The following is a 56783-nucleotide window of genomic DNA, read 5'->3' as shown; positions in this document are numbered from 1 at the left end:
GGCTGGACGGAGTACTGGACGGCGTGATGGCCATCCGCGTCGAGGAGTCCGGCATCACCGGCCTGTACTACGTGCGGAACCCGGAGAAGCTGACCCGGCTGGACGCCGGGAGCGCGCCGCGCGCGCTGACCCTGCGTTGAGCGGGGCACCGGGGCCTGGGCCACGCACGGCGCGCGTCCGGCCGTCCTGACGGCCGGCCGCGCGCCGTGCCGACGGCCGGGCGGGCCCGGCTGCGCGGCGGACGCTGCTCAGCCGGCGCTCAGGGCGGTGCGCCGCACGACCAGCCAGACCGCGGCCAGCGCGAGGAGGCCCAGGGCGGTGTAGCCCGAAGCGAGCAGCAGGTGGAACTCGGGGATCCTGCTGCCGGGTTGGTACACCACGTGGTGGGTGAGGCCGTTGCGCGTGAAGCAGGCCACGGAGTCCTCGCCGCCGAGCTGGAAGACGTTGGGGCACCACCGGTTGAGCTCGGGGAACGTGACCGGCCGGTGCGCGGCGTCGAAGACGTTCACCACGTGGTCCGGCGGGCCGATCTGGATTCCCCCTTGGATCACCAGGGGGTTGGCGCCCAGCGGCGTGCCGCTCCCGGGTGCCGCGAACGGCAGGAACCGCGAGACCGGCGCCACGAGCCACGGATAGCGCCAGTCGACGGCGACCAGGGCGGCGACGAATCCGGCGACGACGGCCAGCGCCGCGGGCAGCACGCGGCGGACCGCCGCACCGAGGGCCGCGCCCACCACGAACCACGACAGGCCGGCGGCCAGCGGCAGCATGCCGGAGTCGAGGAACAACTGGCCCTGGAACATGCTGCCGTCGCCGACGTCGTGCAGCACTCGCGCCAGGTGTCCGGCCGCCGCCGACACCCCCGCGGTGAGGGCCGCCACGACCAGGCCGAGCAGCAGGAGCCTGGTCCACATCCAGCGCATCGGCGACACGTCCTGGCTCCACGCGAGCAGCAGCGTGCGCTGCTCGAACTCCCGTGCCAGCAGCGGTACTCCGAGGAAGACCCCGATCAGCAGCGGCACGTACTCCTCGCCGAGCAGCAGCTTGTCGCCGAGGTTCACCGGTCCGAAGGGGGCGCTGAGGCGGGCCTGTTGCGGTGAGCCCTCCGGGCAGATCGTGTCGTGGCACTGGTGGAACACGCCGGTCATGTCGGCGGCCAGCCAGAGCATCCAGGCGGCCAGTGCGGCGGAGACCACCAGCGAGGTGACGAGGGCCCAGCGGTGCTGCCGCCAGGTCAGCCAGGCGAGTCCGGCCAGTCCGCCGCCGTCGCGCAGGAGCGGGACGGGCGGGTCGCCGGTGCCGGGCTCGGCCCTGGTGGTGCCGGTCAGTGGGCTCATGCCGCCGCCTCCAGGCCGAGAGGCGCCGTTCCCGACGCCCTGAGATACGAGATGACCAGATCGTCCAGCGGGACCGGCCGCGCGCTCCAGCCCGGTGCGGTGACGCGTGCACCGCCCGCCGCGTCCGCCCTGCCCGCCGTGTCCGCCGGCGTCGCGCCGGGGAGCCGGACCGTGAAGGTCGACTGCCGGTCGGTGTGCCGGGCCCGCACGACGGTGCCGGCCAGCGGCGGGCGCTCGGCTCGAGGTCCGCTCAGCCGGACGTGGCGCGCCAGCAACTCCTCGGTACCGCCGGCGAGTACGGGCCTGCCGCCGGCGAGCAGCAGCAAGTGGTCGCTGATCCCGGCGAGTTCGGCCACGACATGGGTGGAGAGCACCACCGTCATCCCGCCGTCGGCGGCCTCCGCGAGCAGTTCGCCGGCCACCTCCGTGCGGGCCACCGGGTCGAGGTCGGCCAGCGGTTCGTCCAGGAGCAGCAGGGTGGGGCGGGTGCCGAGCGCCACCGCGAGGGCGACCTGCGTGCGCTGCCCGCCGGACAGCCTTGCGCACGGCCGGTCCAGCGGCACCTCGAAGCGCGCCAGCCACGCCAGCGCGCGCCGCTGGTCCCAGACGCGGTTGGTCCAGCGCCCGAAGCGGAGCATGTCGGCAGCGCTGAAGTCCCGGTACAGCGGCTTGTCCTGCCCGAGGATCGCGACCCGGCTGCCCCCGTCGCCCGCCGCGCCGTCCGCGCGTGCCCGGCGCCGGGACGTCACCGGTCGGCCGTCCACGAGCACCGAGCCCGCCGTCGCGGGCAGCAGGCCGCTGACGACGCTCATCAGCGTCGACTTGCCAGCGCCGTTCGCCCCGACCAGAGCGATGATCCGGTGCGCGGGCAGCCGGAACCCGCAGTCGCGCAGCGCCCACACCCGGCCGTAGCGCTTGGTCAACTCCCGTACCTCGACGGCGATCGGGCCGTTGCCCGGGCCCAGGTCCAGGCACACGTCCGGCTCCGGATCCTGGTTCACCCGGTGCCTCCCGCCGCCCGTGTCCCGGCCTCCGCGGCCGGGATCCGCCGCAGCCCGTCGTGTTCCATCCGGCGCCCTCCCTGAATTGTGTCGCTTAAGTAGAACACTAGCTCACTGCGTCGGCAAGGGTGTGCCCTGGTGCGGCTCCGTGTGGCGTGCGAACCGGGCCCGCGTCAGACTGGACTTGCGGGTCCAATTTCTTCGTCGCACAGTGGCGACGTGCCCCGATGAGCGGGGCGGCCCGCCCGGCCCGGGCATCGTCGAGGCGGCGGGCGCGGACGGATCACCGAGTGAGGGAGCAGGAGACATGTCGACACGTCTGGAAGGCCGGACCGCGCTGGTGACGGGGGCGACCAGCAACATCGGACGAGCCGTGGCCGAGGCCTTCGCCGCGCAGGGTGCCCACGTCGCCGTGTCCGGCCGTAGCGCGGAGCGCGGCCGCGAGGTGGTCGAGGGCATCCGTGCCCGTGGCGGCCGCGCCGACTTCGTCGCCGCCGACCTGGACGGCAGCGCCGCGGCCTCGCGGGCGCTGGCCGAGCAGGCGACGGCGGTGCTCGGCGGGCGCGTCGACATCCTCGTCAACAACGCCGGCATCTACCCCGGTGACACCACCGCGGCCACCGACGAGAAGACCTTCGACGAGGTCTACGCGGTCAACGTCAAGGCGCCGTTCTTCCTCACCGCGGCGATCGCTCCCGCGATGGCCGAGGCGGGCTCGGGGGCGATCATCAACCTGGGCTCGTGGATCGCCCGGCTGGGCATCCCGATCGGTGCGCTCTACAGCTCGACCAAGGGGGCGATGGAAACCCTGACGCGCGCCTGGGCGGCCGAGTTCGGGCCGCACGGGGTGCGGGTCAACGCGATCTCCCCGGGAGTGGTGCTGACGTCCGAGCCCGGCCGGGAGAACCGCGCCGGAGCGATGATGAACGGCACGCCGGCCGGACGCACGGGCACGCCGCGGGAGATCGCGGACGCCGCGGTCTACCTCGCCGGTGACGAGGCCACGTTCGTCCACGGTGTCGTGCTGGACGTCGACGGCGGCCGGACGACCGCCGCGGTCATCGCCGGCTGAGCGCGGGCTCCCCGCCGAGCCGGCGCAGGTCGGAGATCCCCTGGTCGAGGGCGGCCCGAAGGTGCGTCGACTGCCCGGTCGACAGCAGGATGGACACGCCGCCCTGGATCCCGGCCAGCAGGGCCGCGGCCCGGGTGTCGACGTCCACGTCGGCCGGCAGGCGCCCGGCGTCCCGCTGCGCCCTGATGCCCTCGGCCAGGGACTCCTGCCAGCGGTGCAGCAGCTCGACGACGATGGCCCGCGCGCCCGGGGTCGCGCGCCCCACCTGGAGGAACAGGGAGCCGAGCGGGCACTCGTCGCCCTGCTCCTCGTAGCGCCTCACCACCGTGTCGCGCCACAGCCGCCACGCCTCCCAGGAGTCCAGCCGCCCCAGGTACGGCTGCTGGTCCTCCAGCACCTGGTCCGCCTCGAACTGCGCCACGGCGAGCAGCAGGTCGTCCTTGCCGCCGGGGAAGTAGTGGAAGAGCTGGCTCTTGCTGCTGCTGGTGCGGGCCATGACGTCCTCGAGGGTCGCCGCCCCCACCCCGCGCTCCCGCAGCACCGCCGCCGCCCCCTCGACGATCCGGGCGCGTGTCGCCTTCCCCTTCGCCGTCAGCTCGCCCCGCATCTCGCGCCCCTTCCGGTGGACCGTGCAGTCCATTCTATTGTGCCGGGGCGATCCGGGGGCCGCCGGGCGGGGGCCGGTCCCGGGGGGCGGCGTGGCACGCGCGCCTCCGGGACCGGCCGGTGCCCCTCATCCCCACGCGCCGGCGATCTGCCGGGTCGTGGCGTTGAGGCGGTTGAACAGATTGGTGACGCCGATCATCAGGACGATCGCCGCGAGCTGCTTCTCGTCGAAGTAGCTCGCCGCCGCGTCCCACACCTCGTCGCTCACCGCGTCGGGACGGTCCGCCAGCCGCGTCGCGGCCTCGGCCAGGGCCAGGGCCGCCCGCTGCTCGTCGGTGAAGAACGGGGCCTCCCGCCAGGCGGCGACGGTGCTCAGACGGTCCTCGCTCACCCCCGCCTTACGAGCGGTCCGGGCGCCGCCGTGCACGCACGCGCTGCACCCGTTGATCTGGCTGACCCGCAGGTGGACCAGCTCCAGGGTCTCCTCCTCGACCCCGGCGGACCGGGCCGCCTGCATGAGCTCCTGGATCGGCTGCATCGCGCCGGACAGGACGACTGCGGGGTTCTGCATACGGGACTGCATCTCGGTGACTCCTCGGTGGGCCGGTGCCCCGCTGTTCGGGGCGTGACCCCATCTCAGCCCGCCGGCCGCGCAGGAACGAGCCCCGTGGGACACCGTGGGACAGCCGCAACGGTGTTGACCAGTGCGAACCCGGCAGGAGACGGTACGTTCAGCACGGGACAGGGACGCCGGGGACATGCCGTCCCGGCGGGGGACTGGGGACGGGGGCGGCCGCGAGGCGGCGCCCGGAGGGGGCGACCGGGTGACGGGGCAGCAGCGGGCGGCGGACGCCGACCCTCAGGAGGCGCTGGCAGCGAGGCTCCGCCTCGTGCAGGAGGTCTCGGGGCGCGGCGTGCGGGCCCTCGCGCGGGACACGGGCCTCAGCTCGTCCTCGCTGTCCCGCTACCTCAGCGGTCAGACCGTGCCGCCCTGGCCGGCGGTGATCAGCCTGTGCCGCGAGGTCGCCCGAGACCCCCGTCCGCTGCGCCCGCTGTGGGAGCGCGCCGCGAATCCGCTGCCGGCGCCGCCGAGGACCAGCCGCCAGGTGCAGTCGTCGCCGCTGCCCGCGGGACAGCCGCGCCCGCCGCGCAACGACCTGCCGCGCGACGTCCCCGACTTCACCGGCCGGGAGCCCGAACTCACCGCCGTGCTGGCCGCGGTGAGGGACAGCCGGGTGGTCGCGGTCGACGGCATGGCGGGCGTCGGCAAGACGTGCCTGGCCGTGCACGCCGCCCACCGGCTCGCGCCCGACCACCCCGACGCGCAGCTCTACATCGACCTGCACGGGTTCACCGAGGGACGCGAACCCCTCGGCCCGGACCCCGCGTTGCGCTCGCTGCTCAGCGCACTGGACGTCCCCTCCGAGCGCGTCCCGCAGGGGGGTGTCGAGCAACTCGCCGCCTGCTGGCGGTCGGAGCTGGCACGGCGCCGCGCCGTCGTCGTCCTGGACAACGCCGCCGACGCCGAACAGGTCCGCCCGCTGCTGCCCGGCGCCGGGCCGTCCGTCGCGCTGGTCACCAGCCGCAACCGCCTGGTGGGCCTGGACGAGGTGCCGCCGGTCTCCCTGGCGGTACTGACGCCGGAGGAGAGCGCGGAGCTGCTGGCGCGGGCCAGCGGCGACCCGCGCGGGCCCGACGGCCGTCTGGCCCGCGACCCCGATGCGGCCGCCGAGGTGGTGCGCCTGTGCGGCCGGCTGCCGCTGGCGCTCCGGCTGGCCGCCGCCCGGCTGCGCCACCGTCCCGGCTGGACGGTGGGCATCCTGGTCGAGCGCATGGCGGAGGAGGTGACCCAGGTCGACACCGCGATCGCCATGTCCGTACGGCAGTTGGACCACGACCAGCGGCGGCTGTTCCGGATGCTGGGGCTGCTGCCCGGTGCGACCTTCGACGCCTGCGCGGTCGCCGCGCTGACCGGGACGCCGCTGCGCGGCACCTGGTCGATGCTGGAGAACCTGCTGGACGCGCATCTCGTCGAGCAGCCGTCCGCCGGGCGCTACCGGCTGCACGACCTGGTGCGGCAGCACGCCCGCCGGATCGGCGCGGAACGGGACTCCGCCGCCGAACAGGACCGCGCGGTGCGCCGGTTGCTCGACTACTACGTGCACGCGGCGGCCACCGCGGACGCCGCGCTGCCGTTCCCGGCCGCGGGCCGGAGGCCCGCCTCCGGTGAACCCCCGGCCGACCTGCCGCGGTTCGCCGGCAAGAACGCGGCCATGGACTGGTACCGCACCGAGTACGCCAACCTGATGGCCGCGTTCGAGACGGCGGCAGCCATCGGCGCGGACACCCACGTGTGCGAACTGCCCCGCTTCATGCGGGCGTACTTCGCCCGGCGCTGCGGCACCACCCACCTCAACGTCCTGTTCGAGCGGTCGCTGGACGCCGCCCGCCGCCTGGGCGACCCGGGGCAACTCGCCGAGGTGCAGAGCGACCTGGGCTTCGCCCGCTACAACGCGGGGCGGCTGCCCGAGGCGGAAGCGGCCTACGCGGCGGCGGAACTCCTCGCCTCCAGGGCGGATGACACCGGCTTCGCGGCCGAACTGGCCCTGCGGCGCGGCTATCTGACCTGGGACCAGGGACGCGTCGAGGAACCCCTCGCGCACTTCCGCCGTGCCGGCGAGCTGTACGCCGCGGCCGGCTGCCCGGCGGGCCAGGCCCACGCGACCGCGTACGAGGCGTGGGCGATGCTGCAGCTCGGGCACCGCGAGGACGCGGCGCGGCTGGCCCGGCGGGCGCTCGCGGTCCCGCACCCCGATCCGGCGTGGCCGCCGTCGCTGACCGCGCGGATCACCCTCGGCGTGGCCCTCGCGCAGGAGGCCCCGGACGAAGCCGTGGCGCAGCTGCGGGCGGCCCTCGCGGCGGCGCGCGAGGACGGCCACCGCAACAACGAGGCGTGGTGCCTCAACTGCCTGGGTGTGGCCCTGCGGCAAGCGGGCCGCCACGAGGAGGCGCTCGCCAGCCATCGCGAGGCGTTCGCGCTGCTGGAGGAGCTGTTCGAGGAGCACTGGAGGGTCCGCTTCCTCGACGCCTACGCCGAGACCTGCCGGCTGTCCGGCCTGCCCGACGAGGCGCTGAGGCTGCACCGCGAGGCGCTGGAGGCGGCGCCGCGGCTGGGCAACCGCCACGCCGAGGCGCTGGCCCACGAGGGCATCGCGGCCGTACTGGACGCGACGGACCCCGCGGCGGCGGCCGAGCACCGGTCGGCCGGGCAGGCGGTACGGCGCGCGCTGGCGGGGTCCGGCCGGGCGGGCTGAGCGCCCCTTCGGACCCCGGACGACGGCCGGGGCGTCGAGGCGTCGGGCGCGGCGTCAGCGGAGGGCGTCGAGCGCGGCGTCCAGCTTGCGCCGGGCCTCGTCGGCGACCTCGGGCAGGCCCGGGGCCGGGCTGAGGCGGACCATCGTCTCCGGGTCGACGGCCTGCACGAGGGTGCCGCCGTCCGCCGGGGCCCGGACCACCACGTTGCAGGGCAGCAGCAGGCCCAGGGACCGGTCGGCGTCCAGCGCCCGGTGCGCCAGCGGCGGATTGCACGCGCCCAGGATCAGATACGGCTCCATCTCCGCGCCGATCTTCTCGCGGAGCGTGGCTCGGACGTCGATCTCGGTGAGGACGCCGAAGCCCTGTCCTGCCAGCGCCTCGCGGACGCGGGCCACCGCCTCGTCGAAGGGGGCGGCGAGGGTGACAGTCCTTGCGTAGTCGGCGGGCGCGGGGGTGCCGGTCATGGGGGCATCTCTTTCCGTGGGGGGAGTCCTACCCCTTCAGGATACCCCCAGGGGTATTTGCTCTAAGGGTGCGGCGCCCCGTACGGTGTGCTTCACATACCCCAGGGGGTATCGAGAAAGGGAGGTCACCGATGCACTCCGTCCCCGCTCAGGACGACACCGGGCACACGCCCGCACCCACCGCACCTCACGGCCCCGCGGCGCCGGTCACGGGTGCCGCACCGTCGGGAACCGCCCCGCGCCCCGGCCCGTTCGGCCGTCTCGGCGCCTGGTCGGCCACCCACGCCCGTACCGTCTTCCTGCTGTGGATCGTCCTGGTCGCCGTCCTGGGCGCCCTCGCCCCGCGCGTGGAGACCGCGCTGTCGGGCGCCGGCTGGCAGGCGGACGGTTCGCAGTCCGTGGCGGTACGGCAGATCGCCGAGCAGCACTTCGGCGGGAACGCCTCGTCCGCGCTCCAGATCGTGGTGCACGCGGACCGGCCGGTGACCGACCCGTCCGTCCAGCACGTCATCCAGCGGGCCGAGGCTCTGGTGCGCACGAACCCGCGCGTGGCCGGCGTCGTCCCGCCGCAGCCCGGCGCGACCCTCAGCGCCGACGGCCGCACCGCCGTGGTGCTGGCCGGGGCCAAGGCCGACCCCAACGAGATGGTCCGGGCCGCCGACGCCCTCAAGGGCCCGCTCGCCGCGCTGTCCGCGCCCGGGATCGACGTGCACGCCACCGGCGCGTCCGTGCTGTGGAGCGACTTCAACGCCGCCAACCACAGCGCGATGATCCACTCCGAGGTGCTGTCGTGGCCGGTGACGATGGTCATCCTCGTGCTGGCCTTCGGGTCCCTGGTCGCCGCGGGACTGCCCCTGCTGCTCACCATGGCCGGACTCGCCGCCTCCGCGGGCTCCCTGGTCCTGCTCACCCACCTCGCACCCGTGTCGATCTGGGCGATGAACTTCGCGATGATGTTCGCCCTGGCCCTCGGCATCGACTACGCGCTGTTCCTGGTGATGCGGTTCCGGGCCGCGCGCCGCGACGGCTCGCGCAGCACCGTCGAGGCCGTGGCCGAGACCATGGACACCGCGGGCAAGGCGGTCGCCCTGTCCGGTGCGACGGTCCTGGTCAGCCTGTCCGCGGTGATGCTGGTGCCGTCACCGGCGTTCCGCTCCATGGCCGGCGGCATCATGCTGGCCGTGGTCTTCGTGCTGGCCGCGACACTCACCCTGCTCCCCGCGGTGCTGGCCCGGCTGGGCCGCCGCGTCGACGCGCTCGCGCTGCCCTGGGCGAAGTCCGCCGGGTCCCGGTCACCGCGCTTCACCGCCTGGGGCGAGCGGCTGTGGCGCCGTCCGGTGGCCTACGGCGCCGGCGCGCTCGTCGTCCTGCTGGCCCTCGCCGCCCCCGTCCTGGGGCTGCGCACCGCGATGCCCTCGATCGACGTGCTGCCCTCCGGCGCCTCCGCGCGGGCCGGATACGCGGCCGTGCAGAGCGCGTTCGGGCCGGGCGCCCCCGGCACCCTGCAGATCGCCGTGCCCTCGGGCGCCGCGGACCGGGCCGCGGACGTCGCCCGGCACACCCCCGGCGTCGCCTCGGTGCTGCCGCCGCAGACCGCCGCCGACCACTCCGGCTGGTCCCTCGTCCAGGCCGTCCCGGCCGTCGACCCGTCCGACCCGGCGCTCTCCGGCACCGTGCACGCGCTGCGCGCCGACCTGCCCCGGGGCAGTCTGGTCGGCGGCGCGGCCGTGGAGAACCTCGACCTCCAGCACCTGCTGACCAGCCGGACGCCGCTGGTCGTCGGCGTGATCCTCGTGCTGGGCTTCCTGCTGCTGCTCGTGGCGCTCCAGGCGCCGCTGGTCGCCGCCCTCGGCACCGCGGCCAGCCTGCTGTCCACCGGCGCCGCGTTCGGCGTGGCCCGCCTGGTCTTCCAGGACGGCCACGGCGCCGGGCTCCTCGGCTTCACCTCGCAGGGCTTCCTCGACGGCTGGGCGCCGGTGTTCTTCTTCGCGATGATCTTCGCGATCGCCATGGACTACACCGTCTTCCTGCTCGCCTCGGCCAAGGAGCACTACGAGCGCACCGGCAGCCCCCGCGAGGCGATGGTCGGCGCCATGGCCCACTCCGGCCGGGTGGTCTTCGCGGCGGCCGCGGTCATGGTCGCGGTCTTCCTCACCTTCGCGATCTCCGGTCCCCTGCCGCCCAAGGAGATGGGCATCGTGCTCGGCACCGCCGTGCTGCTCGACGCGGCGCTCGTCCGCCTCGTCCTGCTGCCCGTGCTGCTCCGCCTCACCGGGCACGCGGCGTGGTGGAGCCCCGCGGGACTGCGCCGCGTCCTGCCCAGGGTCCGCTTCTCGCACGGCTGATCCCGGCCCCGCGCATACCCCCGGGGGTACACTGACCGGACGGCAACGTGAGGAGGCAGGATCATGGGCATGGCAGTGGACGAGGATTCCGTCCAGACGGTCCTCAACCGTCTGCGGCGCGCTCAGGGCCAGCTCGCCGGCGTCATCGCCATGATCGAGGCCGGCCGCGACTGCAAGGACGTCGTCACCCAGCTCGCCGCGGTCTCCCGCGCCCTCGACCGGGCCGGGTTCAAGATCGTCGCGAGCGGCATGCGCCAGTGCATGTCCGCGGCGGACGAGTCCCAGCCCCCGATGACCGAGGCCGAGCTGGAGAAGCTCTTCCTCGCCCTCGCCTGAGCGCCACTCAGGCGCCCTGGCCGCGGACGTACCGCTTCAGCAGCGGGAACAGGCACGCCGCCACGTACCCGATGCCGCACGCGGTGCACACGGCACCGGCCCCGAAGACGTGGGCGAGCGGCCCGGCGCCGAGCTGCGACAGGGGTATGGACAGGTACGACATGAGGTCGTCGTAGGCGGTCACCCGGGACAGGCTCTCCGGCGGGACGGACTTCCGGAGCGTGCTGTCCCAGGTGATCGCGGCCAGCGAGAAGCCGAGGCCGCCGACGAACGCGACGGGCGCCACCACCCACGCGCTGCCGGACGACCCGAGGGCCAGCAGGGGGAGTCCGGCGAGCGCGCCCCGGATCCGGCCGTCGCGCAGCGGCCGCCGCAGCACCATCCTGACCGCGACCAGGCTCAAGGCCGGGAGCCCGGCCGCGCGGGACGCATAGGGTGGGCGCCGTGATGAGTGAACGGTGGCGACTCGGTGGGGACTTGGCGGTCAGCCGTATCGGGTACGGGACGATGAAGCTGACGGGATGGCCGCGTGGTGAGCGGCCGGAGCGCGACACGGCGCTGAAGGTGCTGCGGCGGGCGGTGGAGCTCGGCGTCAACCACCTCGACACGTCGTACTACTACTCCCGTGACGGGGTCGCCGCGAACGACCTGATCCGCGAGGCCCTGCATCCGTACCCCGACGACCTGGTGATCGTCACCAAGGTGGGCGCACTGGTCGAGGGCCCCGACGTGCAGGCGCCCGACGACCGGAAGACCGGGCTGACGCCGGACAACCTGCGGCGGGCCGTCGAGGCGAACCTGCGCTCCCTGGGCGTCGACCGCCTGGACGTGGTCAACCTCCGGATGGGCGATCTGGGGCCGGCCGGCACGTCGATGGCGGCGGCACTGCGGACCCTGCTCGAGTTGCGGCAGGAGGGCCTGATCCACCATCTCGGCATCTCCAACATCAGCCCGGAGGAGTTCGCCGAGGCGCGTGAACTGGCGCCGATCGCCTGCGTCCAGAACCTCTACAACCTCGCGCGGCGCGACGACGACCCGCTGGTCGACGCCTGCGCCCGGGCCGGCATCGCGTACGTGCCGTTCTTCCCGGTCGGCGGCTTCCAGCCGCTGACCGCCGAGCGGGTGCGGGCCGTCGCGGACCGCCACGGGGCGACGGTGCCGCAGGTGGCGCTGGCCTGGCTGCTGGCCCGCTCGCCCGCCGTCCTGCCCATCCCCGGCACCGGCTCGCTCGCCCACCTGGAGGAGAACGTCGCCGCGGCGGACCTGCGGCTGACCGAGCAGGACCTCGCCGAGCTGGGCTGACCGCGGCGGCCGGGTAGGCACCGGGCGTGGGAGGCACCGGAGCCGGTCAGGACGGCCGGGCCGCCGGGAGCGCGGCGGGCTGCCCGAACCGGGCCACGAGCGTCGCGTCGAGGAACACGGTGATCCGGGCGATCAGCCCGTCCCTGGGCTCGATCACCTGGATCCCGTGCCCGGCGAACGGCTCGCCCTCGGCCGACCCGAGATACGTCGCCAGTGCCGGGTAGCCGTTCGCCGACACCGGCAGGACCCGCAACTGGCGTGAGAACACCCGCCGTACGTGGTGGTCGAGCACCGCTTCACGGCCGGTGAACCACACCGCCAGCGGCGGCATCTCGTATGCCACGTCGGCGGCCAGCAGGCGCGCCAGCTCCGCGGTGTCCGCCCGCTGCAGGGCCCGCATGTACCGGTCGATCAGCTCCCCGTCGAGGTCCGGCGTCGCCGTCACCCCCTCGGGCTCGGGCGCGTCCTCGGCGATCGTCGTCCGCGCCCGCTGCAGCAGGCTCCGCACGGACGTGGTCGTCACGTCGAGCAGTTCGCCCACCTCGGCCGGGGTGTAGCCGACGACGTCCACCAGCACCAGCGCGGCCCGCTGCCGTACCGGCAGCCGCTGGAACGCGGCGATCAGCGCCAGCCGCGTGGTGTCGCGCCGTGCCACGATCGCGGCCGGATCGGTCTCCGGGGAGGCGAGCTCCGGCGTGGGGAAGGGCTCGAGCCACAGCACCTCCTCCAGCCGGCGGAGCGCCGCGCCCGCCGAGTCCGACGTGCCGTTGCCCAGGCCGCTGGGCAGCACCCGGCGGTGGGTGCTGCCCAGCGCGGTCAGGCACGTGTTGGTGGCGATGCGGTAGAGCCACGTGCGCAGCGACGAGCGCCCGTCGAACCGCGGATAGCCTCGCCACGCGCGCAGCAGCGTCTCCTGGACCAGGTCCTCCGCGTCGTGCAGGGACCCCATCATGCGGTAGCAGTGCGCCAGCAGCTCCTCACGGTAGGGCAGGGCCAGCTCGGTGAAGCTGCGGTCGGGGGCGGCGGTGGGAACGGGCACCGGGCTTCTCCTCAGAACGCGGGCGGCTACCTGTATGGACACCGGCGGGGCCGCGAAATCATCGCGGTGAATCCGCGATCCCGGTTTTGTCAGTACCGGCATGAGTGCTTTCCACGTCATCCAGTACCGCATCCGCCCCGAGGCCGTCGCCGAGAACTCCCGCCTCGTCTCCGAGGTCTACGGGCAGCTCGCCGACCTGCGGCCCCCGTCGTTCCGCTACGCCACCCTGCTGGTGGGCGGGCACGCCTTCCTCCACCTGGCCGTCACCGAAGGCGACGGCCCGGCCCCGCTGCCCGGGCTGCCGGCGTTCCAGGAGTTCCAGCGCGAGCTGGGCACCCGCGTCTGCGCCCCGCCGGTCCGCGAGGACGCCGTGATCGTCGGCGACTACGGCCTGCTGTGACCGCGCCCGCCCGCCCGGAAGGAACCCCATGAGCACCACCGCCCCGCCCGCGCACCGCACCGCCTGGACGGCCGTTCTGGCGTCGATCGGCGCCTTCGTCACCTCGCTGGACGTCGTGGTCGTCTCGACCGCGCTGCCCGAGTTCCAGGCGCAGCTCCACGCCGGCCTGTCCGACCTCGAATGGACCCTCAACGCCTACAACCTGGCCTTCGCCTGCCTGATGCTCACCGGCTCCGCGCTCGGCGACCGGTTCGGCAAGCGCCGCCTGTACGTCATCGGCCTCGGCGTGTTCACCGCCGCGTCCGCGGCCTGCGCCCTGTCGGGCGGCGTCGGCGAGCTGATCGCCGCCCGCACGGTGCAGGGCTGCGGCGCCGCCCTCGTGCTGCCCCTGTCGCTCAGCCTGATCAGTGACGCGTTCCCGCCCGAGAAGCGCGGCGCCGCGATCGGCATCTGGGGCGGCATCACCGGCCTCGGCGTCGCCGCGGGGCCGGTCGTCGGCGGCGTGATCCTGCAGTACTGGGACTGGCAGTGGGTGTTCTGGATCAACGTCCCCGTCGGCGTCGTGACACTGCTGCTGTGCCTGGCCAGGATGCCCGAGTCCTACGGCCGCCGGCCCCAACTGGACGTCCGTGGCGTGGTGCTGGCCGCGGCCGCGCTGTTCGCCCTGACCTGGGCGCCGGTGCGCGCGCCGGAGGCGGGCTGGGGGAGCGGCGAGGTGCTCGGATCGCTGGCCGCGGGCGCGGTGCTGCTGACCGTGTTCCTGATGTGGCAGCGCCGGGCGCGACATCCGATGCTGCCGCTCGGCCACTTCCGCGACCGCACCTTCTCCGTCGCCAACGCCACCACGTTCCTTCTGGCGTTCTCCCTCATCGGCTCGCTGTTCATGATCGCCCAGATGTTCCAGACCGGACTCGGCCACGATCCGCTGCAGACCGGGCTGCGGATGCTGGTCTGGACCGGCATGCCGATGATCGTCGCCCCGATCGCCGGCGGCCTGTCGGACCGGTTCGGCAACAAGCCGTTCATGGTGTCCGGCCTGCTGCTGCAGGGCGGCGGGCTGCTGTGGCTCTCCCGGGCGGCCGAACCGGGCGTCGGATTCGGGTCGTTGGTGCTGCCGCTGGTCGTCTCGGGCATCGGCATCTCGATGGTGTTCCCGACCGTGGCCAACGCCGTCGTCGGCTCGGTCCCGGCGACCGATTCGGCACTGGCCGCCGGCGCCAACAACACCGTGCGCGAGTCCGGGGGCGTCTTCGGGGTGGCCGTGCTGGCCGCGGTGTTCGCCGCGAACGGCGGCTACGGCTCGCCCGCGTCGTTCATGGACGGATTCCGGCACGCCGAGATCGTCGCCGCAGTGGTCGCCCTCGCCGGGGCGCTGGTGGGCTGCCTGGCGCCCCGGCGCCCGGCCGCCGGACCGCTCACCGTCGCCCGGCACCGGCCCGCCGGTGCACCGGCCGGCGCGGACCGGGCGAGGACGCCGGGCGCCGTCCGGTGACGGCCTGACGGCGGGGCGGGCCGTGACCGCGTACGCCACGCGGTGACGGCCCGCCCCCGTTCTCCTTCCCGTCGCGCACCTGGCCGGGCGGCCGGTGACGCTCACCGTCGCGATCCGCGACCGGTGCGGAGAGCGCCGGTGATAACGATGGAACGGTCTGCCCTGTACCGTTGTTATGTGAGCGCCGCATCCGACCCCCGCACCGAACCCGCCACCGAGATCGGGACCGGTCCCGCCATCGAGACCGGTGGTGAGCGCGCGAGCGCGCCCGGCGGGCGGGAGCGGACGCGGCAGCGCGTCATCGACGCCACCATCGGCCTGCTGGAGCGCGAGGGGCGGGACGCCGTCACGACGCGTGCGGTCGCGGTGGCGGCGGGACTTCAACCCCCCGCCATCTACCGGCTGTTCGGCGACAAGGAGGGCCTGCTCGACGCGGTCGCCGAGTACGGCTTCGCCACCTTCCTCGCCGCCAAGCACGTCGATCCCGACCCCGCGGACCCGATCGACGACCTCAGGGCCGGCTGGGACCTGGCCGTGGAGTTCGGCCTCGAGCACCCCGCCCTCTACGCCGTGATGTACGGCGAGCCCACGCGGTCGGCCTCACCCGCCTTCCGGGCTGGGCTGGAGATCCTGCGCGGCCGGGTACGGCGACTGGCCGCGGGCGGCTGGCTCAAGGTCGACGAGGAGCTCGCCGTCATGATCATCCACGCCACGGGCCGCGGTGCGGTGCTCTCCTGGCTGTCGCTGCCCGAGGAGGGGCGCGACCCCGCCCTGCTCGCCGCGCTCCGGGAGGCCATGGTCGGGGCGGTCACCAGCAGTGAGCCCGCGGTCCAGGACGCCGGCCCGGACGGCGCCGCCCGCGCCCTGCGCGCCGCACTCCCGGAGCAGACCGTCCTCAGCGGCGCCGAGCGGCAGTTGCTGGGGGAGTGGCTGGACCGCCTGGCCGCCCAAGGCTGATTCCGCGAAGCCTGTCTCAACTCGCTTGTGCCGGACTCCAGTTCGGTTTCAGACGGGTGAAAGTTTGCCGACCGCCCATGGCGTCGCCGCAGTTCCCCGCCTTGCCCAGTGGTCTGGACCACAAAGTTTTCTTGGTGGCCCCTTTACGCGGCGGGGCCGCGCGTGCGTCACTTTTGGCGCGTCCATATCAAGTCTGTCCGGGCGTCCCAGCTGTCACCCCCGCTACGCGGGTAGATCCATGCGCTCGACCTTCATTGAGACGTTCACCCCCACAACGCCCCAGGAGGCAAGCCTTGTTCACCGGACCGCGCACCAAGAGGGTGCTCATGCTGACCGGAGTCCTCGGCGCCAGCGTGGCGCTGACCGCCACCATGACCGCGGGCACCGCGTCCGCCAAGCCGGTCGCGCCCGGCAACACCATCCCCCTCGGCCAGGGGTACGCCGGTGTCGGCTACCTGGAGGACGGCAGGTCCTTCGCGCCGGACACCCGTCAACTCGCCCTGAACGCACCGGACCTGGTGAGCCCGAACTTCGCCAGCAACCCGCCGCCCGGCATCGACGTGTCGCACTACCAGGGATCGATCAACTGGTCCTCGGTCAAGAGCGCCGGCATCCAGTTCGCCTGGATCAAGGCCACCGAGGGCACCACGTACAAGGACCCGAACTTCAACGCGTACTACCTCAACGCGTACAACGCCAAGGTCATCCGCGGGGCTTACCACTTCGCGCGCCCCGACCTGTCCTCCGGCGCGGCGCAGGCCACCTACTTCGCCTCCAACGGCGGTGCCTGGTCGAAGGACAACCTGACCCTGCCGGGCATGCTCGACCTCGAGGGCGGCTGCTACAGCAAGTCGACCTCGGCGATGCAGTCGTGGATCCTCGACTTCTACAACACCTACAAGGCCAAGACGGGCCGCGACGTCGTCATCTACACCAGCCCGAGCTGGTGGAACTCCTGCACCGGCGGCTGGAGCGGCATGTCCGCGAAGAGCCCGCTGTGGGTGGCGAACTGGACCTCCGCCGCCGACCCGACGATCCCGAACGGCTTCCCGTTCGCGACCATCTGGCAGTACACCGACTCCGGTTCGGTCGGCGGCATCTCCGGCGCCGTCGACCGCGACCGCTTCAACGGCACCTCGGCCCGCCTGCTGGCGCTGGCCAACAACACCGCGTGACGGCGGGCTGACGCCGCCGCCGCGGCCGCCGGGCAGCCTCGTGCCGCCCGGCGGCCGCTCACGTGGCGGCGGCGCCCCGGACCGCGCTGAGCAGCACCATGCCCGTGTCCCCGTAGTCCGGCAGCGAGGGGTCGCGCCCGAGCCGGCTGACCCGCAACCGCGCGGTGTGCGGGGCGAACACCGCGCGCACCGCCGCCTCGTCCACCGGACATCCCGGCCACACGGGGGAGTCCCCGATCCGGTAGCTCGGCATGTTCTCCATGAACGCGGCCACCAGCCGGCCGCCGGGACGCACCGCGCGGACGAACGTCCGGCACAGGGCGTCGAACTCCGCCGCGTCCTCGGTGACGCTCTCCGCCACGAAGTTCATCGAGGCCAGGTCGTACGTCCCCTCGGGCACGGCCCGCACGTCACCGTGCAGCACCCGGACGCCGGCCAGAGCCTGCGGCAGCGTCTCGGGCAGTGCCGGGTCCAGTGCGCGGCACAGGGCGTAGAAGGGCAGCCAGCTGGCGTCCGGTCCGCCCCTGAGCTGCCGCGTCAGATAGGCGACCGCGGCCCGGCTCACCTCCACCGCGTCGACCGAGAGGGCCGCGGCCCCCGCCAGCATCAGCGGGTAGAGGTTGGGCCCCGCCCCGAACTCCAGGCACCGTCCGGCGCCGCCGGGCGCGAACTCCCGGTAGACGGCCGAGTGGTGGCGGATGACGGCGGCGTCGACCGGGTGCAGTTCACGGTAGTTCTCCGCGAGGTACTGCTGGACCGGCCAGTGATCCCACACGGCGTCGTCGTTGCGTACCGGTTCGGGCGCGGCGCACATGGCGGGGGCGCCGTCAGGTCCGCGGCCGCAGGGCGAAGGCGCCGGCCAGAGCCCCAAGGGAGGCGTTGAGACGGCCGATGTCGTCGTCCGTGTTGGCCGCGGTGATCTGCAGCCGCACGCCGACCCGGTCGCGCGGCACCAGCGGGTAGGGCGCCAGCGTCACGTAGATGCCCTGCTCCCACAGGAACGCGGCGACGGCCTCCAGGTCGCCGGCGTCGGCCAGCGGGATCTCGATGATCGGCAGCCCGTCGGTGCTCGGCGTGCCGACGCCCAGCCGCGCCAGCTCGTCCAGGACCCGGACCGTCTTGGCGTACAGACCGGCCCGGATGGCGTCGCCGCGGCGGTCGTTGACCTCCAGCCCGGCCAGGGCCGTGGCCAGCGAGGCCGTCGGGGAGGGGCCGGAGTACAGGTAGGGGGCGGCCGCCACCTTCAGGTGGTTCTTCATCCGTGTCGGCAGCGCGAGGAAGGCCAGCAGCGAGGAGTACGCCTTGGAGAACCCGGCGACCAGCACCACGTTGTCGTAACTCTCCCCGAAGTGCCGCACGATGCCGTTGCCGCGGCTGCCGTAGGGGCTCGTCTCGTCGGCCTGGCGCTCGCCCAGCACCCCGAAGCCGTGCGCGTCGTCGACGTACAGCAGCGCGCCGCGCTCCCGGCACACGGCCGCGAGCCGCGGCAGGTCGGGCAGGTTGCCGGTCATGCTGTCCGCGCCGTCCAGGCACACCATCCGCATCTCCCCGGCGGGCACCGCGTCCAGCAGCGCGCCCAGCTCGTCCGGCCGGCCGGCGTGGAAGCGGCGCACCGTGGCGCCGTGGCCGCGGGCGATCCGGCAGCCGTCGAAGACCGTCCGGTGGGCGTGCGCCTCGACGAAGACGTGTCCGCCGTCGGCGAGCACCGGGATCACCGACGCGTGGATCAGGCTGATCGTCGGCAGCAGCAGCGTGTCCGGCGCGCCCAGCAGGGACGTCAGCCGCTCCTCGATCTCCGGGTAGAGCCGGGGGCTGCCGATGAGCCGGGACCAGCTCGGATGGGTGCCCCAGCGGCGCACCTGCGGCCCGATGGCGGCCATCACCTCGGTGTCGAGGTCCAGGCCCAGGTAGTTGCACGACGCGAAGTCGATCAGCCAGCGGCCGCCGCTGCGTATGTGGCGCCCGCGCACCTCGTCGATGACCGCGTCCGACATGGGACTCGACTCCCGCAGCCGGTCCAGGTCCCGCCACCGCGCTTCGGGCGGCGAGCCGTCTCCGGTGTCCTGTACCGCACGCATCCGGACCTCCTCCGTGCCGGGTCCGCTCCCGCCATGCCGCCGACGCGGGCGGACGGGCCGGATGGGGTCGCCGTCCTGGCGGCGCGCCGCCGCGGTGCCGTCGGCGGGGGGCGCACCCTGGTCGCGGATGGCCCGTACGAGTTGGTCGCCCTCGTCGGCGGGCATGGGGTGGGCGAACAAGTAGCCCTGCCCGAACCGGCACCCCATGTCCACGAGGCGGTCACGCTGCACCTCGTGCTCGATGCCTTCGGCGATGACCTGGAGACCGAGGGTGTCGGCGATGCGAACAATACCCTCGACCAGGGCGACTTGCCGCCCATCCGACACAATGTCCTGGATGAAGGACTTGTCCACCTTGATGATGTCGACGGGGAACTCCCGCAGGTAGTTCAGCGGTGAGAATCCGGTGCCGAAGTCGTCGATGGCCATCGTCACCCCGAGGTCCCTCAACGTGTCCATCGTGCTGAGGATCTCCTGGTCGTGGTGCATCAGCACGGTCTCGGTGAGCTCCAGCACCAGGGAGCCCAGGGCCAGTCCGGAGGAGTCGAGGACGCGCCGCACCTCGTCGACGAAACTTGGATCGCGGAACTGGGACGCCGAGACGTTGACGTTGACCCTCAGCGGGTCGGGCCGGGCCAGCAGCCGCTGCCAGCGCGCGGTGTGGGCGGCCGCGTGCTGCAGCACCCAGCTGCCCAGCGGCCTGATGTGCCCGGTCTCCTCGGCCAGGGTGATGAACTGGTCGGGCGCCAGCAGCCCGCGCCGGTCGTGCCGCCAGCGCACCAGCGCCTCGAAGCCCGCCACCTCGCCGCTGTCGATCCGCACGATCGGCTGGTAGTGCAGCCGCAGGCCGTCCGTCCCCACCACGCCCGCCAGTTCGTCCCGCAGCTCGTCGCGAGGTGCGGGCGCCCCGACGATGCCGGTGCCCTCGGTGCCCAGGCCGGGCCGGTACTGCCGCCACTGCCGCTTGCCGGCGGTCTTCGCGGCGTACAGCGCCACGTCGGAGTGGCCCAGCAGGTCCTCCGCCGAACGGCTGTCGCGGGTGCTGGCGATGCCGACGCTCGCCGAGACCTCCAGCGTGCCCGCCGAGAGGCGGTAGGGCCGGGAGAGGCTGTGCACCAGCTGGGCCGCCAGCACCTCGGCCTCCCGCGGGTCGCGCGCGCCCTCCATCAGGACCGCGAACTCGTCGCCGCCCAGCCGGGCCGCGGTGTCGCTGGCGCGCAGCGTGGCGGTCAGCCGGCGGGCCACCGAGATCAGCAGCTCGTCGCCGACCGCGTGCCCGCGGGTGTCGTTGACCAGCTTGAAGTCGTCAAGGTCGACGAAGAGGACGCAGGTGACGGTGGAGTCCCGGGCGCCGCGCAGCAGGGCGCGTTCGGTCCGCTCCAACAGCAGGACCCGGTTGGGCAGTCCGGTCAGCGAGTCGTGGAACGCCCTGCGGGTCAGCTCCCGTTCGAGCTGCCGCTGCTCGGTGACGTCGCGCAGCGTCAGCACCAGGCCCTCGACGGTGCGGTCGTGCCGCAGGTTGCTGCAGCGGACCTCCACGTCGATGCGGTCGCCGCCCGGCCGGATCATCCGCCAGTCGTCGCGGCTGTCCGAGGATCCCTCGGCGCGCATCCCGGCCAGTGCGCGCAGCGCCCTGACCCGGTCCTGCGGTGCGAGGAACCCCGCCAGCGGCGCGCCCTCCAGCTCCTGCCGGCCGAACACGGCCTCGGCCGAGGGGCTGGCGTAGCGGACGGTGTCGTCGTCGTCCAGGATCAGGATGACGTCCGAGGCGTTGTGCACGAGTGTGCGGAAGTACGCCTCGCTGTTGCGGCGGGCCACCTCCTGGCCGAGTGCCACCCGGTGCAGGGCCAACGCGGCCTGGGAGGCGAGGACCTCGCACGCCCCCCAGCGCTCGGCCAGCTCCTCGCGGGTGCCCGTCACCGCCAGGGTGCCCGCCGGGACGGCCCCGTCGGCCGTCGCGCCGTGGGGCCCGCTCGTGTCGTGCGCCGGGCCGTCCTGCACCGCCAGCGGGCACAGCAACACGGAAGGCACGTCGCCTAGTTCGGCCGCTGCCGAGGGACTCACCTCCTCCGGCGCGAGCATCTGGGACCTCCGGTCGGCCATCGCCTGCGACCATCCCGCTGCCGCGGAGTCCCGGCGGCCGATCCCCCAGTGCCAGTGCCGGGAGCGGGTGCCGACCGCGCGAAGCTCCGCACCGGCCGAACCGGACGTCAGCAGCACCGCGTCGTGTCGCTCCGCCGGATCGAACAAGGCCCGCCCGGCGTCCTCCACCGTCTGCGCGATGTCCTTCACGCTCGCCGCCGACACCAGCGACGCGGCCGCCGCCTGCAGTCCTCGCTCCGTGGCCAGCGCCTTGCGGTGCGTCGCCACCAGTCCGGACAGCCGGCCCATCACCAGCAGGAACAGCACCGCCGAGAACACCGCGATCTCCAGGGCGTCCACGACCTGGCCGCGCAACGCCTCGTAGAGCAGCACCCCGGGCGCCAGCAGGGAGGCCAGCACGAGGACGGCGAGCAGCGGGCGGCGCATGCCGGGCGGCCTGGCCGGCGCACGCTCGGTCAGCTCGACCATCGACGGGTGCAGCGCCGACAGCCCCCAGGCGGTGAAGAAGACCACCCAGCCGAGGTCCATCGGTGTGCCCACGCGCCAGGTGCCGGCGAGCTGGAGCAGGCCGTACAGCACGTCGGACACCAGGAGGCCCAGTGTGCCGAGGGTGAGCAGGCGGACGGCCGGCGATCTCAACGTGCCGGGGGTGAGCAGCCGCGCGAGCATCGCCAGGATGAGGATGTCGCCCAGCGGATAGGCGATCGAGATGGCCTTCTGCACCCATGTCATGCCGTCGGCCGTGGTGTTGGGGTCGATCAGCCACGTCCAGAACAGCAGCGCCAGACCCGTGGTGAGGATCAGGGAGTCCAGCAGGGCGCCGCGGTCGCGGCCCGAGGACCGGTACCGGACGAAGCCCAGCATGCCGGCCGCGAAGAGCGGATACGTCATCAGGTAGAAGGCGTCGGCCGGTGAGGGGAACGGGTTCTGTTCGCCGAAGAAGCGGTTGAGAACGTTGTACGTCGTGTCACCGGCGGTGAAGGTGAAATTGGCCGCCGCGAGCATGTACCAGGGCCACGCGTGCGCCGGGCGGTGGCTGCGGATACCCACGACGATGGCCGCCGACGAGCCGAATCCGATGACCGCCCAGGTGCCGATGTGCAACCGCGGAACCGTCAGGTAGACGACGGTGACCGCCGCCACCACGATGACATAGGCTGCCGCCACCCGGTGTACGCGTTCCGTCGAGGACCGCATTCCCCCAGGTTATGCCCGGCTCAGCGCGTGTGCAGGTCGGCCGCCCCGATCAGCGTGGGCGCGCTCAGGGCGGTGCCGAACCAGTCGGTGGGCCCCGGGTCGATGCCGAAATCCTTGCGCAGGTCGACACCCTTCCCCGCCACGGCGTCGCAGGTCGGCACGATCCGCGGCGCCTGCGCGGCGGAGCTGATCGACGGCGCCCTCCCGCCCGCCAGGCACGGGTCCGCGGTCAGCCCGGTCGGCTTCCCGCCCACCAGTTCCTGGTGCTGGGCGTCGCGCCACTGCCCGAGCGAGCGGTAGGTGCTCTGCCCCCAGCGGACCTGCCAGCTGCCGGACGCCGCGAAGTAGTCGTTGCCCTGCAGCACCACCTGCTGCGGCGTGTAGGCGGTGGCGGCGGAGACCACCGGGGAGCCGTCGGTGATCAGGATGTTGTTGCGCAGCGAGACGCCGACCGGGTTCTTGCGCAGCCGCACCGCCGGCCCCTGCTTGGCGCCGGTACCGGTCATCACCACGGTGTTGTTGAAGATCCGCAGGTTGCGGACGTCCGCGCCGTGGACGTCGATGCCGCCGTTCTGCGCCAGCTTGCGCCCGTCGTTGCTGCTGATGTTGAACCGGATGGTGTCGTCCCGGAACGCGCCGTTCGTGAAGTTGGTGAACGCGTGATAGCCGGGCCCGTCGTTGCCGTAGGCCAGGTTGTACTGCACGGTCGTCGAGGAGACGTTCTGGTCCAGGCCGAAGCCGCTGCCGTCCACGATGGCGGGCGTGTGGTTGTGGTACGAGCGGTTGTGCTCGATGGTCAGCCCCGTCGAGTCGTAGGCCCAGATGCCCACCGGCCCCTCCAGCGCCTTCGCGGCCGAGTTCGACCCGTTGTCGTGCGCCTCGCTCTGCTCGATCCGGCCGCCCTGCACCCCGCCCATGACGATGCCGCTGCCGGTGTTGTGGTGCGTCGACGTGGGGTCGCCGAGGTTCCGGTACGCCTGGACCCCGGAGATCACCACGTCCTGGTGCGAGTACACCGGGTTCTTCGTGTCCAGCCGGGGACCGTATGTCAGCAGGCCGTCGTCGGTGTTGTCGTGCACGACGGACGAGGCGACACGCACGTCGTGGAAGCCCACCGCGTGGTCGGCGCAGCCGACGGCCAGCCCGATCGCGAACCGGGACACGTCCACGCCCGAGACCACCACATGGTCCAGCCGCTGGGTGCCCTGCCGGTCGCTGAAGAGGAGGATGCCGCTGGGGCCCTTGAGGGTGCGGTCGTTCCCGGTGACCACCAGGTCGCGGACCTCCACCCCGCCGGTGTCGACGACCGTGACCCCGGGCCCGTTCGCCGGGGCGATCGTCGCCCGTCCGGAGCCGTACGAGCCGATGACCACCGGCTGCTTCGGCTGGCCGGCGTCGTTCCTGCCGACCGTGAGGCTGCCCGGGAAGCGGCTGCCCCCTTGGAGCAGCAGGCGGTCGCCCGCCACGAGCTGCTGGCGGTCGGCGCGGGACAGGGTGCGCCACGCGTGGTCCGCCGACCTGCCGTCGTTGCCGTCGTCGCCGGACGCGCTGACGTAGTACGTGTGGCCGGGCCGGTAGTGCGGCAGTGAACTGCAGCCGCCGGCGGCCGCCAGGGCCAGCGCCGTGAGCGCCCCCAGCGCCACCGCCGGGCGGCCGGCCCGCACCCGGCGGCGGCCAGGACGTGCGGCCGCCCCGGGCCCGCCGGGACCCGGACCCACCATGGCCGGCCCCTTCCGTTTGCCTTCCGTCTGCTTTCTTCCGCTTTTCTCGGATGTCCTCGGATTTTCTCGGATTTCCTGAGAATTCTGCCGATTCTGTCCGATCCCGTGGCGGCGTGTCCGGCGCCGTCGGGCGCCGTCGTGCTCCGTCCGGGTGCGTCGAGGTGCGGACGGCCCCGGTTTCCCGCGCCGGACCGGCTCGCACGGCCGGGTCCGGGGTCTACCGCCGAACGGGTTCCCGCAGGTCCACGGAGTCGCGGCCACCCCGGCCGGTCGCCGTCGCGCGTTCCTCCGCCGGGAGGGTGCGGAACCACTCCACCGTGTGTCCCAGCCCCTCGCGCAGCGTCACCTCGGGACTCCACCCGAGCCGCGCGCGGGCCCGCTCGACGACCGGGCAGCGGCGCGTCGGGTCGTCGACGGGCAGCGGGAGCCGCCTGATGCCCGAGGCCGTGCCGGTCACCTCGATCACCAGGTGGGCGAGCTCGTCCACGGTCCGCTCGTCGGGGTTGCCGAGGTTGACCGGGCCGGGCTCGTCGGCGTCGAGCATCGCCAGCAGGCCGCGCACCAGGTCGTCGACGTAGCAGAAGCTGCGGGTCTGGCTGCCGTCCCCGAAGACCGTCAGCGTCTCGTCCCGAAGCGCCTGCCGGATGAAGCTTGACACCACCCGGCCGTCGTGGGGCCGCATCCGCGGACCGTAGGTGTTGAAGATGCGGACGATCCCGGTGTCGGTGCCCTCGCTGCGCCGGAAGGCCATGGTGAGCGCCTCGGCGTAGCGCTTGGCCTCGTCGTACACGCTGCGCGGCCCGATCGGGTTGACGTGGCCCCAGTCGTCCTCCGGCTGCGGGTGCACCAGCGGGTCGCCGTACACCTCGCTGGTGGACGCGAGCACGAAGCGCGCGCCGTGCCGGTCCGCCAGCCGCAGCGCGTTCTCGGTGCCGCGGCTGCCGGCGGCCAGGGTGTGCAGCGGCCGGCTGTGGTAGTCCGGCGGCGACGCCGGGCTGGCCAGGTGTGCCACCGCGTCCACCGGACCCGGCACCGGCAGGCACTCGCTGATGTCGCCGCGCACGAAGTGGAAGCGCGGGTCGTCCAGCAGGTGCGCGAGGTTGCCGGGCCCGCTGGTCGACAGGTCGTCCGCGCACCAGACGACGTCGCCGCGGCTGATCAGGGCGTCGCACAGGTGCGATCCCAGGAATCCGGCTCCGCCGGTGACGAGCACTCGCATGGTCACTCCTCCGGTTGCGGGCGGCCCGGCGCGTGCAGGGACCACCCGGCCCGGCGCCACATCGCGGCGTCGAGCGCGTGACGGGCGTCGACGACGGTCGGCCGCCGCACCTGTGCGGCGAGCAGGGCCGGGTCGATCGCCTGGTACTCCGGCCAGGGCGTCAGATGCAGCACCAGGTCGGCCTCCTCGCACGCCTTGGGCACGTCGAGGGTGTACTGCAGCTCGGGCGCCAGGCCGCGCGCGTTGTCCAGCGCCTCCGGGTCGTGCACCCGGACCCTGGCGCCCTCGTGGCGGATGGCGCGGGAGACGGCCAGGGCCGGCGAGTCCCGCACGTCGTCGCTGTCCGGCTTGAACGCCGCACCCAGCACCGCCACGTTGGTCCCGTCGAAGGCGCCGCCGACGAGCCCGCGGGCCAGCTCCACGGTGCGGGTCCGCTGGCGGGTGTTGATGTCGTCGACCTCCTGCAGGAAGGCCACCGCCGAGCCCACGCCCAGCTCCTCGGCGCGCGCCATGAAGCCCCGGATGTCCTTGGGGAAGCAGCTCCCGCCGAAGCCCAGGCCCGGCTGGAGGAATCGCGGGCCGATCCGCGGGTCGGCGCCGACCGCCTCGGCCAGCGTCAGCACGTCCGCCCCGGCCGCGTCGCACACCTCCGCCATCGCGTTGATGAACGAGATCTTGGTGGCCAGGAAGGAGTTCGAGGCGACCTTCACCAGTTCCGCGGTGTTCGGGTCGGTGCGGAAGAACGGCACGCCGTCCCGCAGCATCGGCGCGTACACCTCGCGCAGGACCGCCTCGTCGTGCCCGGAGGCCACGCCGACGACGATCCGCTCGGGCGAGGCGGAGTCACGGACCGCGAAGCCCTCGCGCAGGAACTCGGGGTTCCAGGCGATCCCGGCGCCCGGGGCGGTCCGGCGCAGCCGCTCGGCGAGCCGGGCGGCGGTGCCGACCGGCACCGTGGACTTGCCGACGATCAGGTCCCCCGGCGCGAGGTGAGGTGCCAGCGCGTCGACGACCGCCTCCACGCTCCGGAGGTCGGCGGACTTCGAGCCGGGCAGCTGCGGGGTTCCCACGCACACGAAGTGCACCGGAGCGAACCGCGCCGCCCGCGCCATGTCCGTGGTGAAGCGCAGCCGCCCCGAGGCCACCGTCCGCTGCAGCAGCTCCCGCAGGCCCGGCTCGTACACCGGCGGGATGCCGGCGGCGAGCGCGCTGATGCGTTCCTCGTCGATGTCGGCGCCGAGGACCTCGTGCCCCAGGTCGGCCAGCGTGGCCGCGTGCACGACCCCGACGTAACCGGTGCCGATGACCGTCATCCTCATGGCAACCTCCCATTGGGTCGCTGTTCCTCCGGCGGCGCCGCGCGCCGCCGCTGCCCTGCGGTGCGGGGCCGGGTCATCGCCCGACCGCGTAGCCCGCGGGATTGAGCCGGGTGAAGCGCCAGGCGTCGCGGCACATCGCCGCCACGTCCCGGGTGGCCCGCCACCCCCACGCGCGGGCGACTGCGGTGGGGTCGGCGACGAGGGCCGTCACGTCGCCGGGACGGCGCGGCACGATCCGGTACGGGATGGGCCGGCCGGAGGCCCGGCGGAACGCGGCGACCAGTTCCAGGACCGACGTGCCCGACCCCAGACCGAGGTTGAACACCCGCAACCCGGTGCGGTCGGCGAGGTGCTCCAGCGCCAGCCGGTGCGCCTCGGCGACGTCCATGACGTGGATGTAGTCGCGGATGCCCGTGCCGTCGCTGGTGGCGTAGTCGCCGCCGAACACCTCGAGCTGTTCCAGGCGGCCGGCGGCGACCTGGGCCATGTACGGCATCACGTTGCCGGGCGCGCCCCGCGGGGCCTCGCCGAGCAGGCCGCTGGGGTGCGCGCCGGCCGGGTTGAAGTAGCGCAGGGACAGCACCGACCAGTCCTCGCTGCGGCGGCAGACGTCGGCGAGGATCTGCTCGCAGGTCCACTTCGACGCCGCATAGGGGTTGGTGGGCCGCGCCGGGTCCGCCTCGGTCAGCGGCATCCGCTCCGCCTCGCCGTAGATCGAGCAGGACGAGGAGAACACCAGCCTGCGGACGCCGTGTTCCTCCATGGCGGAGAGCAGGGCCAGCGTGCCGCCCACGTTGACGTCGTAGTACGTGACGGGGTTGCGCACCGACTCGCCGATCTCCTTCTTGGCCGCGAAGTGCACCACCACGTCCACCGGGTGGCGCTCGAACACGGCGGACAGCGCGCGCCGGTCGCGCAGGTCGATGCGGTAGACCGCGCCGAGGAAGCGGCCGGCCACCTTCTGCGTACGGGTGAACACCTCGGGGGAGCTGTTGGAGTAGTCGTCGGCGACGATCACCTCGAAGCCGTGCTCCAGCAGTTCGACGCAGGTGTGGCTGCCGATGAAGCCGGCACCTCCGGTCACCAGCGCGGTCGAAAGGGTGCGGCGCATGCGACGGACCTCCTCGGGCGGTCGGTGCCGTGCCGGGTCACCAGGTGGTGACGGCGGACACGTACGGGGGGTAGATCAGGATGGCCAGGGCCAGCGGGAGCAGCGGGACGGCCGACATGAACAGCGGGCGGCTGGCGGTCGCGAAGGCGCTCCGCAGCGGCGTCCCCGCGGCCCGCGAGGCCTCGCGGACGTGCAGCACGGCCACCGCCACGCTGACCACGGAGTACGCCAGGCCGCCCAGGATGCACAGGAACACGTAGCCCGCGGACGGCCCGAGGAGCTCACCGGCGATGGCCGCGCCGGACAGGCCCGTGGCGATGAAGACGAAGGGCAGGATCAGCCGCCTCGACAGCAGTTCGAGGCCGCTGCGGTCCTTGGGGGTCACCTTGAAGTAGATGGGCCGGCGGAAGGTCTCCTGGATCACCGCGCCCAGCACTCCCCAGGCGACGAACGGCCACCGGGCCATCGCGAACAGCCACAGCTCCCAGCTCCACACCGGGGCCGAGCGCGGCCGCAGCAGTCCCCTGCGGCGCAGCAGCAGCAGGAGCAGGATCAGCCAGATCGTCATGCCCCAGAAGTGGGCCAGGAACGCGAGGTAGTTGACGCTCACCCACACCTGGCCGGTGACGGCGGCGGCGGCCGGCAGGGCGATCGCGGCGAGCGCGCCGGCCGCGAGCAGCGGGTAGTACATCAGCACGATCGTGAACCGCAGCCGCAGCCGGAACTGCAACCGGTGCATGTGGCGCGGGATCATGCCGAACATCATGGCCACCAGGCTGCGGGACCACTGGTACTCCTGCGTGACCATGTCGTCGAAGGTCATCGGGCCCAGCCCGTGCGCCTCGGCGTCGATGGCGAACGCCCCCTGCCAGCCTGCGGAGTTGAACAGGAACGTGGTGGTGAAGTCCTCGGCGAGGTCGGGGCCCAGGCCGCCGATGTCGCGCAGCGCCCGGGTGCGCACGCCGTAGTGCGAGCCGATGCACACGGGCGCGAGCCGGTTGGCGTGCCCGAGCTGGAAGGGGCCGTGGAACGGCGCCTCCCGGTGCATCCGGCCGCGGGCCGACCACGACGAGCGGGCGTTGGCGTCGCAGATGCTCGGCGCGGCGACGTAGCCGATGGCCGGGTCGGAGAAGGGACGGACGACCTCCACCAGGTAGCGGGAGTGGGGCTGGTGGTCGCAGTCCAGCTGCACCACCACGTCGTAGTCCCGGTAGCCCCAGTGATCGTAGAAGTAGGCGAGGTTGCCTTCCTTGCACTTGGTGCGCCGGGGCCAGGTCGTGCGGTTGTAGGCCTCGACGCCCTGGCGGCTGGAGATGCGCACGCCGTTGCGGGCGCACCAGGTGCGGATCTCCTCGCGCGGATCCTCGTCGCACAGCCACACGTGGTAGGCGTAGGGGAAGTCCTGCGCGAGCATCGCCTCCAGCGTGCTGCGGGCCATGTCCCACGGCTCGGACGGCGCGCGTGTCACCGCGATCGCCAGCCGCAGCCGGGGGATCGGCAGCGAGGACGAGACGCGGGGCAGCCGCGCGACCGCGATCAGGAAGTAACTCGCCTGGCAGGTCAGGTAGAACAGCAGCGCGCTGGTCAGGATGAGCCCCATCCAACCCACCCGGTGCGCCGGGTTGAGCCACCACACCCAGAAGTAGGCGAAGAAGCCGATCCAGCCCACTCCCAGCGTGGTGATCACCCACTTGTCGCGCTGCGTCAGCGTCGGCACGAACGTGCCGGGCGCGGCCTTGAGATCGCGTGGCGGACGGCCGAAGAGCGGACCGTGCCGGGTGATCTTCGTGACGTTGCCGTCCGAGATCCGGGTGATCCACTCCTGGAGGCTCATGTCCTCCGGCTCGCCGACCAGCGTGCCGTCATCGCCGTCGTACGGCGGTTCGGCGGGTGGGCTCCGGTGCGCCATGGCGCCTGCTCCTGGTGCTCTCGCGACGCGCCAGGACGTGTACGTGGTCGGTGTGCGCCCTATCCTGACGCGTGAAATTTACGATGTATACGTACATTTTCTTCCGGTTTATCCGTAGAGTCAAAAGAACGGCGGAACACGCCGGGCGACCCACTGACGGAGGGCGCGATGACCCGACGCAAGCAGGACGGCAAGGCGGCGGGAGGGGCCAGAGAGGACGCGGCGGACGAGCGCACGCCGGCCCGGGCCCAGGGCCGCGGCACCGGACGCCGGGCCGCCGACCGCGGCCGCTACGGGCGGCTGAGCCGCGAGCGCGTCCTGTCCACCGCCCTCGAACTGGTCGACCGCGAGGGGCTGTCCGCGCTGAGCATGCGGCGCCTGGGAGCCGAGCTGGGCGTCGAGGCGATGGCCCTCTACCGGTACGCGGCCGGGAAGGACGGCCTGCTGGACGGCCTGGTGGAGGCGCTCTACCTGGAGCTGCACGAGCGGCTCGACGCGGGCTTCCGGCCGCCCGCGGGGCCGGGCGCCGCCCGAAAGCGGGGCGGGCCGGGCGCTGACCCGGCGCCGCCCTGGCGGCTCGAGCTGCACCGCATCGCGCAGGCCACGTACCAGGTCGCCCTGGAGCACCGGGAGGTGGTGCCGCTGCTGGCCACCCGGATGCTCGCGGTGCCGCTGGCCCGCCGCTCGCAAGCCGTGCTGCGCGCCCAGGAGGACATGCTGGGACTGCTCGCGGTGGCCGGGCTGGACGAGGAGGAGGCGGCCGCCGCCTACCGGGCGGTCAGCGCCTGGACGCTCGGCTACGTCTTCGCCGACCTGCAGGCCATGGTCGACAACCCTGAGGAGCCCGAGGCGGCGTTCCGCCTGGGCCTGCACCGGATGCCCGTCCACGACTTCCCGGAGCTGCGCGCCGTCACGCCGGTGCTCGCCGAGAACGGAGGCCCGCAGGGCCTGGCCGAGGGCCTCGACGCCGTCCTCGACCGCTGGGCGCCCGGCTGACCCCGCCAGGCCTGCGCAGGACCGGAACGCGCCCTCCGGCCGGGGGCCTCGCGGACCCGGCCGGAGAGGGCGTCGTTCCGGCGGCCCTAGCGGATCTCCAGTTTCCAGATCTGCGGGGAGAGCTTGTTGCACGACCACTGCTGGACGTTGGCGCCGGGCGCGCTCGAACCGCCCGACACGTCCAGGCACAGGCCGCTGTTGGTGTTGCGGAACGTCCAGTAGCCGTCACCCTGGTTCAGCGCCTGCCAGCGCTCGGCCGCCGATCCGTTGCAGGTCTCCTGGTCCACGTTGGCGCCGGGCGCGGTGCCCGCGCCCGCCACCGCCACGCACAGCCCGGAGTTCTGCCCGGTCAGGGTGAAGTCACCGGACGCCGTTCTGGCGAAGCGGAAGTTCTGCGGGCCGAGCCCGTTGCACGTCCACTGCTGGATGTTGCCGCCCACCACCCGGGAGTCGGCGGAGACGTCGAGGCAGTTGCCGCTGATCACGTTGATCAGCCGGTACGTGCTGCCGGAGGCAAGGCCCGCACCAGTGGAGTCCTGGGTGCCCTGGGAGGAGCCGGTGGCGTAGAACGGCTGGCACACCGAGCCGACGTAGTCGGTCGCGATCTCCAGCAGCCGCGTCCCGTCGGTGCTCGGCAGCAGCGGGGAGCTGTAGTTGGGGCAGTAGCTGCCGTCGGGGGAGGGCACGGCGACCGGCGCGTCGATGGGGAACCAGTAGCCGCCGCCGTTCTCCGTGTTGACGAGCACGGTGCGCCCGCTCGTCGTCGCCAGCGCGCCGTTCGCCTCGCGGAACTGCTGCCCTACGAGCACCAGCCGGCCGGCCGCGGTGCCGTTGGCCAGCCACGCGACGGTGGGCGCGTGGGTGAAGTACTGGCCGGTCTCCGTGGTGATCACCGGGCCGATGTCGGTCGGCGGACCCCAGTCGGCGCCGTCGGCGGACGTCCGGTAGCGGGCGGCGCAGTCGTACTGGTCTCCGGTGCCGCAGACCTCGTAGGTCATGTAGAAGCTGCCGTCGGCCCGTGGGACGACCGTGGCCATGCCGGGACGCAGTCCCTGGGTGGTCGGGGCGACCGTCGGGTACACCGGGCCCCAGGTGCGCCCGTCGGAGGAGAACCGCTCCTCCAGGGACTGGCTGTGGGCCGCCGGGTTCGTCTCGTCCGAGTAGTGGCAGACCAGATCCCCCTCGCTGTCCACGGACAGCTCCGGCTCCCACAGGCCGCCGGTGTTCGGCGCGGTCTGGCACGGCGGCAGCTGCGACCAGGTGACGCCGTGGTCCGGGCTCTGCCAGACGTCGATGGACATCCGCCGGTTCGCCGGGCTCTGCCCGACCGACGCGGCCCACAGCAGGGTGCCGGCCGGCATCGCGCCGATCTGCCGGGGCAGCTCGAACAGGGTCGAGCAGCACAGCCCGTTGGCCGTCGCGGGATCGTGGATGCCGCCGATCTGCTGGAACGTCGCGACGTCGTCGGTGCTCCGGTAGATGACGCCGACGCCGCCAGCCGCGTCGAAGTCCACGACACTCGCGATGAGTTGGCCGTTGGCCGTGCCGGAGTGGGCCAGCCGGACGACACGCGGGTACAGGCCGGTGCCGTTGCGGAGCGCGGTGCCGGTCGCGTCCGGGTGGACCGCGCCGGCCGCCGCCTGGGGTGGGGGAGTGCGGCCGCTGGCCGGTCCCGCCGCGGCGAGTGCGCCGAACGACACCAGGACCAGGGCGGCCAGCGCCGCGAGCAGCCGGCGCAGGGATGTGGGGGTACGCATGCTGGGGCCTTCCGCTGTGAGGGGATGGCGAAGCGTGGTGCGCGGTGGGCGGGGCGCTCTTGCAACGTTGCAAATCGCGCTGCGTCAGGCATGACAGCACACCGCGCCCGGCCTGTCCATATCCCCGGGCGATGCCCGAGCGCACCTCCGGCGCTCCTCCGGCGCCCGCCGCGGAGCGCGCGGAGCGACGCGCGCGCCCGCCCGGGGCCGTCGCCCCGGCGCCCCCCGGAGGGCCGGCGCGGGCCTCCGGGCGATCGGGTGACTTGCCCGCGAGGCTCCGGGGAGGGGCCCGCGGCGGGCGCCATGCTCGGTGGCTGTCCAGCTCAGCGAGCCGACGGCCCAGGGCCCTGAGGAGCCAGGTGAAGATCCTTCTAGTGGCGACGGCGTTCAACAGCCTGACCCAGCGCGTGTTCACGGCCCTGCGGGACCGAGGCCACTCCGTCGGCGTCGAGTTGGCCGTCGGCGACGGGCAACTGCGGGAGCGGGTACGCCGTGACCCGCCGGACCTGATCGTCGCGCCCATGCTGACGACCGCCGTCCCGCAGGACGTCTGGTCGTCCGTCACCTGCCTGGTCGTGCACCCCGGGCCGCTCGGCGACCGCGGCCCCTCGTCGCTGGACTGGGCCGTCGGCGAGGGCGCCCGGCGCTGGGGCGTGACGGTGCTCCAGGCCGAGGCGGAGATGGACGCCGGGCCGGTGTGGGCGTCGGTGCCCTGCCCGCTGGCCGCCCGCGGCAAGAGCGACCTGTACCGCAACGAGATCGCCGACGCCGCCCTGGAGGCGGTGCTGCTGGCCGTGGCCCGCTTCGCCTCAGGTACCCACCGGCCGCGCTCCCAGGCCGAACCCGAGGTGCGGGCCGTGGTGCACACCCGGCCGCCGATGCGACAGCACGACCGGCGCATCCGCTGGGACGCCGACCGGACGGAGGAGGTGCTGCGCACCCTGCGCGCCGCGGACTCCCAACCCGGCGTGCTGGACGAACTGTTCGGCGAGCAGTGGTTCCTGCACGGCGGCCACCGCGCGGACGGGTTCGGCGGTAACCCCGGCGACGTGGTGGCCGCCCGCGCCGGCGCGATCTGCCGGGCGACCGCCGACGGCGCCGTGTGGATCCCGCAACTGCGCCCGCGCCGCACCCCCGGCGGCCCGCGGACGTTCACGCTGCCCGCCGTGACGGCGCTCGGCGACCGGCTGGCCGGCGTGCCCGAGATGCCCGCGCCCCTGCACCAGGTGCACGGCCGCCGCGAGTGGAACGACATCCGGTACCGGGAGGTCGGCGCGACGGGATTCCTGTCGTTCTCGTTCCCCGGCGGCGCGATGAGCACCGGCCACTGCCGCCGGCTGCTGTCCGCCTACCGCCAGGCGTGCGAGCGGCCCACCACGGTCCTGGTGCTCGGCGGCGAACGGGACTTCTTCTCCAACGGCATCCACCTCAACGTGATCGAGGCCGCGCCGGACCCCGCCGAGGAGTCCTGGGCGAACATCAACGCCATCGACGACCTCGTGGAGGCGGTGCTCACCACCACCGACCGGGTCGTGGTCGCGGCGCTCGGCGGCAACGCCGCGGCCGGCGGCGTGATGCTCGCACTGGCCGCCGACGAGGTGTGGTGCCGGTCCGGCGCGGTGCTCAACCCGCACTACCGGCTCATGGGCCTGTACGGCTCGGAGTTCTGGACGTACTCGCTGCCACGCCGGGTCGGGGACTCGGTCGCCACCGCCCTCACCGAGCAGTCACTGCCCGTGAGCGCCGAGCGGGCCGAGCGCCTCGGCCTGGTGGACCGCGTACTGCCGTCGCCCGCCGAGGGCTTCGCGCTCCAGGCCGTGGACCTGGCCACCCGCTGGGCGGCGACCGCCGGCGTGCAGGCGCGGATCGCCGCGAAGAAGGGCGAGCTGGACCGCCGTGAGCAGGACAAGCCCCTGAACGCCTATCGGGCGGCGGAGTTGGAGCGGATGCACGCGATCTTCTTCGACCCCGGGCACCCCTACCACGCGCTGCGCCGGGCCTTCGTCCGCAAGGAGCGGCCGACCGTCACGCCCGAGCACCTGCGGGCACTGTCCGCGGTGCGCTGCTGAGCGGGCGGCGGGGCCGGCGCGGGCGCCGCGGGGCGGGCCGCAGGCCCCGCCGTCCACGGAACGACGACCGTTGCGGACACGGAGCGTGACGAAGCTGCCCGGTTGGCCCTGCGTCGCTCACCCCGATGGACGCCTTCCACCACGTCGGACGGCGCGGCGCACGGTACCCAGGGAGAAGACGCCGTTTTCTGGCGTATGCCGACCACTCACCCAGGAGGCATCGATGGCGGATGCGAACTCGGCCACGAAGTCCCGCGCCGCCGGCGGCCCGGGTGCCGCGGCCGACGACCAGGACCCGATCCACATCCTCTGGATCAACGCCGGTCTCAGTTGCGACGGCGACTCGGTCTCGCTGACCGCGGCGACCCAGCCGAGCATCGAGGAGATCGCCCTGCAGGGCCTGCCGGGCCTGCCCAAGATCGCCGTGCACTGGCCACTGATCGACTTCGAGTGCGGTCCGGTGCAGGGCGCCGACGCGTTCATCGAGTGGTTCTTCAAGGCCGAGCGCGGCGAGATCGACCCGTTCGTGCTGGTCGTGGAGGGCTCGATCCCCAACGAGTCGATCAAGGCCGAGGGCTACTGGTGCGGCTTCGGCGACAACCCGGAGACCGGCCAGCCGATCACCACCAGCGAGTGGATCGACCGCCTCGCCCCCAAGGCGCTGGCCGTCGTCGCGATCGGCACCTGCGCCACCTACGGCGGCATCCACGCCATGGAGGGCAACCCGACCGGCGCCATGGGCGTGCCGGACTACCTCGGCTGGGACTGGAAGTCCCAGGCGGGCATCCCCATCGTCTGCGTGCCCGGCTGCCCGATCCAGCCGGACAACTTCGCGGAGACCCTGACCTATCTGCTGTACCAGGCCGCGGGCTCCGCGCCGATGATCCCGCTCGACGACAAGCTGCGGCCGACCTGGCTGTTCGGCGCCACCGTCCACGAGGGCTGCGACCGGGCCGGCTACTACGAGCAGGGCGACTTCGCCACCACCTACGACTCGCCCAAGTGCCTGGTGAAGCTGGGCTGCTGGGGTCCGGTGGTGAAGTGCAACGTGCCCAAGCGCGGCTGGATGGACGGCATCGGCGGCTGCCCCAACGTCGGCGGCATCTGCATCGCCTGCACCATGCCCGGCTTCCCCGACATGTTCATGCCGTTCATGGACGAGCCCCCCGGCGCGAAGGTCTCCGCCACCGCGAGCGGCCTGTACGGAACGGTCATCCGCAGGCTGCGCGGCATCACCGCCAAGACGGTCGACAAGGAGCCCAGGTGGCGCCACACCGGCCGTGAACTGACCACCGGGTACAGCAAGCCCTGGTGACACCCCGACCCCCCGCAGAACCCCCGAACACACGACGAAGGGCACGGCACTGACGATGGCACCCACGCCCACGGCCGCAGCGGACGGCAGCGGCCTGATGGAGATGTCCTGGGACCCGATCACCCGGATCGTGGGCAGCCTCGGGATCCACACCAAGATCGACTTCAAGCAGAAGCGGGTCGCCGAGTGCTACAGCACCTCGTCGGTCTTCCGCGGCTACAGCGTGTTCATGCGCGGCAAGGACCCCCGCGACGCGCACTTCATCACCAGCCGCATCTGCGGCATCTGCGGCGACAACCACGCCACCTGCTCGGTGTACGCGCAGAACATGGCCTACGGCGTGAAGCCGCCGCACCTCGGCGAGTGGCTGATCAACCTCGGCGAGTCCGCGGAGTACATGTTCGACCACAACATCTTCCAGGAGAACCTGGTCGGGGTCGACTACTGCGAGAAGATGGTCCGCGAGACCAACCCGGGCGTGCTGGAGCTGGCCGAGCGCACCGAGGCCCCGCACGCGGGCGAGCACGGCTACCGGACCATCGCCGACATCATGCGCTCGCTCAACCCGCTGGAGGGCGAGTTCTACCGCGAGGCGCTCCAGGTGAGCCGCTACACGCGGGAGATGTTCTGCCTGATGGAGGGGCGCCACGTGCACCCGTCCACGCTCTACGCCGGCGGTGTCGGCACGGTCGCCTCGGTGCAGCTGCTCACCGACTACCTCACCCGCCTGATGCGGTACGTCGAGTTCATGAAGCGCGTGGTGCCGCTGCACGACGACCTGTTCGACTTCTTCTACGAGGCCCTGCCCGGCTACGAGGAGGTCGGCCGGCGGCGCGTGCTGCTCGGCTGCTGGGGCGCGCTCAACGACCCCGAGCACTGCGACTTCACGTACCGGAACATGACCGACTGGGGACGGAAGATGTTCGTCACCCCGGGCGTCGTCGTGGACGGGAAGCTGGTCACCAACGACCTCACCGAGATCAACCTCGGCATCCGCATCCTGCTCGGCAGCTCCTACTACCAGGACTGGGAGGGCCAGGAGCAGTTCGTCACCCGCGACCCGCTCGGCAACCCCGTCGACCCGCGCCACCCCTGGAACCAGCACACCATCCCGGCGCCGCAGAAGCGGAACTTCGACGACAAGTACAGCTGGGTGATGTCGCCGCGCTGGTTCGACGGCAAGGACCACCTCGCGCTGGACACCGGTGGCGGCCCCATCGCCCGCCTGTGGTCGACGGCCCTATCCGGCCTGGTCGACATCGGCTACGTCAAGGCCACCGGGCACAGCGTGGTGATCAACCTGCCCAAGTCGCTGACCAAGCCGGAGACCACCTTCGAGTGGAAGATCCCGAAGTGGAGCAACGCGCTGGAGCGCAACCGCGCCCGCACGTACTTCCAGGCGTACGCCGCCGCCTGCGCGCTGCACTTCACCGAGCAGGCCCTCGCCGAGGTCCGCGCCGGACGGACCCAGACCTGGGAGAAGTTCGAGGTGCCGGACGAGAGCATCGGCTGCGGCTTCACCGAGGCGGTCCGCGGCGTGCTCTCCCACCACATGGTGATCCGCGACGGCAAGATCGCCAACTACCACCCGTACCCGCCCACTCCGTGGAACGCCAGCGTCCGTGACACCTACGGCACGCCCGGGCCCTACGAGGACGCGGTGCAGAACACCCCGATCTTCGAGGAGAACTCCCCGGAGAACTTCAAGGGCATCGACATCATGCGGGCGGTGCGCAGCTTCGACCCCTGCCTGCCGTGCGGCGTGCACATGTACGTCGGCGGCGGCAAGACCGTCGAGAAGATGCACGTGCCGACCGGCCTGAGCGGCCTGGCCTGATGGCGGCACCGGACGTACGCCCGGCCCGGCCCGCGGACGCCACCGCGCGCCGGGTCGAGGAGATCCTCGACCACCTGTCCGCGCACGCCGACCCGGCGGTGGCCCGCACCGCGGAAGACCTGGTCGGCGCCCTCATGGAGTTCTACGGCAGCGGTCTCGCCCGCGTCGTGGCGCTGCTCTCGGGCCGCAGCGGCAGCCCGCTGGAGGCCCTGCTCGACGACGAACTGGCCGCCGGGCTGCTGGTGCTGCACGGTCTGCACCCCGACGACCTGCCGCGGCGCGTCCAGCGCGCCCTGCGGGCCGCCGACGCGCAGGACACCGAGGTGACGGCGCTCGACGCCGAGGCGGGCCTGCTGCGGCTGCGCCAGGAGGCCGGCAGCGGCTGCGGCTGCGGCGCGGGCACGGCCCGCGAGCGGATCGAGGACGCGCTGGCCTGCTTCGCCCCCGAGATCGGCGCCGTGGAGTTCGACGAACCCGACACGGACCGGCGTGAGCCGGTCCTGCTGCAGATCGGCAGCCGGCCGCCCGGTGCGCGGCCGGCGGACGCCCGGTGAGCCGGTCCGGCGCGGCGCCGGGCCTGCGCAGGTTCCTCGGTCCGCGCCGCGAGGCGGAGACCGAGCGCTGCGAGCTGTGCTCGATCGAGGTCGGACCCGACCACCGCCACCTGGTGGACGTCGAACGGCGCTCGCTGGCCTGCGCCTGCCAGGGCTGCGCGGTGCTGTTCGACCGCCCCGGCGCCGGCGGCGGACGCTTCCGCACGGTGCCCGACCGCTATCTGACCGACCCGGGCTGGCACGCCGACCCGGTGCGCTGGCAGGCCCTGCGCATCCCCGTCGAGATGGTGTTCTTCTTCCTCAACTCCACGCTGGAGCGCACCGTCGCGCTCTACCCGAGTCCGGCCGGCGCCACGGAGAACGAGGTCGACCAGGACGCCTTCGAGGCGGCGTTCGACGGGACCCCGCTGGCCCGTGAGCTGGCGCCCGACGTCGAGGCGCTGCTGGTGCGGCGCGGCTCGGACGGCGACAGCTGCCACCTCGTCCCGGTCGACGCGGCGTACCAGCTCGTCGGCCGGCTCCGGCTGCACTGGCAGGGCTTCGACGGCGGCCGCGAGGCGCGCCAGGAGATCGCCGCGTTCTTCGACGACGTCAAACGCAAGGCGCAGGCGGTGCCCACGGCCGCCCGCGAGGGAGGGAATGCCCGTGAGTAGCTACGACTTCGCGTGCACGGGGGTGCGGGCCGACCCCTACGCCGCCGGCCCCACCCTGGTGTTCCGGCTGCGCATCACCGCACCCGGCGACCAGCCCGTGCACGCCATGGCGCTGCGCTGCCAGATCCGCATCGAACCGGCGCTGCGCGGCTACGGCGACGGCGAGGCCGAGGCGCTCGGCGACCTGTTCGGCGACCGCTCCCGCTGGGGCACCACCCTCAACCCGCTGCAGTTCGCGCACGTCTCCCTGGTGTGCCCGGGCTTCACCGGCGAGACCGAGGTGGACGTGCCGGTGCCCTGCACGTACGACATGGACATCGCCGCCACCCGGTACTTCGACGGGCTGGAGGACGGCGTGGCGCCCCTGCTGATGCTGTTCTCCGGCATCGCCTTCCGCGGCCCGGGAGGCTTCCAGGTCGAGCCGATCCCCTGGGACAAGGAGGCGCCGGTGCGCCTGCCGGTCGGCGTCTGGCGGGAGATGATGGAGCAGCACTTCCCCGGCTGCGGCTGGATCCGGCTGCCCCGCGACACGATGGACACCCTGCGGAGGTTCCGGTCGCGGCGCGCGCTTCCGTCCTGGCAGGAGACGGTGGAGGTGCTGCTGGGCGCGGCCGGCGACGGCGGCCCCGGCCCGGTGGTGCCGCCGGCCGCGCCCGCGGCACAGGTGGCCGCCCCCGCGGTGGAGGTGGCCGCGCCGTGAACCGCGTTGCGACCCCCGGCCGCGCGACCGCGAAGCCCGGCACCCGCCGCTCCGGAGCCCCCGCGGCGCCCACTGCGGCACCGCGCTTCGAGACCGCCCGCGCGGTCGCCGACGTCGTCCTCTTCGAGGGCTACGTGCTGTACCCGTACCGGGCCTCCGCGGCGAAGAACCGGCTGCGCTGGCAGTTCGGCGTCCTCGTGCCGCCCGCCTGGGGCGACCGCAACGGCGAGCACAGCGGGATGCGCACCGAGGTCCTGATGGAGCCGCGTGGCGACGCCGCCCTGCACGCCGAGGTGCGGTTCCTGCGGGCCCAGCGGCGGACCGTCGAACGCGCCCTGCCCGACGGCGGGTTCGCGCCCACCGCGTCGCTGGAACTCCCCGACCGGGTGCTCGTCCCCTGGGACGAGGGCGTGGTGGAGACCGCCGACGTCATCGTCTCCGTCGCCGACCTGCTGGCCGGCGCCGGAGACCGCGGCGCGGACCAGGCGGCGGGCTCCCTCGTCGTGCCCATCCAGTGCCCCGCCGGCGAGGACACCGAGGACGTCGTCGACGAGAGCGGCGCCCTGATCGGGCGCCTGGTGCGCCGGCGCGAGCGCGTCGAGGGCGTGCTGCGGCTGGCCGTCGCCGAACTGCCGGGCCCCTACCGCGTGTTCAAGCTCACCGCCGTCGTGGAGAACACCGGAGACTGGCGGCCGACGGACGGCGGCCCCGCCGACCGCGAGGCCGCGCTGCCGCACGCCCTGGTCTCCGCGCACCTCATGCTGGGCCTGAGCTCCGGCGCGTTCCTGTCGATGACGGACCCGCCGCAGTGGGCGCGCCCCGCGGTCGACGAGTGCCGCAACGAGCGGACGTGGCCGGTGCTGGCGGGTTCCGGCGGCGGTGACGACGCCGTGCTGTCGCTGCCGATCGTGCTGGAGGACCACCCGCACATCGCCCCCGAGAGCCCCGGCGCGCTCTACGACGCGACCGAGATCGACGAGATCCTCGCCCTGCGCACCGCCGCCCTCACCGACCAGGAGAAGCGGGAGGCCCGCGGTACCGACGCACGCGCCGGCGCCGTCATCGACCTCGCCGACTCGATGCCGGCCGAGGTCCTGGAACGCCTGCACGGCGCCGTCCGCTCGCTGCGCGAGGTCACCGGTCAGGACGGGCCGCCGCTCCTCACCACGCCCGACCCGGACAGCGCCCTCACCCAGGTGCTCCGGCCCGACACCCCCTGGTGGGATCCGGCCGCGGACGCCAGTGTCGACCCCGAGCGGGACCGCGTCCTCGTCGACGGCGTCTCCGTCGGCGCCGGCAGCCGCGTCCGGCTGCGCCCGGGACGGCGGCGCACCGACGCGCAGGACATCTTCCTGCACGGCCGCACCGCGCTGGTCGAGGCCGTCCTGCACGACGTCGACGGCGGCGTGCACCTCGCGGTCACCGTCGACGGCGACCCCGGCGCCGAACTGCGCCGCGCCCAGGGCCGGTTCCTGTACTTCCAGCCCGACGAGCTGACGCCGGTGGAGGACGGGTCGTGAGCGGCGGCGCGGACCTCGGCACCCCCGGCCCCGGGCAGGGACCGGCGGACGGGCCCGCGCGGCGCGTGCTCGTCGCGGGCCTCGGCAACATCTTCCTGGGCGACGACGGCTTCGGCGTGGAGGCGGTGCAGCGGCTCGCCCGCCGCCCGCTGCCGCCCGGCGCCGAGACCGCCGACATCGGCGTGCGCGGCGTGCACCTGGCCTACCAGCTGCTCGACGGCTACGACACCGCGGTGCTGATCGACGCGACCGCGCGCGGCGGCGTCCCCGGCACCGTCTACCGCATCGACGGCGCCGAGGCCGACCCCGCCGACGGCGACGTGCTCATCGACGGCCACCGGATGACACCCGACGCGGTGCTGGCGCTCCTTGACACGCTGAGCGCCGGCACGGGCGGCAGCCGCCCCGGGCGCGTGGTGGTGATCGGCTGCGAGCCCGCCGTGCTCGAGGAGGGCATCGGGCTGAGCCCGGCGGTCGCGGACGCGGTCGGCAGGGCGGTCGAGGCGGTCCTCGACCTGCTCCGCGAGGAGTGCGGGGACGGCCCCGGCGGGCCCCGCGAGAAGGCCCCGGCAGGGGCGGACGACGCGAGGAGGTGATCCAGGTGAAGTACGTGTTCGGAGCCGTCCTCGGCGGACTCGCCGCCGTGGTGGCGACCAGCCTGCCCGACGTGAGGCGCTACCTGAAGATGCGCGCGATGTGACCCGCGGGGCCGCCCCGCTGCCGCCGAACGGGCGACGGCGGCAGCGGCCCTGCGGCGTGGCGGGGCTGCCGCGCCGCTCCCGCACCCTGTACTGGACTCGGCCGCGGGACACCCCTCCGGCGGCCGCGTCAGGGAGTGACCATGCACGAGATGTCCATCGCGCTGGCCGTCGTCGGCCAGGTCGAGGACGCCGCACGCTCCCACGGCCACACCGCCGTCGAGTCGGTGGCGCTGAGGGTCGGGGAGCTGGCCGGAGTGGTGCCCGACGCCCTGCGGTTCTGTTTCGAACTCGCCTGTGAGAACACACTGCTGGCCGGGGCGGCGCTCCTCACCCAGCAGGTGCCGGGACGCGCGCAGTGCGTCCCGTGCGGGTCGGACTGGGACACCGGACTGCCCCCGCAGCTGTGCTGCCCGTGCTGCGGGGGCGCCGCCGGTGGCCTGGTGTCCGGCAGGGAACTGGAGATCGCCGAGGTGCGCTGGGCCGACGCCCCGTCCGCCGCGGCCCGTCAGGAGGTGTGACGCCCATGTGCCGTGCCGCGGATCTGCAGACGGCGGTGCTCGCCAAGAACGACCAGGGCGCCAAGGACCTGCGGGCGCGCCTGGCGGCGCGCGGCACCGTCCTGGTGAACCTGATGTCGAGCCCCGGCAGCGGCAAGACCGCCTTGCTGGAGGCCGAGCTGGACCTGGCGCGCAGGCGCAGCGTCTCCGTCGCCGCGCTGACCGCGGACCTCGCCACCGAGAACGACGCCCGGCGGCTGGCCCGTTCGGGCGTGCCCGTGCGGCAGGTGCTCACCGACGGCCTGTGCCACCTGGAGACCGACATGCTCGGCCGGCACCTGGACGGGTGGCCCGAGCAGGACGTGCGGCTGCTGTTCGTGGAGAACGTCGGCAACCTGGTGTGCCCGGCCTCCTACGACCTCGGCGAGTCGCTGCGGGTGGTGCTCGCGTCCGTGACCGAGGGCGAGGACAAGCCGCTGAAGTACCCGACCGCGTTCGGGCTCGCCCACCTCGTGGTCGTCACCAAGAACGACATCGCCGCCGCCGTCGAGTTCGACCGCGAGGCGTTCCTCGCGCATGTGCGGCAGGTCAACCCGGGCGTGGAGGTGGTCTTCACCTCCGCCCGCAGCGGCGAGGGCGTCGGGCTGCTGCTCGAACGCGCGGTGGCCGTCGCCGACGGCGCCGCCCCGCACCGGCCCGTGATGGGCACGCCGGCCCTCGGACTCGTCGAGGACGGTCACGCGCACGCCCACGCCTTCGGCCTCGGGCACGGCCACCCGCACGCTCACGCTGACGGCGGCGTTGACGGCCACGGTGACGGCCACGAGGACGGCCACCGGCACGGCGCCGCGGAGGGCCATGGGCACGCGCCGGACGATCCCGGCACGCCCGCGCCCGCGCACCCCGACGTGGACGCGCCCCGCGACACGGCCGCGCCGGCGCACTGAGCCGGACCACACGCCGATGACCGCAGAGCCCGCCGCCCGACCCGTCCCGGGCGCCGCGGCGCCGCCGGCCGGGCAGGTCACCGGGGGAGCCCCCGTCGTACGGCGCAGGGTGACCGTGCGCGGTGTCGTCCAGGGCGTGGGCTTCCGGCCCTTCGTGTACGCGCTCGCCGCCGACCTCGGCCTGACCGGGCACGTGACGAACACCGGCGAGGGCGTGGTCGCCGAGGTCGAGGGCCCGGCGGCGGCGACGGCTGCCTTCTGCGACCGCGTCGCCGGTGAGGCGCCACCGCTCGCCGTGGTGCAGTCCGTCCGGCACGAACCCGTCCCCGCCGTCGGCGACACCGCGTTCCGCATCGTCCCGTCCCGCCCCGGCGGGCCCCGGCGTACCCTCGTCGCGCCCGACACCGCGACGTGCGACGCCTGCCTGGCCGAACTGCGCGACCCGGGCGACCGCCGCCACCGGCACCCGTTCATCACCTGCACGCACTGCGGCCCGCGCTTCACCATCGTGACCGCCCTGCCGTACGACCGCGCGCACACCACCATGGCCGGCTTCCCCCTGTGCGGGCGCTGCGCGCGGGAGTACGCGGACCCGGCGGACCGGCGCTTCCACGCGCAGCCGGTGGCCTGCCACGACTGCGGGCCGCGGCTGCGCCTGCTGACCCGCGGCGCCCCGGGCCCGGTCGAGGACCGGGCCGGGGATCCGATCGCCCGCGCCCGCGCGCTGCTGGCGGCCGGCGCGGTGCTCGCGGTGAAGGGCCTCGGCGGCTACCACCTGGCGTGCGACGCGGCGAACGAGTCCGCGGTGCGGCTGCTGCGGCAGCGCAAGGCGCGTGGCGGCAAACCGTTCGCCGTGATGGCCACCGAACCGGCGGACGTCGAGCCGCTGGTGGAGATGGACGCCGCCGAACGGGCGCTCCTGAGCGGCAGCCGGCGGCCCATCGTGCTGCTGCGCCGGCGGGCCGCCGCCGCCCCGGCCGGGGGAGCGGGGATCGCCGCGGCCGTGGCGCCCGGCAGCGCCGACCTCGGCGTCATGCTGCCGTACACGCCGGTCCACCACCTGCTGCTCGGACTGCCCGGCGACCCGCCGGGGCCGCGCCTGCTCGTGATGACCAGCGGCAACCTCGGCGGCGAGCCGATCGTCACGCGCGACGACGAGGCACTGGAGCGGCTCGCGCCCCTGGCCGACGCCTGGCTCACCCACGACCGGCCGATCCACGTCCCCTGCGACGACTCGGTGGTGAGGATCGTCGACGGCGAGGAGCTGCCGCTGCGGCGCTCGCGCGGCTACGCGCCCTTCCCGGTGCCGCTGCCCGTGCCCGTCACCGCCGCGCTCGCCGCCGGGGGCGACCTCAAGAACACCTTCTGCCTCGGCGAGGGCCGCCAGGCGTGGCTGTCCGCCCACGTCGGCGACATGGACGACCTGGCGACGCTCACCGCGTTCGAGCACGCCGCACGTCACCTGTCCGGCATCACCGGCGTCACCCCCCGCCTGGGCGCGGCCGACCGGCACCCCGGCTACCGCTCGGCCGCACTGGCCGACCGCCGGTTCGGTTCGCGCCTGCGCCTCGTGCAGCACCACCACGCGCACGTCGCCGCGGTGATGGCCGACAACGGCCTGGACGGGAGCAGCCCCGTCATCGGCGTCGCCTTCGACGGCACCGGCGCGGGCGACGACGGCGCGGTGTGGGGCGGCGAGGTCCTCGTCGCCGACTACGACGGCTACCGGCGCGCCGCCCACCTGCGGTACGTGCCGCTGCCCGGCGGCGACGCGGCGGTCCGCCATCCGTACCGGATGGCGCTCGCCCACCTGCGGGCCGCCGGGCTGCCCTGGGACGCGGGCCTGCCCTGCACCGCGGCCTGCCCGCCCGGTGAACGCCAGGTGCTGGAGCGCCAGTTGGAGCGGGGCCTGCACTGCGTCCCGACCTCCAGCATGGGCCGGCTCTTCGACGCCGTGTCCTCCCTGGCCGGCCTGTGCCACCACGCGACGTACGAGGCGCAGGCCGCCATCGAACTCGAGGCGGCGGCCGCGTCGTTCCGCGGCCCGCGACCCGAACGCCCCGGCTACACCTTCGCGTTGAGGCCGGACGACGGGAGCGGCGGACCGGCCGCGCCGCTGCTGATCGACCCCGCCCCCGTGCTGGCCGCCGTCGTCGCCGACCTCGCCGCCGGAGTCGGCCCCGCTGCCGTCGCCGCCGCGTTCCACGCGGCGGTGGCCGGCGCGGTGCGCGGGGTGTGCGCGGGACTGCGCGCGCGCACCGGTCTCGCGACCGTGGCGCTCAGCGGTGGGGTCTTCGCCAACGCGCTGCTGTCCTCGGCCTGTTGCCGGGGGCTGCGCGAGGACGGCTTCACGGTGCTGCGGCACCGCCAGGTGCCCCCGAACGACGGCGGTCTCGCCCTCGGCCAGCTCGTCGTGGCCGCCCGGGTCCCGCGGACCACCGAACCGACCCTTCCACCGGAAGCCTAGAGCGAGGAGATCGGTATGTGCCTGGCGGTGCCCGGCAAGGTCATGGAGATCGAGGAACGCGACGGTACGCGGATGGCGACCGTCGACTTCGGCGGCGTGGTCAAGGACGTGTGCCTGGAGTACCTGCCCGACCTGAAGGTCGGCGAGTACACCATCGTGCACGTCGGGTTCGCGCTGCAGCGGCTGGACGAGGCGTCGGCCCTGCAGAGTCTGGCGCTGTTCCAGAACCTGGGCCTGCTGGAGGAGGAGTTCGGCGACCCCTGGGAACAGGGCGCGGGCGAGGCCGCCGCGCCGGGCGCGGACGGCCCGGCCCAGCCGGTCGGCGGCCAGGCCGCGGCCGGGCCGGCCGCGGTGAAGGAGGCCGGGCGGTGAAGTACCTCGAGGAGTTCCAGGACCCGGCGCTCGCCCGCCGGCTGCTCGACCAGATCCACGCCACCGTCACCCGGCCGTGGGCGCTGATGGAGGTGTGCGGCGGCCAGACGCACTCCATCATCCGGCACGGCATCGACCAGTTGCTGCCCGACGAGGTCGAGCTCATCCACGGCCCGGGCTGCCCGGTCTGCGTCACGCCGCTGGAAGTCATCGACAAGGCACTGGAGATCGCGTCCCGGCCCGGGGTCGTCTTCTGCTCCTTCGGCGACATGCTGCGCGTGCCGGGAACCGGACGCGACCTGTTCCAGGTCCGCAGCGAGGGCGGTGACGTCCGCGTGGTCTACTCGCCGCTGGATGCGCTGCGCATCGCCCAGGAGAACCCGCGGTCCGAAGTGGTGTTCTTCGGCATCGGCTTCGAGACGACGGCCCCGCCCAACGCGATGACCGTCCACCAGGCGAAGCGGCTGGGTGTCCGCAACTTCAGCCTGCTGGTGTCCCACGTGCGGGTGCCACCCGCCATCGAGGCGATCATGGGTTCCCCGGACTGCCGGGTCGACGCGTTCCTCGCCGCCGGCCACGTGTGCAGCGTCATGGGGACCGACGAATACCCGGAACTGGCCGACCGGTTCCGCGTCCCCATCGTCGTGACCGGCTTCGAACCGCTCGACATCCTCGAAGGGGTACGCCGCTCCGTCGCCCAGCTCGAGCGCGGCGAGCACACGGTGGAGAACGCCTACGCCCGCGCGGTGCGGCCCGAGGGCAACCCGGCGGCCAAGGCGATGCTCGCCGACATCTTCGAGGTGACCGACCGGGCCTGGCGCGGCATCGGCGTCATCCCCGGCAGCGGCTGGCGACTGGCGGCTCGTTACCGGGAGTTCGACGCCGAGCACCGCTTCTCGGTGGAGGGCATCGACACGAAGGAGCCGGCCGAGTGCCGCAGCGGCGAGGTCCTGCAGGGACTGCTCAAGCCGCACCAGTGCGAGGCGTTCGGCACCCTCTGCACCCCCAGGACCCCGCTCGGCGCGACGATGGTCTCCAGCGAGGGAGCCTGCGCCGCCTACTACCTGTACCGCCGGCTCGGCGGCACCCAGGCACCCGCACCCGTGGAGGCGAGCCCCGTTGGCTGACATCACCGCACCCGCGCAGGTGTCCGTGCCCGCGCCCGCGGCCCCGGACTTCTCCGGCTGGACGTGCCCCGCGCCGCTGCGCGACCTGCCGCGGATCGTCATGGGCCACGGGGGCGGCGGCGCGCTGAGCGCCGAACTCGTGGAGCACGTCTTCGCCCCGGCCTTCGCCGGTCCCGCCCTGTCCGGCCTCGGCGACTCCGCGCACCTCGAACTCGGCGGCGCCCGGATGGCGTTCAGCACCGACTCGTTCGTGGTGCGGCCGCTGTTCTTCCCCGGCGGCAGCATCGGTGACCTGGCGGTCAACGGCACCGTGAACGACATCGCGATGAGCGGGGCCAGGGCCGCGTACCTGTCCTGCGGGTTCATCCTGGAGGAAGGCGTGTCCGTCGAGGTCGTGGCGCGCGTCGCCGAGGCCATGGGCGCGGCCGCCCGCACCGCCGGCGTCGAGATCGCCACCGGCGACACCAAGGTCGTCGAGTCCGGCCACGGCGACGGCATCTACGTCAACACCGCGGGCATCGGCCTGATCCCCGACGGCGTCGACATCCGGCCCCAACGCGCGGTGCCCGGCGACGTCGTGATCGTCAGCGGCCCCATCGGGCAGCACGGCGTGGCCATCCTGAGCGTCCGCGAAGGGCTGGAGTTCGGGGTCGAGATCCAGAGCGACTGCGCCGCGCTCGGCGGACTGGTGCAGACGATGCTGGACGTCACCCGGGACGTGCACGTGCTGCGCGACCCGACCCGAGGCGGGCTCGCCGCGTCGCTCAACGAGATCGCGGCCGCGGCCGGGGTCGGCGTGGTGCTCCAGGAGAACCGCGTACCGGTGCCGCCCGAAGTCGCCAACGCCTGCGCCATCCTGGGCCTGGACCCGATGTACGTCGCCAACGAGGGCAAGCTCGTGGCGTTCGTCCCGCGTGGGGAGGCCGAGGCGGTCCTGGCCGCGATGCGCGCGCATCCGCTCGGGGCCGGTGCGGCGGTGATCGGGGAGTGCGTCGAGGACCATCCCGGCATGGTGGTGGCCCGCACCGCGCTGGGCGGCACCCGTGTCGTGGACCTCCCACTCGGGGAGCAGCTGCCCAGGATCTGCTGACCTTTGATCCTGGCCGGGCGAGAGCCGGCCGGCGGTCGCCTTGCACCACCAGGTGCCTGGGGCCGCCGGCCGCCCCGGTGATCGCGAGGTCAGGGGGAGTGGCACCACCGGTGCGACGGGTTGCGGGTCGACGACCACGTTCCGGCGGTGGTTGGCGACCTCAGCGCCAGGGGTGGCGCGGACTCGGGCCCGGCGGCACCGCCCCGGGGCGGTCTCCCGCGGGCGGGTCCGCGTGACGCGCCAGAGGCGGCGCGGCAGGTCGCCCCCCTCGAAGAGGTGCACCTCGTCCAGGTGCCGGCCCTCGGACCCCGCGGTGCAGGCCGCCGCCGTCGCCGCTCACGCCGACCCTGCCTCCCGCTTCCCTCGTGCCGTCGCGGACGCTGCTCCGGCCTATACCCCAGAGGGGTATAGGCTCGGGTGGCTGCGCGCGGCCGGCCGGCGAAGGGAGCGGGATGCACGCCGTCACTCATGCCCTGTCCATCACCGGATCGATGACCTGGGAGATCACCTGGGCGCTGATCCTGGGGTTCGCGGTGTCCGCGGTCGTCCAGGCCGTGGTCCGCACCTCCACGGTGGTGCGCGCGCTGGGTGACGACCGCCCGCGGACGCTGGCCGCCGCCTCGGCGCTCGGCATCGCCTCCTCGTCCTGCTCCTACGCTGCCGTCGCACTCGCCCGTTCCCTGTTCCGCAAGGGTGCCGACTTCACCGCCGCCATGGCCTTCGAGATCGCCTCGACGAACCTGGTGGTCGAGCTCGGCGTGATCCTCGCGCTGCTGATGGGCTGGCAGTTCACCGTCGCCGAGTTCGTCGGCGGCCCCGTGATGATCGTGCTGCTCGCGGTGCTGTTCCGGCTGTTCCTGCGGGAGCGCCTGCTCGGGGAGGCACGCCGGCAGGCGGACCGGGGCCTGGCCGGCTCGATGGAGGGTCACGCCGCCATGGACATGTCGGTGCGGGGCGAGGGCTCGTTCGCCCGCCGGCTGCTGTCCCGCGAGGGCTCCACCGCGGTCTCCCACATCTTCGTCATGGAGTGGGCGGCGATCCTGCGCGACCTGGTGGTCGGCCTGCTCATCGCCGGGGCGATCGCCGCCTGGGTGCCGGACTCCTTCTGGCGCTCCTTCTTCTTCACCGGCCACCCGCTCGCCGCGAAGCTGTGGGGACCGCTGGTCGGCCCGCTGGTGGCCATCGCCTCCTTCGTCTGCTCCATCGGCAACGTCCCGCTGGCCGTGGTGCTCTGGAAGGGCGGCATCAGCTTCGGCGGCGTGGTCGCGTTCATCTTCGCCGACCTGCTGATCCTGCCGATCCTCAACATCTACCGGAAGTACTACGGCGCGCGGATGACCCTGTTCATCCTCGGCACCTTCTACGCCACGATGGTCGTCGCCGGCTACGTCGTGGAACTGCTCTTCGGCGGGCTCGGCCTGATCCCCGACCAGGCCGACGCCAAGGTCCCGGCCGAGGGCGTCCGGTGGAACTACACGACCTGGCTCAACATCGTCTTCCTGCTGCTGGCCGCCGCCCTCGCCGTGCGCTTCGTGACCACCGGCGGCATCGCGATGCTGCGCATGATGGGCGGGTCGCCCGACGCCGGGGACGCGCACGCCCCCGCGTCGGCAGAGGGGCACGGGCACTCCCACCACTGACGGTCACGCCGGACGCAGGCCGTCCAGGGTGACCGCGACCAGGCGCCGTACCGCCGCCTGCGAGGCCAGCGCGCCCGCCGCCTCCAGGGCGTGCAGGCAGTACTGCGCCAGCTCGACAGGCGCGATGTCGTCCCTGACCGCGCCGTCGGCCGCCGCCTCGGCGAGCGCGTCGCCGAGCAGGGTCAGGAGCTGCCCGCGGGCCTCGGTGGCGGAGTCGCCCCGGTGCACCAGGGCGGCGATCTCCGCGTCGGCCCCCGCGCGGTGGAAGGCGATGAACGCGTAGCCGGTGAGCACGGCCCGCAGTCGCGCCCCGGCGGAGCCGCCGCGCTCGCGCGCCGCCCGCAACTCGCCCAGATGGGCCGCGACATGCTCCTCGTGCCAGACGCCCAGGATCGCCTCGACGTCCGGGAAGTACTTGTAGAGCGTCGCCCGCCCGACGCCCGCCCGCTCGGCGATCTGCGCCATCTTCACCGAGGCGACGCCGTGTTCCGCGACGAGCTCCGCGGTCGCGCGCACGATGGCCTCGCGCACCGCGGCCCGGTGCGCGTCCACTGTCTCGTCCCACAGTTTCGGCACACCCGTACTCTACGCGACGCCGACTGTGCGACACTCGGACGAGAGGGCGACACTGTGTATCGAAAAAAGGTGCACGACGACCACGGCATCCCAGCCGGCCCGCCGAGGAGGCACCACCATGACGCTCACCCTGACCTGCCGCAGCTGCCGTGAGGACATCACCGGCGAGGACGAGGACGCGCTCGTCGCCGCCGCGCAGGCCCACCACGACACCGTCCACGGCGCGGACCGGTCCCGCCACCACCGTCCTGGGGACGGCCCCCACACCCCCACCCGCGACGGCATCCTCGCCCGCCTCCACCTGCACCAGCGGCGGCACGGCGGAGCCCAGCCGCCCGAGGAGGCGCAGTCCTGAACCCGCCTACCCGCACAGGGCGTCGCCGAGCGCGCTGCGGGCGTAGAGCACCATGCGGCCGTGCCGGGCCCGGTTCAGCAGACGGGCCTCGAGGAGCACCCGCAGGTGCTGGCTGACGGCCCCGGGCGTGACGTCCAGCCGGCGGGCCAACTCGGTGGTGGAGGCCGGCTCGTCGAGCAGCAGGAGCAGCCGCGCGCGGGGCTCGCCGAGCAGGCGCCGCAACGCCGGTGCCGGGGGCGGCGGGCGCAGGTTCTCGGCCATCGTGGCCCGGCCCCGGGCCGGATAGCTGATGATCGGCGGCTCTCCCGGGTCGATGGAGGTGCTGGCGCCGCGCCCGAAACAGGTCGGCATCAGGACCAGGCCACGGCCGTCCACGTCGACGTCCTCGCGGGCGAGCGCCAGGGGATGGTCCCAGCGGATCGTCAGCACGCCCTCGTGCCAGTGCAGCCTCGGGGAGAGGTCCGCGAACAGCGCGTCCGCGCCGCCCTCCGCCAGCACGCGCGCCCGGTGGACGAGATCGGCCTGCAGCACCGACCGGGCCCGCGGCCACCAGGCCGGTGCCAGGCAGCGCTCCCAGTACACGGCGAGCGCGCCCGCGATCCGGTCGAGCAGGGCGGCCGGGTCGTCCATCAGGTCCGCGAGCGGTGCCGGGACGGCCCGGTCGTGCGGCAGGAACGCCGCCTCGAGGTCGGGCCGTACACGGTCCGTCCGGGTCGTGCGCAGGACGGCCAGTTCGGCTTGGAAGTCCGGCCAGGGGGTGGTGGGACGGGGCGTCAGGAAATCGGGGGTGAAGCGGTTGGAGGCCACCAGGGAGCGCAGCAGGTCGCGGTCCGGCAGCGCCTCGAAGTCCGGCCGCATCCGGTGGAACCACGGCGTCTGCTCGACGTAGTACCCCGGGTGGTCCCACATCCGCAGGCTCAACACGGCCTCGTGCAGCGCCGAGCAGGCGAACGAGGCGGAGGCGAGGTCGGCGAGCCCGAGCCGGAAGCGGATCATTGAGCGCCAGGCTAAATCAGTTCCCGGGAGCCGGGCCAGCGGCTGTCATCTGGTCATGACCTCGACCGCCGTGCCGACGGCCCCGCCCACCGCGCCCCGCCGACTCCTGCACCCCGACCCCGTGGTCCGCAGGCTGTCCTGGATGGTCCTCGTCAACACCGTGGGCAACGGGCTGTTCATGGCGGTGAGCGTCCTCTACTTCACCCGCGTGACGGGTCTCGGCGTGGGCCGGGTCGGCATCGGGCTGACCGCCGCGGGCCTGTGCGGCGTGGTGGCGAGCATCCCCGCCGGGCGGGCCGCGGACCGGTGGGGAAGCCGCCGGATGCTGACGGTGCTGTGCGTCGTCGAGGCCGCCGGCATGGCCTCCTACGTCCTGGTGCGCGGCTTCGCCGTGTTCATGGTCGTGGTCTGCCTGGAGACCGCCGTGGACCGCGCGTCGTCGACGGTGCGCAACACGCTGTACGCCGACGCCCTGCCGAAGGCGACGCGGGTCCAGGGGCGGGCCTATCTGCGGGCGGTCACCAACGTCGGCATCGGGGCGGGCGCGGCGGTCGCCGCGCTCGCCCTGCAGGCCGACAGCCGGCCGGCCTACGACGCGGTCATCCTCGTCAACGCCGTCACGTTCGCCGCCGTCGCCGCGATGCTGACCCGCATCCCGGTCACGGCGCGCGGAGCGGACGTCGCCTCGGCCGTGCGGGCGCGGGAATCCGCCGGCGAAGGGGACGCGCAGGACACCGCCGGAGCCCCGCCGGCCACGCGCCGCGGCGCCCTGCGGGACGCGCCCTACCTCGCCGTCACCCTCCTCAACGCGCTGCTCACGCTGCAGTTCGCGGTGCTCAACGTCGGCATCCCGCTGTGGGTGGTGCGGGAGACCGACGCGCCGCGCGTGGTGGTCTCGGCGGCGCTGATCCTCAACACCGTGCTGGTGGTGGCCTTCCAGGTCCGGGCGACCCGCGCGACCAGGGACCTGCGGTCCGCGGCCCGCGCCTGCCGGGCCTCCGGGCTGCTGCTGGCCGGCTCGTGTCTGGTCATCGCCGTCACCCACGGCCTGCCGGGCGGAGCGGCGGCCGCCGTGCTGCTCGCGGCCGTCGTGCTGGAGACGGCCGGAGAGGTCCTCTCCCAGGCCGGCGGCTGGCTGCTCGGCTACGACCTCGCGGATCCGGCGGCCACCGGCGCGTACCAGGGTGTCTTCAACGCCGGCGCGTCCGCCGGGATGATGGCGGGCCCGGCGGTCGTCACGGCCACCGCCGTCGACCACGGCCCGCTCGGATGGGCGGTGCCCGCCGCGCTGTTCGCGCTCAGCGGCGCGGCGATGGTGCCCGCGGTGCGCTGGGCCGAACACCGCCGCTGACCGACCGGGACCGGGACCGGCCCTCGCCGTCCACCGCCGCCGACCGGGCCGAACACCGGCGCCGACCCGTCACGGACCGGGCGTCAGGACATGGCGGCCGCGGCCCTGAACGGCCGGAAGAACGCCCGGAGTTCCTCCGCGTACAGCGCGGGCTCCTCGAAGGGCGCGAAGTGGCCGCCACGCGGCGGCTCGGTGACCCGGACGACGTTCGCGGTGCGCTCCAGCCAGGCCCGCGGAGGCCGCACGATGTCCCCGGGGAACAGCGCGAAGCCCGACGGCACCTCCACGCGGCGGGCGAGCTGCTCCGGCGGGATGGACCCGTTCGCGCGGTACATGCGCATCGATGAGCCGATGGTCCCGGTGAACCAGTAGAGCGAGACGAGCGTGAGGATCTCGTCCTTGGTGAAGGAGCGCTCCACGTCGCCGCCGCAGTCGCTCCACGCGCGGAGCTTCTCGACGATCCACGCGGCCAGCCCCGCCGGCGAGTCGCTGAGACCCACGGCCGCGGTCTGCGGCTTGGTGCGGTGCATGGCGGCGTAGGCGCCCTCCGCCGCGCCCCAGGCCGCCACGCCGTCGATCCACTCCCGTTCCTCCGGGGCGAGTTCGGGCCGGCCGGGGGTGACCAGCGGCACGCCGCCGTCGGTGCGGTGCACGGCCACGACGCGGTCCGGGTGGTCGAGCGCCAGGTAGCGGCTGACGTGGCTGCCGATGTCGCCGCCGGCCGCGCCGAACCGCGGGTAGCCGAGCACGCTCATCAGCTCGGCCCACAGGCCCGCGACGGCGATGGAGTTCAGCGGCTCCCCGGCCGGCCGGTCCGAGTAGCCGTAGCCCGGCATGTCGGGGACCACCACGTCGAAGGCGTCGGCGGGGTCGCCGCCGTGCGCCCCCGGGTCGGTGAGCAGCGGGATGACCTTGACGTAGCGCCAGAACGCGTCCGGCCACCCGTGACCGAGGACCAGCGGCATGGCCGGACCGGCGGTGGCCGCCGCCCGCACGTGCACGTAGTGGATCCCCAGGCCGCCGAGCCGGACGCGGAAGTGGGGGAGGAGCCCGAGGGCCGCCTCCTGTGCCGTCCAGTCGAACTCCCGCTCCCAGTAGGTGACGAGTTCCCGCAGGTAGTCCACGTCGGCGCCCATGCCCCAGCCGGCGTCCTCCGGCACGTCGGGCCAGCGGGTGGCCCGCAGCCGGGCCCTGAGGTCGTCGAGGGCCGCGGGCGGGGTGTGCGGGGTGAACGGCTCGGGTCGAGGGGTCGCGTCCGTCATGGCCGCATCGTACGTGCCGTGACGGACGGCCCCGGGGAGCGCGCGGCGCACCGCGCGTAACGCCGGTGCCCGCCTCCCGGCCGCGGGCCCGCGGGGCCACGGGCCGGCGGCAGCGCGGGCCCTCGGGCGGCACCCGGCTGCGCGGCGGGTACCGTGACATCGCCCTCGAACCCCGCCGCCGGCGCCCCGGCGGCCGACCGCCAGCGGCAGCGAAAGGCAGGCGCCATGAGCACCACCGGGCAGATCACCGTCGTCGGCGAGAGCCTCGTCGACCTCGTGTGGCGCACCGGCACGGGCACCGTCGTCCCGCACCCCGGCGGCAGCCCCGCCAACGTCGCCATCGGCCTGCGGCGGCTCGGCGTCCCCGTCTCGCTCATCACCGCGTGGGGCGACGACGCGCCCGGCTCGCTCGTCGCCGGCCACCTCGCCGCCACCGGCCTGGACGTGCTGCGCGCCCCCGCGGACTCCGGCCGCACCACCGTGGCGCTCGCCTACGTCGACGACGCGACGGGCTCGGCCCGCTACGACTTCCTCGCCGCCTGGGACCCACGGACCGTCGCCGTGCCCGACGGCACGGTGCTGCTGCACACCGGGTCGCTGGCGGTGGTCGTCGAGCCGGGCGCGGCGCGGGTGGTGGAGGCGTGCCGGCGGCTGCGCGGACGCCCGGGGGCCGCCGTCGCCGTGGACCTCAACGTGCGGCCCGCCGTGCAGCCCGACCGCGACGCGTACCGGGCCGCGGCGGAGCGGATCGCCGCGGCCGCCGACATCGTCAAGGCCAGCGAGGAGGACCTGGCGTGGCTGTATCCGGGGCAGGACCCCGGCCGCTCCGCCCGCGACCTGCTCGCTCTCGGACCGCGCCTGGCGGTGCTGACCCGCGGCGCGCGGGGCGCCACCGGCTTCGTTCCCGGCGCGGAGGTCTCGGTCCCGGCGCCGCCGACCGACGTCGCGGACACCATCGGGGCCGGCGACGCCTTCCAGTCCGCGCTGCTGGCCGCGCTCCTCGCACCCGAAGGCGGCACGACGGGCGTACGGATCCCGGCGACGGCCCACGACGTCGAAGGGGTGCTGCGGCAGGCCGTGGTGGCAGGCGCGCTCGCCACCACGCGCAGCGGCGCCCAGCCTCCGGACGCGCGGGAACTGCGCGCCGCGCTCGCCGCGAACGGCACCACGGCGGCGACCGCCGGGACCGCCGGGACGACCGGGACCTTCGGGAACGCCTGACGTAAGGGAGAGCGGCGCCGGGCCGGAACGCCTGATGTCCGCGAGCGTGTCGCCGGGCGAAGGGGCCGGGGCGTCAAGAAGGCGTCAGGGAAATACCGTCCGGCGTCAGGGCGTCGTCAGCGCCCGGTCCCCGCGCGCGTGCCGGCCTCTAGCGTCGGAGACATGGGATGGCGAGACAGCCGGCTGCCCGAGATCGAGGCCGGCCGGCCCCTGGCACACGGCCCGGTGCGGGACACCGCCCACGCGCGCGGCTTCCGCAGCGACCGCCGCTGGGCCGTCGGCTGCGCCGGCGCCGCCTTCGCCCTGGCGATGCTCGCCGAAGCGGACTCGGGCGACCTCGGCGCCGCGTACGCCGCCGCCACCCTCGGCGCCGCGCTCGTCGTGCTCGCCCTGCTGTGGCCCCCGCGGGTGACCGCGGGGCAGGGCCGGCTGGCGGTGCGCGGGCTGCTGCGCACCCGTACGGTCCGCACCGACGCCCTCGCCGGCATGTGGCTCATCGGCGACCTCGCCACCAGCCTGGTGCTGCGCGACGTGGACGGCCGCCGCGTCGAACTCGACTCCGAGACCGTCGTCGCCAACCCCCTGCTGTGGCACCTGCTGGAAGCCGGTGTGCACCGCTCGCAGGAGCGCGGCACCCTGCGGACCGGTGCCCGCGTGCTCGACGCACTCGCGCACCGCGTCGACGGTGAAGCCGCGGCGATCCTGCGCGCCTCGGGCCTGAACTAGCGCCGTTCCGGCGAACCAGGCCGGCTCCGGCGCATCGGGCCGCACGGTGACCCCGTCCCGTGACATCCGGCGGACAGGGCCGCACCCGCGGATCGCGGCCCTGCCCGTTCCACGCCCTCGGACACGGCCGGGCCCTCACGCCAGGGCCTGCTCCTGAGGTGCGGGCGGGGACGCCGCCGCGGCGGGCAGCGAGACGACCATCGTCAGGCCGCCGCCGGGCGTGTCCTCGGGAGTGAGGGTGCCGCCCATCGCCTCGGTCAGGCCGCGCGAGAGCGCGAGGCCCAGGCCCAGACCGGTGGTGTTGTCCGTGTCGCCCATGCGCTGGAACGGCTCGAAGATCCGGTCGTGGTCGTCCGGTTGCAGGCCGGGCCCCTGGTCGATCACCCGCAGCTCGACCCGGTCGCCCAGCGCGCTCCCGCTGACCAGGACCTTCTTGCCGGGCGGGGTGTGCCGTACGGCGTTGGCGACGAGGTTGGCGATCACCCGTTCCAGCAGCGGCGGGTCGGCGAGGATGTCCGCGGTCTCCGCGACGCCCTGCGTCACCACCGGCGTCCTC

At 74.0% G+C, this 56783-nt stretch carries 50 protein-coding genes (1 of these 50 running past the window's edge); 31 read left to right on the top strand and 19 right to left on the bottom strand.

What is annotated here, in order from left to right; translation table 11 throughout:
* On the top strand, positions 1 to 140 hold the end of the coding sequence (locus BMW99_RS32630; RefSeq protein ID WP_069465727.1) for an RNA polymerase sigma-70 factor. The gene continues 763 nt to the left of window position 1, outside the view; only the last 140 of its 903 coding nucleotides appear in the window; the start codon falls outside the window, past its left edge; the stop codon is at positions 138 to 140.
* Between the two features lie 108 nt (positions 141 to 248).
* On the opposite strand, the gene BMW99_RS32625 is transcribed toward BMW99_RS32630, so the two are convergent.
* Both BMW99_RS32625 and BMW99_RS32620 read right to left on the bottom strand, forming a co-directional pair.
* Positions 249 to 1337: a hypothetical protein gene (locus BMW99_RS32625; protein ID WP_218108467.1), complete on the bottom strand. Its 1089-nt coding sequence runs from the start codon at positions 1335 to 1337 to the stop codon at positions 249 to 251.
* Positions 1334 to 2338: an ABC transporter ATP-binding protein gene (locus BMW99_RS32620; RefSeq protein ID WP_218108468.1), complete on the bottom strand. Its 1005-nt coding sequence runs from the start codon at positions 2336 to 2338 to the stop codon at positions 1334 to 1336. The genes BMW99_RS32625 and BMW99_RS32620 overlap by 4 nt, the downstream gene beginning before the upstream one ends.
* A gap of 307 nt (positions 2339 to 2645) precedes the next feature.
* Between BMW99_RS32620 and BMW99_RS32615 the strand changes: the two genes are divergently transcribed.
* On the top strand, positions 2646 to 3410 hold the full coding sequence (locus tag BMW99_RS32615) for an SDR family NAD(P)-dependent oxidoreductase (protein WP_069465728.1): 765 nt from the start codon (positions 2646 to 2648) through the stop codon (positions 3408 to 3410).
* Here the strand turns inward: BMW99_RS32615 and BMW99_RS32610 are convergent.
* Both BMW99_RS32610 and BMW99_RS32605 read right to left on the bottom strand, forming a co-directional pair.
* Positions 3397 to 4017 (bottom strand): TetR/AcrR family transcriptional regulator, encoded by a 621-nt coding sequence (locus tag BMW99_RS32610; protein ID WP_075018088.1) that lies wholly within the window; start codon positions 4015 to 4017, stop codon positions 3397 to 3399. The genes BMW99_RS32615 and BMW99_RS32610 overlap by 14 nt on opposite strands.
* A gap of 126 nt (positions 4018 to 4143) precedes the next feature.
* Positions 4144 to 4599, bottom strand: a complete 456-nt coding sequence (locus BMW99_RS32605) for a carboxymuconolactone decarboxylase family protein (protein ID WP_069467657.1) — start codon at positions 4597 to 4599, stop codon at positions 4144 to 4146.
* 241 nt (positions 4600 to 4840) lie between these two features.
* On the opposite strand from BMW99_RS32605, the gene BMW99_RS32600 reads away from it, so the two are divergent.
* A complete protein-coding gene (locus BMW99_RS32600) occupies positions 4841 to 7330 on the top strand; it encodes an ATP-binding protein (protein ID WP_075018085.1) in 2490 nt (829 codons plus the stop codon).
* Positions 7331 to 7384: 54 nt separating this feature from the next.
* Here the strand turns inward: BMW99_RS32600 and BMW99_RS32595 are convergent, their stop codons facing one another.
* The gene (locus BMW99_RS32595) at positions 7385 to 7795 is read right to left on the bottom strand and encodes a DUF302 domain-containing protein (RefSeq protein WP_069467331.1); all 411 of its coding nucleotides are present in this window, start codon (positions 7793 to 7795) and stop codon (positions 7385 to 7387) included.
* A gap of 131 nt (positions 7796 to 7926) precedes the next feature.
* Between BMW99_RS32595 and BMW99_RS32590 the strand changes: the two genes are divergently transcribed.
* Positions 7927 to 10140, top strand: coding sequence for an MMPL family transporter (locus tag BMW99_RS32590; RefSeq protein ID WP_069467332.1), 2214 nt, complete (start codon positions 7927 to 7929; stop codon positions 10138 to 10140).
* 69 nt (positions 10141 to 10209) lie between these two features.
* Positions 10210 to 10476, top strand: a complete 267-nt coding sequence (locus BMW99_RS32585) for a metal-sensitive transcriptional regulator (RefSeq protein ID WP_069467334.1) — start codon at positions 10210 to 10212, stop codon at positions 10474 to 10476.
* Positions 10477 to 10483: 7 nt separating this feature from the next.
* Here the strand turns inward: BMW99_RS32585 and BMW99_RS32580 are convergent, their stop codons facing one another.
* Positions 10484 to 10879, bottom strand: coding sequence for an MFS transporter (locus BMW99_RS32580; RefSeq protein ID WP_141726552.1), 396 nt, complete (start codon positions 10877 to 10879; stop codon positions 10484 to 10486).
* Between the two features lie 44 nt (positions 10880 to 10923).
* Between BMW99_RS32580 and BMW99_RS32575 the strand changes: the two genes are divergently transcribed.
* Positions 10924 to 11778 carry an oxidoreductase gene (locus BMW99_RS32575; protein ID WP_069467335.1) on the top strand — a complete coding sequence of 285 codons (855 nt, stop codon included), beginning with the start codon at positions 10924 to 10926 and terminating at the stop codon, positions 11776 to 11778.
* 46 nt (positions 11779 to 11824) lie between these two features.
* Here the strand turns inward: BMW99_RS32575 and BMW99_RS32570 are convergent, their stop codons facing one another.
* On the bottom strand, positions 11825 to 12817 hold the full coding sequence (locus BMW99_RS32570) for an RNA polymerase subunit sigma-70 (protein WP_075018084.1): 993 nt from the start codon (positions 12815 to 12817) through the stop codon (positions 11825 to 11827).
* Positions 12818 to 12917: 100 nt separating this feature from the next.
* Between BMW99_RS32570 and BMW99_RS32565 the strand changes: the two genes are divergently transcribed.
* From BMW99_RS32565 to BMW99_RS32550, 4 genes are all read left to right on the top strand, one after another.
* Positions 12918 to 13217: a hypothetical protein gene (locus BMW99_RS32565; protein ID WP_075018083.1), complete on the top strand. Its 300-nt coding sequence runs from the start codon at positions 12918 to 12920 to the stop codon at positions 13215 to 13217.
* A 28-nt stretch (positions 13218 to 13245) separates the two neighbouring features.
* Positions 13246 to 14709: an MFS transporter gene (locus BMW99_RS32560; protein ID WP_075018082.1), complete on the top strand. Its 1464-nt coding sequence runs from the start codon at positions 13246 to 13248 to the stop codon at positions 14707 to 14709.
* A 237-nt stretch (positions 14710 to 14946) separates the two neighbouring features.
* Complete coding sequence (locus BMW99_RS32555) at positions 14947 to 15666, top strand: TetR/AcrR family transcriptional regulator (RefSeq protein WP_069463921.1); 720 nt, start codon at positions 14947 to 14949, stop codon at positions 15664 to 15666.
* A 326-nt stretch (positions 15667 to 15992) separates the two neighbouring features.
* A complete protein-coding gene (locus BMW99_RS32550) occupies positions 15993 to 16841 on the top strand; it encodes a GH25 family lysozyme (RefSeq protein WP_069463922.1) in 849 nt (282 codons plus the stop codon).
* A 58-nt stretch (positions 16842 to 16899) separates the two neighbouring features.
* Here BMW99_RS32550 and BMW99_RS32545 read toward each other — a convergent pair whose 3' ends face one another.
* From BMW99_RS32545 to BMW99_RS32515, 7 genes are all read right to left on the bottom strand, one after another.
* Positions 16900 to 17655, bottom strand: a complete 756-nt coding sequence (locus tag BMW99_RS32545; protein ID WP_069463910.1) for a class I SAM-dependent methyltransferase — start codon at positions 17653 to 17655, stop codon at positions 16900 to 16902.
* 13 nt (positions 17656 to 17668) lie between these two features.
* A complete protein-coding gene (locus tag BMW99_RS32540) occupies positions 17669 to 22219 on the bottom strand; it encodes an aminotransferase class I/II-fold pyridoxal phosphate-dependent enzyme (protein WP_069463911.1) in 4551 nt (1516 codons plus the stop codon).
* 20 nt (positions 22220 to 22239) lie between these two features.
* Complete coding sequence (locus BMW99_RS32535; RefSeq protein WP_079138464.1) at positions 22240 to 23940, bottom strand: right-handed parallel beta-helix repeat-containing protein; 1701 nt, start codon at positions 23938 to 23940, stop codon at positions 22240 to 22242.
* A 217-nt stretch (positions 23941 to 24157) separates the two neighbouring features.
* Positions 24158 to 25159: a UDP-glucuronic acid decarboxylase family protein gene (locus tag BMW99_RS32530; protein ID WP_075018081.1), complete on the bottom strand. Its 1002-nt coding sequence runs from the start codon at positions 25157 to 25159 to the stop codon at positions 24158 to 24160.
* A 2-nt stretch (positions 25160 to 25161) separates the two neighbouring features.
* Complete coding sequence (locus BMW99_RS32525; protein WP_069463912.1) at positions 25162 to 26478, bottom strand: UDP-glucose dehydrogenase family protein; 1317 nt, start codon at positions 26476 to 26478, stop codon at positions 25162 to 25164.
* 73 nt (positions 26479 to 26551) lie between these two features.
* Positions 26552 to 27589: a UDP-glucose 4-epimerase GalE gene (galE, locus tag BMW99_RS32520; protein WP_069463913.1), complete on the bottom strand. Its 1038-nt coding sequence runs from the start codon at positions 27587 to 27589 to the stop codon at positions 26552 to 26554.
* 37 nt (positions 27590 to 27626) lie between these two features.
* A complete protein-coding gene (locus BMW99_RS32515) occupies positions 27627 to 29498 on the bottom strand; it encodes a glycosyltransferase family 2 protein (protein WP_079138465.1) in 1872 nt (623 codons plus the stop codon).
* A gap of 168 nt (positions 29499 to 29666) precedes the next feature.
* Between BMW99_RS32515 and BMW99_RS32510 the strand changes: the two genes are divergently transcribed.
* On the top strand, positions 29667 to 30494 hold the full coding sequence (locus BMW99_RS32510; RefSeq protein WP_075018080.1) for a TetR/AcrR family transcriptional regulator: 828 nt from the start codon (positions 29667 to 29669) through the stop codon (positions 30492 to 30494).
* An 86-nt stretch (positions 30495 to 30580) separates the two neighbouring features.
* Here the strand turns inward: BMW99_RS32510 and BMW99_RS32505 are convergent, their stop codons facing one another.
* The gene (locus BMW99_RS32505) at positions 30581 to 32251 is read right to left on the bottom strand and encodes an RICIN domain-containing protein (RefSeq protein WP_107451580.1); all 1671 of its coding nucleotides are present in this window, start codon (positions 32249 to 32251) and stop codon (positions 30581 to 30583) included.
* A gap of 359 nt (positions 32252 to 32610) precedes the next feature.
* Here BMW99_RS32505 and BMW99_RS32500 point away from each other — a divergent pair, with 359 nt between their 5' ends.
* The 16 genes from BMW99_RS32500 (at position 32611) to BMW99_RS32430 (ending at position 49740) form a co-directional block, all read left to right on the top strand.
* Positions 32611 to 34320, top strand: coding sequence for a hydrogenase maturation protein (locus BMW99_RS32500; RefSeq protein ID WP_069463915.1), 1710 nt, complete (start codon positions 32611 to 32613; stop codon positions 34318 to 34320).
* Between the two features lie 223 nt (positions 34321 to 34543).
* Positions 34544 to 35635, top strand: a complete 1092-nt coding sequence (locus BMW99_RS32495) for an NADH-quinone oxidoreductase subunit B family protein (RefSeq protein WP_069463916.1) — start codon at positions 34544 to 34546, stop codon at positions 35633 to 35635.
* Between the two features lie 55 nt (positions 35636 to 35690).
* Positions 35691 to 37472 (top strand): nickel-dependent hydrogenase large subunit, encoded by a 1782-nt coding sequence (locus tag BMW99_RS32490; RefSeq protein ID WP_069463917.1) that lies wholly within the window; start codon positions 35691 to 35693, stop codon positions 37470 to 37472.
* Entirely contained in the window at positions 37472 to 38026 is a 555-nt protein-coding gene (locus BMW99_RS32485; protein WP_069463918.1) for a hypothetical protein, read from the top strand. The genes BMW99_RS32490 and BMW99_RS32485 overlap by 1 nt, the downstream gene beginning before the upstream one ends.
* The gene (locus tag BMW99_RS32480; RefSeq protein ID WP_069463919.1) at positions 38023 to 38679 is read left to right on the top strand and encodes a DUF5947 family protein; all 657 of its coding nucleotides are present in this window, start codon (positions 38023 to 38025) and stop codon (positions 38677 to 38679) included. Before BMW99_RS32485 ends, BMW99_RS32480 begins: the two co-directional genes overlap by 4 nt.
* Entirely contained in the window at positions 38672 to 39379 is a 708-nt protein-coding gene (locus BMW99_RS32475) for a DUF6084 family protein (protein ID WP_069463927.1), read from the top strand. The genes BMW99_RS32480 and BMW99_RS32475 overlap by 8 nt, the downstream gene beginning before the upstream one ends.
* A complete protein-coding gene (locus BMW99_RS32470; protein WP_245791722.1) occupies positions 39376 to 40899 on the top strand; it encodes a hypothetical protein in 1524 nt (507 codons plus the stop codon). The genes BMW99_RS32475 and BMW99_RS32470 overlap by 4 nt, the downstream gene beginning before the upstream one ends.
* The gene (locus tag BMW99_RS32465) at positions 40896 to 41495 is read left to right on the top strand and encodes a hydrogenase maturation protease (RefSeq protein ID WP_245791721.1); all 600 of its coding nucleotides are present in this window, start codon (positions 40896 to 40898) and stop codon (positions 41493 to 41495) included. The genes BMW99_RS32470 and BMW99_RS32465 overlap by 4 nt, the downstream gene beginning before the upstream one ends.
* 5 nt (positions 41496 to 41500) lie before the next feature.
* Positions 41501 to 41599 carry a DUF6893 family small protein gene (locus tag BMW99_RS43215; protein WP_407640347.1) on the top strand — a complete coding sequence of 33 codons (99 nt, stop codon included), beginning with the start codon at positions 41501 to 41503 and terminating at the stop codon, positions 41597 to 41599.
* A 141-nt stretch (positions 41600 to 41740) separates the two neighbouring features.
* Entirely contained in the window at positions 41741 to 42118 is a 378-nt protein-coding gene (locus BMW99_RS32460; protein WP_069463920.1) for a hydrogenase maturation nickel metallochaperone HypA/HybF, read from the top strand.
* A gap of 5 nt (positions 42119 to 42123) precedes the next feature.
* Positions 42124 to 43044, top strand: a complete 921-nt coding sequence (gene hypB, locus BMW99_RS32455; RefSeq protein ID WP_079138466.1) for a hydrogenase nickel incorporation protein HypB — start codon at positions 42124 to 42126, stop codon at positions 43042 to 43044.
* Between the two features lie 16 nt (positions 43045 to 43060).
* Positions 43061 to 45511 carry a carbamoyltransferase HypF gene (gene hypF, locus BMW99_RS32450; RefSeq protein ID WP_075018087.1) on the top strand — a complete coding sequence of 817 codons (2451 nt, stop codon included), beginning with the start codon at positions 43061 to 43063 and terminating at the stop codon, positions 45509 to 45511.
* Positions 45512 to 45526: 15 nt separating this feature from the next.
* A complete protein-coding gene (locus BMW99_RS32445; RefSeq protein WP_069465390.1) occupies positions 45527 to 45883 on the top strand; it encodes a HypC/HybG/HupF family hydrogenase formation chaperone in 357 nt (118 codons plus the stop codon).
* Positions 45880 to 47010 carry a hydrogenase formation protein HypD gene (hypD, locus tag BMW99_RS32440; RefSeq protein WP_069465389.1) on the top strand — a complete coding sequence of 377 codons (1131 nt, stop codon included), beginning with the start codon at positions 45880 to 45882 and terminating at the stop codon, positions 47008 to 47010. The genes BMW99_RS32445 and hypD overlap by 4 nt, the downstream gene beginning before the upstream one ends.
* Positions 47011 to 47110: 100 nt before the next feature.
* Positions 47111 to 48100, top strand: a complete 990-nt coding sequence (gene hypE, locus BMW99_RS32435; RefSeq protein ID WP_079138709.1) for a hydrogenase expression/formation protein HypE — start codon at positions 47111 to 47113, stop codon at positions 48098 to 48100.
* Positions 48101 to 48552: 452 nt separating this feature from the next.
* Entirely contained in the window at positions 48553 to 49740 is a 1188-nt protein-coding gene (locus tag BMW99_RS32430; protein WP_069465387.1) for a permease, read from the top strand.
* Positions 49741 to 49743: 3 nt separating this feature from the next.
* On the opposite strand, the gene BMW99_RS32425 is transcribed toward BMW99_RS32430, so the two are convergent.
* Positions 49744 to 50316, bottom strand: a complete 573-nt coding sequence (locus BMW99_RS32425) for a TetR/AcrR family transcriptional regulator (protein ID WP_075018079.1) — start codon at positions 50314 to 50316, stop codon at positions 49744 to 49746.
* A 118-nt stretch (positions 50317 to 50434) separates the two neighbouring features.
* Here BMW99_RS32425 and BMW99_RS32420 point away from each other — a divergent pair, with 118 nt between their 5' ends.
* Complete coding sequence (locus tag BMW99_RS32420) at positions 50435 to 50671, top strand: hypothetical protein (RefSeq protein WP_075018078.1); 237 nt, start codon at positions 50435 to 50437, stop codon at positions 50669 to 50671.
* 6 nt (positions 50672 to 50677) lie between these two features.
* On the opposite strand, the gene BMW99_RS32415 is transcribed toward BMW99_RS32420, so the two are convergent.
* Positions 50678 to 51667, bottom strand: a complete 990-nt coding sequence (locus BMW99_RS32415) for a DUF5937 family protein (protein ID WP_075018077.1) — start codon at positions 51665 to 51667, stop codon at positions 50678 to 50680.
* Positions 51668 to 51722: 55 nt separating this feature from the next.
* Here BMW99_RS32415 and BMW99_RS32410 point away from each other — a divergent pair, with 55 nt between their 5' ends.
* Positions 51723 to 53018: an MFS transporter gene (locus tag BMW99_RS32410; protein ID WP_079138979.1), complete on the top strand. Its 1296-nt coding sequence runs from the start codon at positions 51723 to 51725 to the stop codon at positions 53016 to 53018.
* Positions 53019 to 53101: 83 nt separating this feature from the next.
* Here BMW99_RS32410 and BMW99_RS32405 read toward each other — a convergent pair whose 3' ends face one another.
* A complete protein-coding gene (locus tag BMW99_RS32405) occupies positions 53102 to 54280 on the bottom strand; it encodes an epoxide hydrolase family protein (RefSeq protein ID WP_069466827.1) in 1179 nt (392 codons plus the stop codon).
* A gap of 225 nt (positions 54281 to 54505) precedes the next feature.
* On the opposite strand from BMW99_RS32405, the gene BMW99_RS32400 reads away from it, so the two are divergent.
* Entirely contained in the window at positions 54506 to 55501 is a 996-nt protein-coding gene (locus BMW99_RS32400; protein ID WP_075018076.1) for a PfkB family carbohydrate kinase, read from the top strand.
* A 162-nt stretch (positions 55502 to 55663) separates the two neighbouring features.
* Positions 55664 to 56227 (top strand): hypothetical protein, encoded by a 564-nt coding sequence (locus tag BMW99_RS32395; protein WP_079176260.1) that lies wholly within the window; start codon positions 55664 to 55666, stop codon positions 56225 to 56227.
* 135 nt (positions 56228 to 56362) lie between these two features.
* Here BMW99_RS32395 and BMW99_RS32390 read toward each other — a convergent pair.
* Positions 56363 to 56783, bottom strand: a 421-nt coding sequence (locus BMW99_RS32390; RefSeq protein ID WP_143080592.1) for a sensor histidine kinase, incomplete at its 5' end; no start/stop codon positions are given.

This window comes from Actinacidiphila rubida, assembly GCF_900110255.1.
Lineage (GTDB): Bacteria > Actinomycetota > Actinomycetes > Streptomycetales > Streptomycetaceae > Actinacidiphila > Actinacidiphila rubida.
Note: the sequence above shows the minus strand (reverse complement) of the source record. Positions and strands in the feature narration are given on the sequence as shown.

Excerpts from the sequence above, each read along its gene's own strand:
- BMW99_RS32400 (WP_075018076.1), top strand. The coding sequence starts at position 54,506 with ATGAGCACCACCGGGCAGATCACCGTCGTCGGCGAGAGCCTCGTCGAC.
- BMW99_RS32510 (WP_075018080.1), top strand. The coding sequence starts at position 29,667 with ATGACCCGACGCAAGCAGGACGGCAAGGCGGCGGGAGGGGCCAGAGAG.
- BMW99_RS32565 (WP_075018083.1), top strand. The coding sequence starts at position 12,918 with ATGAGTGCTTTCCACGTCATCCAGTACCGCATCCGCCCCGAGGCCGTC.
- BMW99_RS32615 (WP_069465728.1), top strand. The coding sequence starts at position 2,646 with ATGTCGACACGTCTGGAAGGCCGGACCGCGCTGGTGACGGGGGCGACC.
- BMW99_RS32490 (WP_069463917.1), top strand. The coding sequence starts at position 35,691 with ATGGCACCCACGCCCACGGCCGCAGCGGACGGCAGCGGCCTGATGGAG.
- BMW99_RS32560 (WP_075018082.1), top strand. The coding sequence starts at position 13,246 with ATGAGCACCACCGCCCCGCCCGCGCACCGCACCGCCTGGACGGCCGTT.
- BMW99_RS32415 (WP_075018077.1), bottom strand. The coding sequence starts at position 51,667 with ATGATCCGCTTCCGGCTCGGGCTCGCCGACCTCGCCTCCGCCTCGTTC.
- hypB (WP_079138466.1), top strand. The coding sequence starts at position 42,124 with ATGTGCCGTGCCGCGGATCTGCAGACGGCGGTGCTCGCCAAGAACGAC.
- BMW99_RS32595 (WP_069467331.1), bottom strand. The coding sequence starts at position 7,795 with ATGACCGGCACCCCCGCGCCCGCCGACTACGCAAGGACTGTCACCCTC.
- BMW99_RS32495 (WP_069463916.1), top strand. The coding sequence starts at position 34,544 with ATGGCGGATGCGAACTCGGCCACGAAGTCCCGCGCCGCCGGCGGCCCG.
- BMW99_RS32585 (WP_069467334.1), top strand. The coding sequence starts at position 10,210 with ATGGCAGTGGACGAGGATTCCGTCCAGACGGTCCTCAACCGTCTGCGG.
- BMW99_RS32405 (WP_069466827.1), bottom strand. The coding sequence starts at position 54,280 with ATGACGGACGCGACCCCTCGACCCGAGCCGTTCACCCCGCACACCCCG.
- hypF (WP_075018087.1), top strand. The coding sequence starts at position 43,061 with ATGACCGCAGAGCCCGCCGCCCGACCCGTCCCGGGCGCCGCGGCGCCG.
- hypE (WP_079138709.1), top strand. The coding sequence starts at position 47,111 with ATGGGCCACGGGGGCGGCGGCGCGCTGAGCGCCGAACTCGTGGAGCAC.
- BMW99_RS32445 (WP_069465390.1), top strand. The coding sequence starts at position 45,527 with ATGTGCCTGGCGGTGCCCGGCAAGGTCATGGAGATCGAGGAACGCGAC.
- BMW99_RS32605 (WP_069467657.1), bottom strand. The coding sequence starts at position 4,599 with ATGCAGTCCCGTATGCAGAACCCCGCAGTCGTCCTGTCCGGCGCGATG.
- BMW99_RS32550 (WP_069463922.1), top strand. The coding sequence starts at position 15,993 with ATGCTGACCGGAGTCCTCGGCGCCAGCGTGGCGCTGACCGCCACCATG.
- BMW99_RS32625 (WP_218108467.1), bottom strand. The coding sequence starts at position 1,337 with ATGAGCCCACTGACCGGCACCACCAGGGCCGAGCCCGGCACCGGCGAC.
- BMW99_RS32590 (WP_069467332.1), top strand. The coding sequence starts at position 7,927 with ATGCACTCCGTCCCCGCTCAGGACGACACCGGGCACACGCCCGCACCC.
- BMW99_RS32530 (WP_075018081.1), bottom strand. The coding sequence starts at position 25,159 with ATGCGAGTGCTCGTCACCGGCGGAGCCGGATTCCTGGGATCGCACCTG.
- BMW99_RS32610 (WP_075018088.1), bottom strand. The coding sequence starts at position 4,017 with ATGCGGGGCGAGCTGACGGCGAAGGGGAAGGCGACACGCGCCCGGATC.
- BMW99_RS32525 (WP_069463912.1), bottom strand. The coding sequence starts at position 26,478 with ATGAGGATGACGGTCATCGGCACCGGTTACGTCGGGGTCGTGCACGCG.
- BMW99_RS32515 (WP_079138465.1), bottom strand. The coding sequence starts at position 29,498 with ATGGCGCACCGGAGCCCACCCGCCGAACCGCCGTACGACGGCGATGAC.
- BMW99_RS32540 (WP_069463911.1), bottom strand. The coding sequence starts at position 22,219 with ATGCGGTCCTCGACGGAACGCGTACACCGGGTGGCGGCAGCCTATGTC.
- galE (WP_069463913.1), bottom strand. The coding sequence starts at position 27,589 with ATGCGCCGCACCCTTTCGACCGCGCTGGTGACCGGAGGTGCCGGCTTC.
- BMW99_RS32505 (WP_107451580.1), bottom strand. The coding sequence starts at position 32,251 with ATGCGTACCCCCACATCCCTGCGCCGGCTGCTCGCGGCGCTGGCCGCC.
- BMW99_RS32430 (WP_069465387.1), top strand. The coding sequence starts at position 48,553 with ATGCACGCCGTCACTCATGCCCTGTCCATCACCGGATCGATGACCTGG.
- BMW99_RS32410 (WP_079138979.1), top strand. The coding sequence starts at position 51,723 with ATGACCTCGACCGCCGTGCCGACGGCCCCGCCCACCGCGCCCCGCCGA.
- BMW99_RS32485 (WP_069463918.1), top strand. The coding sequence starts at position 37,472 with ATGGCGGCACCGGACGTACGCCCGGCCCGGCCCGCGGACGCCACCGCG.
- BMW99_RS32395 (WP_079176260.1), top strand. The coding sequence starts at position 55,664 with ATGGGATGGCGAGACAGCCGGCTGCCCGAGATCGAGGCCGGCCGGCCC.
- BMW99_RS32535 (WP_079138464.1), bottom strand. The coding sequence starts at position 23,940 with ATGGTGGGTCCGGGTCCCGGCGGGCCCGGGGCGGCCGCACGTCCTGGC.
- BMW99_RS32460 (WP_069463920.1), top strand. The coding sequence starts at position 41,741 with ATGCACGAGATGTCCATCGCGCTGGCCGTCGTCGGCCAGGTCGAGGAC.
- BMW99_RS32420 (WP_075018078.1), top strand. The coding sequence starts at position 50,435 with ATGACGCTCACCCTGACCTGCCGCAGCTGCCGTGAGGACATCACCGGC.
- BMW99_RS32545 (WP_069463910.1), bottom strand. The coding sequence starts at position 17,655 with ATGTGCGCCGCGCCCGAACCGGTACGCAACGACGACGCCGTGTGGGAT.
- BMW99_RS32575 (WP_069467335.1), top strand. The coding sequence starts at position 10,924 with ATGAGTGAACGGTGGCGACTCGGTGGGGACTTGGCGGTCAGCCGTATC.